Raw genomic sequence first — 57671 nt, 5'->3', positions numbered from 1 at the left:
CGCCCGGGTTCACGTCGTCCGGGAGGCCCTTGAACGTGGTGCCCGAGAGCTCGCGCGTGCCGAGGACGTCCTCGGTGGTGATGGTGAAGACGTCGCCCTCGGCGAGGGCGTACGGGCCGCCCTCGAACTTGCCGAGGCGGATCTTCGGACCCTGCAGGTCGACGAGGATCGCGACCGCGCGCCCGGCGTCGTCCGCGGCCTTCCGCACGATGCGGTAGATGCCTTCGTGGACGTCGTAGCTTCCGTGACTGAGGTTCATGCGGGCCACGTCCACGCCGGCGTCGATGATCGCACGAATGGTCTCGTACGACGACGTTGCCGGGCCGAGGGTGGCGACGATTTTCGCTCGTCTCATTGAGGGGGTGCTCCGTTGTTCTGCGCCCGGAGGCGCGTCGTTAGCGGGGAGGGTGAGCTGATTGCTGGCGGGCCGAGACTATCGCGTCCCGGGGACTAGAGCGTGAAGCCCCGGTCGTTGGGGCCGACCGGCGCCGGCAGCTGGGTCGTGCCCTCGAGGTAGCGGTCGACCTCGGCCGCGACGGAGCGGCCCTCGGCGATCGCCCAGACGATCAGGGACTGGCCGCGCCCGGCGTCGCCGGCCACGAAGACGCCGGGGACGGTCGTCTCGAAGGCGTCGCCGCGCGCGACGTTGCCGCGCTCGGTGAAGGGGACGTCGAGCTGGCGGCCGAGGTGGTCCGCCTCCGGGCCGGTGAAGCCGAGGGCGAGCAGGACCAGGTCGGCCGGGATCTCGCGCTCGGTGCCCGCCTTGGGGACGCGGCGCCCGTCGAGGTACTCGGTCTCGGCCACGCGCACCGCGCGGACCTCGCCGCCCTCGTTCGCGAGGAACTCCACGGTCGACGCGAGGAACATCCGCTCCCCGCCCTCCTCGTGGGCGCTCGAGACCTCGAACACGGTCGGGTCCATCGGCCAGGGCTGGCTGTCCGGGCGCTGCGACGGCGGCTGCTGCCCGATCGCCAGGTTCGTGACCGACGCGGCCTTCTGGCGGTGGGCGGTGCCGATGCAGTCCGCTCCGGTGTCGCCTCCGCCCAGGACGACGACGTGCTTGCCCTCGGCCGAGATCTGCTCGAAGACGCGGTCGCCCGCGATCGCGCGGTTCGACTGCACGAGGTACTCCATGGCGAAGTGCACGCCGTCGAGGTCGCGCCCCGGGATCGGCAGGTCGCGCGGCACGAGAGCGCCGGTGGCGACCACGACCGCGTCGTAGCGCGCCCGCAGGTCGTCCCAGGTGATGTCGGAGCCGATGTCGACGCCCGCGCGGAACCGGGTGCCCTCGGCCTTCATCTGGTTCAGGCGGAGCTCGAGGTGCTTCTTCTCCATCTTGAAGTCCGGGATGCCGTAGCGCAGGAGGCCGCCGATGCGGTCGTCGCGCTCGTAGACCGCGACGGTGTGCCCGGCGCGGGTGAGCTGCTGAGCAGCGGCGAGCCCCGCCGGGCCGGAGCCGACGACCGCAACGGTCTTGCCGGTCAGGCGCTCCGGCGGGTGCGGCTGCACCCAGTCGTTGCCGAAGGCCTGATCGATGATCGAGACCTCGATCTGCTTGATCGTGACGGCGGGCTGATTGATGCCGAGCACGCAGGACGACTCGCACGGCGCCGGGCAGAGCCGGCCCGTGAACTCCGGGAAGTTGTTCGTCGCGTGCAGGCGCTCGATCGCCTGGCGGCCCTCGCCGCGCCACATCAGGTCGTTCCACTCGGGGATCAGGTTCCCCAGCGGGCAGCCCTTGTGGCAGAACGGGATGCCGCAGTCCATGCAGCGGCCCGCCTGCCGGCGCAACACGGCGGAGTCGCCCTGCTCGTAGACCTCTTTCCAGTCCATCAGGCGGACGGCCACGGGACGCCGCTTGGGCAGCTCCCGGTCCTGCACCTTCAGGAACCCCTTGGGATCAGCCACCGGTCACCTCCAGAATCCGTCCCCAGACGACGTCGCCGTCGGGGTCGAGCCCCTCCTCCACAGCGGATGCGCGCGTCGCGAGCACCGCGGCGAAGTCGCGGGGCAGTACCTTGACGAAACGCGAGACCGTTCCGTCGAAATCGTCGAGCATCCCCTGGGCCAGGGTCGACTCGGTCTCCGCGACGTGCCGCTCGAGCAGGTCGCGCAGGATCTCCACGTCGGCGCTGCCGAGCTCGGAGAGGGTCAGCTCGCCGGAGGCGATCGCGTCGCGGTTCACGAGCTCGCGGCGCAGGCCGTGGATGTAGGCCGTGCCGCCCGACATGCCGGCGCCGAGGTTCCGCCCGGTCTCGCCGAGGATCACCGCCAGGCCGCCGGTCATGTACTCGAGCGCGTGGTCGCCCACTCCCTCGACCACCGCGGTGGCGCCGGAGTTGCGGACCAGGAAGCGCTCGCCGACCATCCCGCGGATGAACATCGTGCCCTGGGTCGCCCCGTAGCCGATCACGTTGCCCGCGATCACGTTCGTCGAGGCGTCGAAGGTGCTGCGGCGGTCCGGCCGCACCACGATCTGGCCGCCCGAGAGGCCCTTGCCGACGTAGTCGTTGGAGTCGCCCTCGAGCCGAAGAGTGATGCCGGCGGGGAGGAACGCTCCGAGCGACTGCCCGGCCGAGCCGCGGAGCGACACGACGATGGAGTCGGCAGGCAGGCCGTTCTCGCCGAAGCGGACGGTGACCTCGTGGCCGAGCATGGTGCCGACGGCGCGCTCGGTGTTCTTGATCTCGCGCTCGATCCGCACGGTGCCGCGGTGGTCGAGCACGTTCGCCGCGAGGCGGATCAGCTCGTTGTCGAAGTGGTGCTCGAGCTCGTGCTCCTGCGCGCGGCCGTGGCGGCGCGGCTCCTCCGCCGTGAAGACCGGCCCGACGAGGATCGGCGTCAGGTCGAGCCCGCTCGCCTTCCAGTGCTCGATCGCCTGGTCGACGTCGAGCAGCTCGCGGTGGCCGACGATCTCGTCGACGCTCCGGAAGCCGAGCTGCGCGAGGTACTCGCGCACCTCCTGGGCGATGAACTCGAAGAAGTTGACGACGAACTCGGGCTTGCCGGAGAACCGCTGTCGCAGCTCCGGGTTCTGCGTCGCGACGCCCACCGGGCAGGTGTCGAGGTGGCAGACGCGCATCATGATGCAGCCCTCGACGATCAGCGGAGCCGTCGCGAAGCCGAACTCCTCGGCTCCGAGCAGCGCGCCGATGACGACGTCGCGACCGGTCTTCATCTGGCCGTCGACCTGCACGACCACGCGGTCGCGCATGCCGTTGAGCATCAGCGTCTGCTGGGTCTCGGCCAGGCCGAGCTCCCAGGGCGTGCCCGCGTGCTTGAGCGAGTTCACCGGGCTCGCGCCGGTGCCGCCGTCGTGACCCGAGACGAGGATCACGTCGGCGAGGGCCTTCGCGGTGCCGGCGGCGACCGCTCCGATGCCCGACTGGCTGACCAGCTTCGCGTGGATGCGCGCCGACGGGTTCGCCCGCTTGAGGTCGAAGATCAGCTGCTTCAGGTCCTCGATCGAGTAGATGTCGTGGTGCGGCGGCGGCGAGATCAGGCCGACACCGGCGGTCGCGTGCCGGGTGCGCGCGATCCACGGGTACACCTTCGTCGGCGGCAGCTGACCGCCCTCGCCGGGCTTGGCGCCCTGGGCGAGCTTGATCTGGATGTCGTCGGCGTGGGTGAGGTACATGCTCGTGACGCCGAAGCGGCCCGAGGCGACCTGCTTGATCGCGGAGCGGCGCTCCGGGTCGAGCAGCCGCTCGGTGTCCTCGCCGCCCTCGCCCGTGTTCGACTTGGCGCCGAGGCGGTTCATCGCGATGGCGAGCGTCTCGTGCGCCTCCGGCGAGATGGAGCCGTAGCTCATCGCGCCCGTCGAGAAGCGCTTCACGATCGCCTCGACCGGCTCGACCTCGTCGATCGGGATCGGCGTGCGCCCCGCGGTGTCGAGCTTGAACATGCCGCGGAGGGTCATCAGCGAGCTCGCCTGGTCGTCGACCATCTTCGTGTACTCGCGGAAGACGTCGTAGCGGCGGTTGCGCGTCGAGTGCTGCAGGCGGAACACCGTGTCCGGGTTGAACAGGTGCGGGGCGCCGTCGCGGCGCCACTGGTACTCGCCGCCGACCGCCAGGCGCTCATGCGCGACGATCGCGCCGTCCTCGGGGTACGCGGCGCGGTGACGCGCGGCGTTCTCCTCGGCGACGACGTCGATGCCGATGCCGCCGAGCTTCGAGACGGTGCCGGTGAAGTACTGGTCGACGAACGCCTGGCTGAGGCCGACGGCCTCGAAGGTCTGCGCCCCGGCGTAGCTCGACACGGTGGAGATGCCCATCTTGGACATGATCTTCAGCACGCCCTTGCCGAGCGCCTTGATCACGTTCTTCACGGCCTTCTCCGGCGAGACGTCCGACAGCATGCCGCTGCGGACGAGGTCCTCGCAGGTCTCCATCGCCAGGTACGGGTTGACCGCGGAGGCGCCGTAGCCGATGAGCGTCGCCACATGGTGCACCTCGCGGACGTCGCCCGCCTCGACCACGAGCCCCACTCGCATCCGGTTCTCGGTGCGGATGAGGTGGTGGTGCACGGCGGCGAGCATCAGCAGCGAGGGGATCGGCGCGAGGTCCTTGGTGGAGTCGCGGTCCGAGAGCACCAGGAACTGCGCTCCCGCGGCGATGGCCTCGTCGGCCTCGTCGCACATCTCGTCGATGCGGTCCTGCATCGCGCGGGGTCCCGCGTCGACGCGGTACAGGCCGCGGATCGTCGTGGTGATGTGGCTCAGCGGGCGCGGCGCGATGTGCTGGATCTTCGCGAGCTCGTCGTTGTCGATGACCGGGAAGTCGAGGACGACCTGGCGCGCGTGCTCGGCACCGGCGGTCAGCAGGTTGCGCTCGGGGCCGAGGCCCAGGCGGAGCGAGGTCACGACCTCCTCGCGGATCGAGTCCAGCGGCGGGTTCGTCACCTGCGCGAAGGCCTGCGTGAAGTAGTCGAAGAGCAGGCGGGGGCGCTTGGACAGGACGGCCACGGGGGTGTCCGAGCCCATCGCTCCGAGCGGCTCCGCACCGGCGCGCGCCATCGGCAGCAGGAGGAGGCGGACCTCCTCCTCGGTGTAGCCGAAGGTGCGCTGGCGGCGGTTGACCGAGGCGGGCGTGTGCACGATGTGCTCGCGCTCGGGGAGGTCCTTGAGGTTGATGCGGCCCTTCTCGAGCCACTCCTCGAACGGACCGGAGGCGGCGAGCTGCCCCTTGATCTCCTCGTCCTCGACGATGCGGCCCTGCTCGGTGTCGACCAGGAACATGCGGCCGGGCTGCAGGCGTCCCTTGCGGACCACCTTCGCGGGGTCGATGTCGAGCACGCCGATCTCGCTGGCGAGCACCACGAGCCCGTCGTCGGTCACGACGTAGCGGCCGGGGCGGAGCCCGTTGCGGTCGAGAGTGGCGCCGACGAGCTCGCCGTCGGTGAAGACGATCGCGGCCGGGCCGTCCCACGGCTCCATGAGCATCGAGTGGTACTCGTAGAACGCGCGGCGCTTCGGGTCGAGCGCGCCGTCCTGGTTCTCCCAGGCCTCCGGCACCATCATCATGACCGCGTGCGGGAGCGACCGGCCGGCCAGGTTGAGCAGCTCGACGGTCTCGTCGAACGAGGCGGAGTCGCTGCGGCCGGGCGAGACGATCGGGAACAGCGGGGCCAGGTCGCCCAGCTCGCGGCTCTTCAGCTGCGACTGGCGCGCGCGCATCCAGTTGCGGTTGCCCTGCACCGTGTTGATCTCGCCGTTGTGCGCGATCATCCGGAACGGCTGAGCGAGCGGCCACGACGGGAAGGTGTTGGTGGAGTACCGGGAGTGCACCAGCGCGAGCTTCGACGCGAAGCGCTCGTCGGACAGGTCCGGGTAGAACGGCTCCAGCTGGAGCGTCGTCACCATGCCCTTGTAGACGAGCGTGCGGCTCGAGAGCGACATGAAGTAGACCTCGAGCTCGCGCTCGACGCGCTTGCGCAGGCGGAAGGTCAGACGGTCGAGGCGCACGGAGGAGAGGGGCGTGCCGCTCTCGTCGGTCAGCTCGCTCCGGATGAACAGCTGCTCGATCGCCGGCATGGCGGCCCGGGCGAGCGTGCCGATCTCGTCGGGCTGCACGGGCACGGAGCGCCAGCCGACCACGGCGAGGTTCTCCTCGCGGGCGATGTCGGCGATCGTCGACTTGACCCGCTCGCGCTCGAACACGTCCACCGGGAGGAAGGCGTTGCCCACCGCGTACTGGCCCAGCGGCGGGAGCTCGAAGGGAGCGACCGCGCGGAGGAACTCGTCCGGGATCTGCGTGATGATCCCCGCGCCGTCGCCCGTTCCCGCGTCGGAGCCGACGGCGCCGCGGTGCTCGAGGTTGCGCAGCGCGTTCAGCGCGGCGTCGATGATGTCGTGGCCGGCGGTGCCGCGCATGGTGGCGACCATCGCGAGACCGCACGCGTCCTTCTCGGCGGCCGGATCGTACATCCCCTGCGCCGGCGGCATGCCCAGGAAGGGCACGGCGCGGGCCGGGGTCGAGGGCTGGGCGGAGGCCATGGGAACCGTCCTCACGGGGGTGATGGCTGATCGGGACGTCACTGGCCCGCGGTGGTGGAGGAGGAGCGGCTCCCCGATCGGGAGGGCCGCAGGGTTCTGCCGTGGCGCGAGCGTCGCGCGCCGCCGGCGGTGCCTGCACGACGACCCGCCCGCGGCAGCGCTCGTGGCTGCGCCGCGATGGGGCGGTCGTGGAGGTGTCGGGCACCCAGGAGGCGGTCGCGGAGGCTCCGCGACCTCCGTCAGGTGCGGGAGACCGTCGGCTTCTCGGCGTCGGTGCCGGAAGCAGGGGTGGTGGTGTCGTCGGAGTCGGACTCGACGTCCTCGAATTCTACCGCAGCCGGAGCGGGCGTCCACTCGCGACCCGGCCGGTAGGCCGAGGGCTCGGCGCCCGGGTGCTCGCGCTTCTGGATCACCACGAGGACCAGGCCGATGACCACGGCGATGAGCGCGGCCCAGACGTTGGTGCGGATGCCCCAGAAGAACTCGCTCGGGTCGATCCGGATGGACTCGAACCAGACGCGGCCGATCCCGTACCAGATCAGGTAGGCGGCGAAGACGGTGCCCCACTGCAGCTTGAGACGGCGCTCGAGCAGGAGGATGACCGCGATGCCGACGACGTTCCAGAGGATCTCGTAGAGGAAGGTCGGGTGGAAGAGCGTGCCCGCCGGGAGGCCGACGGGGAAGGCCGGGTTGGTGGTCTCGATCTCGAGGCCCCAGGGCAGGGTCGTGGGCAGGCCGAAGAGCTCGTGGTTGAACCAGTTGCCCAGACGCCCGAGCGCCTGCGCGGCGAGCATGCCGGGGGCGAGGGCGTCGGCGAAGGTCCAGAACCGCACTCCTGTCCAGCGGCAGCCGATGAACGCGCCGACCGCGCCTCCGATCAGCCCGCCGAAGATGGCGTTGCCGCCGTTCCAGATGCGGACGACCTCCCACGGGTCGGCGCCGTCGTAGAAGTAGTCGCCGGGGTGGGTGAGCACGTGGTAGGCGCGGGCGCCGACGATGCCGAGCGGCACGGCCCAGATGATGATGTCGAGCACGACCCATGGCTCCGCGCCGCGGCGCTTGAGGCGCTGGTTCGTCATGATCGTCGCCACGATGATCCCCGCGAGGATGCAGAGCGCATAGGTGTGGATCGCGAGCGTGAAGGTGCCGATCGTGAGGTCGTACTGACTCCACGCGTCGGGGGGGCTCGGAATGCTCAGCGGTACGGACACCGGTACTCGACCTTTCGAAGGAGGGGGTCCCCCGGGCACGGCTCGGCCGCGCCCCGGTGGGCATCCCGATTGTAGCGGGAGGGTGTCAGCGCGCGGAGCGCAGGCGGGTGCCCTCGGCGAGGCCGCGGGAGGTCTCGGCGACCGCGTCGACCCCGCCGGACGCCAGCGCCCGCACCAGGGCGGATCCGACGATGGCGCCGTCCGCGTAGGCGAGGATCTCGGCGACCTGCTCGCCGGTCGAGATGCCCAGGCCGACGCACGCGCTCTCGGAGCCGGCGGCGCGGAGGCGGTCGACCAGGGTGCGGGCCGCGGAGTCGACATCGGTGCGCGCGCCGGTGATGCCCATCGTCGAGACCGCGTAGACGAATCCACGGCTCGAGTCGACGGCCTGGCGCAGGCGCGTGTCCGTCGAGGACGGTGCCGCGAGGAACACGCGGTCGAGTCCGAGCCGCTCGGAGACGGCGAGCCACTCGGCGCCCTCGTCCGGGATCAGGTCGGGCGTGATGAGGCCGGACCCGCCGGCCTCGGCCAGATCGGTGGCGAAGCGCTCGACCCCGTACTGCAGGACGGGGTTGTAGTAGGTCATCACCAGGACCGGCACGTCGACGCGCGCCCGGATCTCGCGGACGGCCTCGAAGCCGTGGCGGAGGCGGAAGCCGCCCGCGATGGCGGCCTGGGTCGCCTCCTGGATGACGGGTCCGTCCATCACCGGATCGGAGTAGGGCAGACCGAGCTCGATCGCGTCGACGCCGTTCTCGGCCATGGCCACGGCGGCGTCGATGCTGGTCGGCAGGTCGGGGAAGCCGACGGGGAGGTAGCCGATCAGGGCGCCCGCCGCCTCCTCGTTCCGGCGCCGGACGGTCTCGGCGACGCTCGGTCCGCGGCCGCTCACGACTGCACCGCGCCCTGGTCCATGAGGCCGAAGTAGTGCGCAGCGGTCGTCATGTCCTTGTCGCCGCGGCCCGAGAGGTTGACCAGGATGGTGGCCTCGGGGCCGAGCTCGCGCCCGAGCTCCAGCGTGCCGGCCAGCGCGTGCGCGGACTCGATCGCCGGGATGATCCCCTCGGTGCGGCTGAGCAGCATGAGCGCGTCCATCGCGGCCGAGTCGGTGACCGCGCGGTAGTCGGCGCGGCCGATGCTCGAGAGCCACGCGTGCTCCGGGCCGATGCCCGGGTAGTCGAGGCCGGCCGAGATCGAGTGCGACTCGACGGTCTGGCCGTCCTCGTCCTGGAGGAGGAAGCTGCGGGCGCCGTGCAGGACGCCGGGGCGGCCCTTGCTGATGGTCGCCGCGTGGCGGGGGGTCTCGATCCCGTCGCCGCCGGCCTCGAAGCCGACGAGGCGGACCTCGGGGTCGTCGAGGAAGGCGTGGAAGATCCCCATCGCGTTGGAGCCGCCGCCGACGCAGGCGGTGACCGCGGTGGGCAGCGAGCCGGTCAGCTCGAGGACCTGCTCGCGCGCCTCCTCGCCGATGATCTTCTGGAAGTCGCGGACGAGGGCCGGGAACGGGTGCGGGCCCGCGACGGTGCCGAAGATGTAGTTCGTGGTGCCGACGTTCGTCACCCAGTCGCGCATCGCGTCGTTGATCGCGTCCTTGAGGGTGCGCGAGCCGGTCGTCACGGGGATCACCTCGGCGCCGAGCAGGCGCATGCGGGCGACGTTGAGAGCCTGGCGCTCGGTGTCGACCTCGCCCATGTAGACCACGCAGTCGAGGCCGAACAGGGCGGCGGCCGTGGCGGTCGCGACGCCGTGCTGGCCCGCTCCCGTCTCGGCGATGACGCGGGTCTTGCCGATCCGCTTGGTGAGCAGCGCCTGGCCCAGCACGTTGTTGATCTTGTGCGAGCCGGTGTGGTTGAGGTCCTCGCGCTTGAGGATGATCCGCGCTCCGCCGGCGTGCTCGGCGAACCGCGGCACCTCGGTGATGATCGACGGACGGCCGGTGTAGCTGCGGTGCAGCTCCATCAGCTCGGCCGCGAACGCGGGATCGACCTTCGTGCGCTCGTACTCGGCGCTCAGCTCGTCGAGGGCCTCGACGAGGGACTCGGGGACGTAGCGTCCGCCGAACTCGCCGAAGTAGGGGCCGAGTTCATCCCGGAGTGCCATGGGGGTACCGCCTATCGGAGTGGTCAGTGCGCCAGGAAGCCGGCGAGGGTGGAGACGGGGTCGCCGCCGGTGACGAGAGCCTCGCCCACGAGGACGACGTCGGCTCCGGAGCCGCGGTAGTGCGCGACGTCGTCGGCGGTGAGGACGGCCGATTCGGCCACCTTCACCGCGTCGTCGGGGAAGCGCTCGGAGAGGCGGCCGAAGAGGTCGCGGTCGAGCTGGAAGGTGGAGAGGTCGCGGGCGTTCACGCCGATGAGCCGCGCGCCGAGGTCGGCGGCCCGCTCGAGCTCGTCGGCCGAGTGCGTCTCGACGAGCGGGGTCATCCCCAGCTCGAGGACGAGGGCGTGCAGCTCGGCGAGCAGGGGCTGCTCGAGCGCGGCGACGATGAGGAGGACCAGGTCGGCTCCGGCCGCGCGGGCCTCGAGGACCTGGTACGGCTCGGCGACGAAGTCCTTGCGCAGGACGGGGATCGACACGCGCTCGCGGACCGCCTCGAGGTCCGCGAGGGACCCCTTGAAGCGGCGCTCCTCGGTGAGGACGCTGATCGCGCTCGCTCCCCCGAGCTCGTACTGTCCGGCCAGCTCGGCGGGGACGGGGATGTCGGCGAGGGCTCCGCGCGACGGGCTGGCGCGCTTCACCTCGGCGATGATCCTGACGCGCTCGGCGGGGGCCAGAGCGGCCAGGGCGTCGAGGGCGGGCGCCTGGGCGAGCGCGCGGCGCTCGACGGCTCCGAGCGGGGCGCTCTCGCGGCGCCGGGCCGCGTCGGCCAGGGCGCCGGCGGTGAGGTCGGCGAGCACCTAGGCGCGCGCCTTCGGGTTCGCCTTCGCGCCGTTGACGCCGTAGCCCGCCTTGGCCATGCCCATGCCCACGAGCAGACCCACCACGACCAGGCCGGCCGAGAGCCAGACCACCAGGGGCACGTCGAACCAGAACGCGATCGTGCCGATCGTGAATCCGACCAGCATGATGACGACGGCCGTCCACGCTGCGGGCGAGTGGCCGTGGTTGTCGTCGTCGTGCTCGGTGCTCATGGGTCTCCTCCTGGGGGTGCATCGGGACCTGAGCAGTCTAGCGTGAGGCGCCTGAGCGCCCGGCCCCGGACTCGCCTGCGCAGCCGCCTGCAGGAGGCGGGGATGCCGGACCGCCGGACACGACCCCGGCCGGTGTCAGCGGCCCGAGGTGGGGTCGTCGCCGCGCGAGAGCTCGTCCCACGAGACGACCGGGTCGATGTCGCCGTCGTCCGTCTGCAGGGTCGACGCGCCGTGGCCGTAGCCGTCGGCGGGCTCGAAGCGGGACGCGCGCTTCCGCGCCGCTCCCGGCCAGCGGCGCGAGGTCGCGAGGACGCCGATCCCGAGCAGCGCGGTGAGCACGCCGCAGACCAGGGCGACGACGGGCCAGGCCGTCGCGGAGGACGAGGCCACGAGCGCGGCGACGGACTGCTCCCCCGCGATGGCGGTCGCCTCCGTGACCAGCGAGGCGCCGGCGCGCACGGGGTCGCCCAGTGCCGTCGCGGCCGCGAGCACCACCGAGGCGCCGAGGACGACCTGGAGCACACCGAGCACGATCCGGAAGACGGGGCCGGCGATGGCGACGGCCGCGGCGAGGGCGAGGCCCGCGAGCGCCAGGGCGGAGAGCGCGGGCGCGGCGACGGTCCCGGCCACGTCGATCCGCTGGCCCTCCCCCTCGATCGCGGCCAGGGTCAGCGTGGACCAGGTCTGGGTGGAGGAGGTCAGCTCGAGCGCGGCGAGCAGCACGACCCCGAGGATAGCCGTGTACTTCAGCCGCCGTCCGCTCATGCTCACTCCGCCGGACCGAGGCCGGTGAACGGCACGAGGGGGTCGACGTCGAAGCAGGCGTGCTCGCCCGTGTGGCAGGCGGCGCCGATCTGCTCGACCTGGACCAGCAGGGTGTCGGCGTCGCAGTCGAGGGCGGCACCCCGCACGTACTGCGCGTGCCCGGACGTGTCGCCCTTGCGCCAGTACTCCTGGCGCGAGCGCGACCAGAAGGTGACGCGGCCCTCGGTGAGGGTGCGCCGGAGAGCCTCGCGGTCCATCCAGCCCATCATGAGCACCTCGCGGGTGTCGTGCTGCTGGATGATCGCGGGCAGGAGCCCGGCCGGATCGAAGGCGGCGCGGTCCAGGACGGCGTCGAGCTCGGCGGCGGTCATCGGATCTCGATCCCGGAGGCGGCGAGCGCGCGCTTGACGTCACCGATCGTCAGCTCGCGGTTGTGGAAGACGGAGGCGGCGAGCACGGCGTCGGCTCCCGCGTCGACGGCCGGAGCGAAGTGCTCGACGGCGCCGGCGCCTCCGGAGGCGATGACCGGCACGGAGCTCAGCTCCCGCATCGCGGCGATCAGCTCGAGGTCGAAGCCCTGCTTGGTGCCGTCGGCGTCGATGGAGTTGACCAGCAGCTCCCCGGCGCCGCGCTCGACGGCCTCGGCCGCCCAGGCCAGGGCGTCGAGCTCGGTCTCGCGGCGTCCGCCGTGAGTGGTGACGACGAAGCCGGACGCCGTGGCGTCGCTCCGCTTGACGTCGAGCGAGAGCACGAGCACCTGCGCGCCGAAGACGTCGGCGATCTCGCCGAGGAGCTCGGGCCGGGCGATCGCGGCGGAGTTGACGCCCACCTTGTCGGCGCCGTGCGCGAGCAGTCGCGAGACGTCCTCGGCGCTGCGCACGCCTCCGCCGACCGTGAGCGGGATGAAGACCTGCTCGGCGGTCGCCCGCACCACGTCGTAGGTGGTCGAGCGGTCGTCGACCGTGGCGGTGACGTCGAGGAAGGTCAGCTCGTCGGCGCCCTGCTCGAAGTAGAGGCGGGCGAGCTCGACGGGGTCGCCCGCATCGCGCAGGTTCTGGAAGTTGACGCCCTTCACGACGCGGCCGGCGGCGACGTCGAGGCAGGGGATGACGCGGACGGCGAGACTCATCGGCTCCCCCTCTACAGGCGCGCGGCGTGGATGGAGGTGACCAGGATCGCGCGGGCGCCCAGGTCGTACAGGCGGTCCATCACCTGGTTCATGTCCGAGCGCGGCACCATCACGCGGACGGCCACCCACTCGGCGTCGTGCAGCGGCGAGACCGTCGGCGACTCGAAGCCCGGGGCGATCGCCGTGGCGCTCTCCAGGAGCGCGACGGGGCAGTCGTAGTCGAGCAGCACGTACTCGCGGGCGACCAGCACGCCCTGCAGGCGGCGCAGCAGCACCGGGATGCCCTCGGGCTCCCCTGCGGCGGAGACCAGGACGGCGGTCGAGTCCAGGATGACCGGGCCGAAGATCTCGAGGCCGGCCTTGCGGAGCGTGGTGCCGGTCTCGACGACATCGGCGATGACGTCGGCGACGCCGAGCTGGATCGCGGACTCGACCGCGCCGTCGAGGCGGATCAGCGTCACCTCGACGCCGTGCTCCCGGAGGAAGCGGCCCACGAGGCCCGGGTAGCTGGTCGCCACGCGGAGGCCGTCGATCTGCGCGAGCTCGTCGTAGCGGCCTGCGGGCCCGGCGAAGCGGAAGGTGGAGTTCGCGAAGCCGAGGCTCGCGATCTCGCGCGCCTCGGAGCCGGAGTCGATCAGGAGGTCGCGGCCGGTGACCCCGACGTCGAGAGCGCCGGAGCCGACGTAGGTGGCGATGTCGCGCGGGCGCAGGTAGAAGAACTCCACCCCGTTGCGCTCATCGACGACGTGCAGCTCCTTCGGGTCGCGGCGGCCGGTGTAACCGGCCTCCGCGAGCATCTGACCGGCGGTCTCCGAGAGGGAGCCCTTGTTGGGGACGGCGACGCGCAGGAGCGCCGGGGCGGGGGTGGTGGTCACGGGACGTCCTTCATGACTCGACGGCTGTTCAGGGGGCGGCACGGCTCCTCGGGGAGCGTGCGGGCGCGACGGCGCGGAGCGGATACGCACCCCGGCGAGCGGGGCGGGGCTCACAGATGCCGGTAGACGTCGGCCGTCGTCAGTCCCTTGGCGAGCATGAGCACCTGCAGGTGGTAGAGCAGCTGCGAGATCTCCTCGGCGGTGCGCTCGTCGCCCTCGTACTCGGCGGCCATCCACACCTCGGCGGCCTCCTCGACGATCTTCTTGCCGATGAAGTGCACGCCGGCGTCGAGCTCGCGGACGGTGCCCGAACCCTCGGGACGGGCGGCGGCCTTCTCGCCCAGCTCAGCGAAGAGGTCGTCGAAAGTTTTCACCGGGGAAGTCTATACGGCGGCCGGGCGCGGGCCGCCTCAGTGCCGGTGCAGGTGAGCGGTCGCCGTCTCGCGCAGCGACGCGATCGCGGCCTCCGGGTCGTCCGCGCCGAAGACCGCGGAGCCCGCGACGAAGGTGTCGGCTCCCGCCTCCGCTGCGATCTCGATCGTGTCGGGAGCGATCCCGCCGTCGACCTGGAGCCAGACGTCGAGCCCGGTGCGGTCCACCACGTTCCGGAGGGTGCGCAGCTTGGGCATCGTCTCCTCCATGAAGGACTGGCCCCCGAAGCCGGGCTCGACCGTCATCACGAGGACCTGGTCGAACTCGGGCAGGAGGTCGAGGTAGTCGTCCACCATCGTGCCCGGCTTGAGCGCGATCCCCGCCCGCGAGCCGATCTCGCGCAGGCGCCGCGCCAGGGCCACGGCGTCGCGCGCGGCCTCGGCGTGGAAGGTCACGGAGTAGGCGCCGGTCTCGGCGTAGTCGGGGGCCCACCGGTCGGGGTCGTCGATCATCAGGTGCAGGTCGAGCGGGCGGGGCGAGACGTCCTGGAGGCGCTGGACCATGGTCAGCCCGAAGGTGAGGTTCGGCACGAAGTGGTTGTCCATCACGTCGACGTGCACGAGGTCGGCTCCGGCGATGCGCTGCAGCTCGGCCTCGAAGTTCACGAAGTCGGCGGAGAGGATGCTGGGGTTGATCCGTGCGGGCATGCCTCCAGCCTAGATCGGAGCGTCCTCCGCGTCCGCCCGGCCGAGGACGCTCCCGCTCCGGAGGGGTCAGGCGTTCCCGGACGCCGCCTCGAGGGGCCGGCGGCGGAGGAGCTGCACGAACATGGCGTCGGTGCCGTGCCGGTGCGGCCAGAGCTGCACGTGGAGGGGGCCGTCCGGCAGCGGGAGCGGGTCCGCCGTCACCGCGCGCAGCACGGCCGGCGTGTCGACGAGCTCGAGCTCGTGCCGCTCCTGCGCGAGGGCGAGCACGCGCCGGGTCTCGCCGAGGTGCGGCGAGCAGGTCACGTAGGCCAGCAGACCGTCGGGAGCGAGAGCCCTCACCGCGGAGTCGAGCAGCTCGCCCTGGAGTGCGGCCAGCGGCTCCACGTCGGCCGCGGACTTGCGCCAGCGCGCCTCCGGCCGCCGCCGCAGCGCACCGAGACCGGTGCACGGCGCGTCGAGGAGGATGCGGTCGAACGATCCCGGCTGCTCGTCGCCCAGGTCGCGCCCGTCGCCGGTGCGCACCTCGACCGACGGGTCGACGGCGGCCAGCGCCTGCCGCACCAGGCCCGCGCGGCCCGGGACCACCTCGTTGGCGAGCAGCGCCGCCCCTCCTGCGCGCGCCTCCGCCGCGAGCAGCGCCGCCTTGCCGCCGGGTCCCGCGCACAGGTCGAGCCAGCGCTCGCCCGGGCGGACCGGCCGTGCCCGGGAGAGCGCCAGAGCGGCGAGCTGGGAGCCCTCGTCCTGCACGCGCACGCGGCCCTCGTGCACCGCGGGGAACGCCTCCGGGTCGCCGCCGGTGCTGGTCATGCCGACCGGCGAGAACCGGTCGGGTTCGGCGTCGGCGATCTCGCCGGGAGACGCCAGGCCCGGCAGAGCCACCAGGTTCACGCGCGGAGCCGCGTTGTCGGCGGCGAGCAGCGCGTCGAGCTCGTCGGCCGCCCCCTCCGCCGCCAGCGCCCGTCGCAGGGCGCGCACGATCCACACGGGGTGGGAGCTCAGCGCGGCGATCCGGTCGTCCCCGGAGACCGCGGCCGCGGAGACCCGCTCGCGCCACTCGCCGGCGCTCGAGCGCGAGACCGCGCGCAGCACGGCGTTGGCGAAGGCCACCGCTCCCCGCGAGGAGCCGGCCGCGACGAGCGCGACGCTCTCGTTCACCGCGGCGTGCGGGGCCACGCGGGTCGCGAGCAGCTGGTGCACGCCCAGGCGCAGCGCGTCGAGCACGGGCGCATCGATGCTCTCGACGGACCGGCCGGCCGCGAGGGCGATCACGCGGTCGTAGTAGCCGGACATCCGCAGGGTGCCGTAGCAGAGCTCGGTGGCCAGTCCCGCGTCGGCGGGCGAGAGGCCGGCGGCGCTGATCCGCGCGGGCAGGATCAGGTTGGCGTAGGCGTCCGACCCGCTCACCGCGAGCAGGACGTCGTAGGCGACCCGGCGGGCGGGAGCGGCCTCGCGACGGGCGCTCACGCGAGCACCGTGCTCTCGCGCAGGCCGCGGGCCCAGTCGGCGCCGGCCATCGGGGTCCTGCCGGCGGGCTGGACGGTGACCAGCTCGACCGCTCCGTCCGCGGTGCCGACGAGGGCGCGCCCCGCGTCGAGGCGGACGACGCCGGGAGCGAGGTCCCCCTCGGCCGCGCGGACCGCGAGCACCTTGAGACGCGCGTCCCCCACCGCGGTCGAGGCTCCGGGCTCGGGAGTCGTTCCGCGCACGAGCGCGAGTACCCGCGCGGTCGGGAGGCTCCAGTCGATCCGGCCGTCGGCGGCGTCGAGCTTGGGAGCGGGGGTCGCCTCTCCGGCCTGCGGAGTCGCGACGGCCGTGCCCTCCTCCAGCGCGTCGACCACGCCGAGGGTGAGGCCGGCGCCGCTCCCGGCCAGCTCCGTCAGCAGCTCGCCCGCGGTGCGCTCCCCCGCGTCGACGGCGAGCTCGGCGTACACGTCACCGGCGTCGAGCTCGGCGACCAGCTGGAAGACGCTCGCGCCGATCCGCGTGTCGCCCGCCATCAGCGCCCGCTGGACGGGAGCCGCCCCGCGCCAGCGCGGCAGCAGGGAGAAGTGCAGGTTGATCCAGCCCAGGCGCGGCACCGCCAGCAGGCGCTGCCGGACGAGGCCGCCGTAGGCCACGATCACGCCGAGGTCGGGGGCGAGCTCCGCGATCCGGTCGGTCACGTCCTCGTCGAGGCGGTTCGCCCGGATCACCGGGATCCCCAGCTCCTCGGCCGCGACGGCGACCGGCGAGGGGGTGAGCACGCGCTTGCGGCCCACCGGGGCGTCCTCCCGGGTGACCACGGCGACGACCTCGTGCGCGGAGGCGGCGAGGTCGCGGAGGGTCGGAACGGCGGCGGCGGGCGTGCCGGCGAAGACGAGGCGCACGGGGGTCTCCTGGGGAGTCAGAGGATGTCGGGGTCGTCGAGACGGACCCGGAGCCGGGGGGCCGGCCGGAAGCGGCCGGGCGTGGTCGGCGGGCGACGACGGCGCGTGGCGTTGCGGATCACGGCGGAGCGGAGGCGCGCGGCCACATCCGCACCGCGAGCGTAGTCGAACCGGACGATCGCCCGGACGGAGCCGTCCTCGAGCCCGACAGGACCGAGGACCTCGTGCCGGTCGTCCTCGTCGAGCGCGTCGAGCGCCTCCTCCACCGCGTGCGCGTCGCCGCTCACCGTGGCCAGGCGCACCGCGGGCGGGAAGCGCAGAGCGCGCCGCTCCTGGAGCTCGGCCCGGAGGTACTCGGCCTGCCGCCAGGTCGCCAGGGCGGTCGCGAGCCGGCCGCCGACCCCGACCAGGAGGACCGGCGCGCCCGGGCGGGCCAGCGCCGCGGCGTTCGACCAGGTGCGGAGCGCGTCGTCGGCGACCCGCAGGCTCTCGCGGGCCAGCATCCGCTCGCCGTCCAGCAGCAGGACGGCGTGGTAGCCGCCGTCGGCCCGCGGCTCCGCCCCGCGCGTGGCCACGACGAGCGCGGGCTCGTCGGGGAGGGTGAGCACGGGGCGCTGCCCGTCGGCGACGATCACCTTGGCACCCGGGAAGGCGCGTCCGAGCTCCTCCGCGGTGCGGCCCGCGCCGAGGGAGACGAGGCGCAGAGCCGTCGCCTCGCAGACGGAGCAGGTCCAGTCGGCCGCGATCAGGCCGCACCAGCCGCAGCTCGGCCGCCCGCCCTCGGAGTGCACGCCGAGCGGACCCTGGCAGCGGTTGCAGCGTGCGACGGTCCGGCAGCGGGCGCAGGCGACCACCGGCGCGTAGCCGGGGCGCGCGACCTGGACGAGCACGGGACCGGAGTCGAGGGCCTTCCGCGCCTCCCGCCAGGCGGAGGAGGGGATGCGCGCTGCCGCGTCGTGCTCGTCGGCCGCCCACTGCTGGGCGGTCGGCACGACGTGCGGGCGGCGGCTCGGCCGCGGCTCCACCTCGGTCGCGAAGCCGATCTCGACGAGCCGCTCGACCTCGACCGTGCGCGTGTTGCCGAGCAGGACGAGGCCGGCGCCGCTCTGCTCCTGCCGCACCAGGGCGACGTCGCGGGCGTGCGCGTAGGGCGCGAGCGGCTCGGCGAAGAGCGGATCGCCGTCGTCCCAGAGCGCGATCAGGCCGAGGGCGGAGGAGGGCGCGTAGAGGACGGAGCGGTTGCCGACGACGACCCGCGGCCCGGGATCGAGGCAGCGGACGAAGGCGGAGTAGCGCTCGGCGCCCTTCTGCCGCGCATCGAGGCGCACCACCGCCTCCGCGGGGACGAGGGCGGCGAGAGCGAGCTCCAGCTGCTCCTGGTCGCGGTAGTCGGGGACCGCCAGGATCGCGTCGCGGCCCGCGGCGAGCGTGTCCCGGGCGAGCTCGGCGAGCGTGACGGCCCAGCCGCCGACCCACGCGCCCGAGTCGAGCCTCACGGGAGCCGGCACGGCGCCGACCGCCAACCGGGCCCCTTCGGCGAGTCCCGCGAAGGAGGCGGCGGGGTAGCCCGTCACGCCGCCCGCCTCGACCGCGGGCGCCGCAGGAGCGGGACCCGCGGCGAGTCGCGCCTTCTCGACGCGGACGTGGCGGCGCGGCACGGCCAGGCGCAGCACGTCGCTCGCGCCTCCGGAGGCGCGGTCGGCCACCCGGCGGGCGAGGGCCCAGACCTCCGGGGTCAGCACGACGAGCGGCGAGACCAGCTCCTCGATGCCGCTGAGCGCTCCGGCGTGCTCGGTCCCCTCCCCCGTCTCGACGACGAACGCGTCGGCGATCCGGCCTCCGGTCCGCAACGGCACCCGCACGCGCACGCCGGGGACCACCTCGCCGCGCAGCGCCTCCGGCACCGCGTAGTCCAGGAGCCGGTCGAGCTGCGGGAGGGGCGAGTCCAGGAGCACGCGCGCGACGGCTCCGCTCGTCGCCATCGCCGCCGCGCCCGCTACGAGAGGCCCGCGGCGGAGCGCAGGTCGTCGACCCGGTCGAGGCGCTCCCAGGTGAAGTCGGGGAGCTCCCGGCCGAAGTGGCCGTAGGCCGCGGTCTGCGCGTAGATCGGGCGGAGCAGGTCGAGTGCGTGGATGATCGCGGCCGGGCGCAGGTCGAAGACCGAGCGGATCGCCTCGGTGATCGTCTCGTCGGAGACGGTGCCGGTGCCGAAGGTCTCGACGTAGAGGCCGACCGGGGCCGCCTTGCCGATGGCGTAGGCGACCTGCACCTCCAGCCGCGAGGCGAGCCCCGCGGCGACCGCGTTCTTGGCGACCCACCGCATGGCGTAGGCGGCCGAGCGGTCCACCTTCGACGGGTCCTTGCCCGAGAACGCGCCGCCGCCGTGGCGGGACGCTCCGCCGTAGGTGTCGACGATGATCTTGCGGCCGGTGAGCCCGGCGTCACCCTGAGGGCCGCCGATCTCGAAGCGGCCCGTCGGGTTGATCAGCAGGCGCACGGCGGAGGAGTCGAGGTCGACCGTCTCGAGGACGGGGCGGATGACGTGCGCCGCGATGTCCGCGTGGATCGTCTCGGTGCTGACGTGCTCGGCGTGCTGGGTGGACAGGACGACGGTGTCGATGGTGGACGGCGTCGTGCCGTCGTAGCCGATGGTGACCTGGGTCTTGCCGTCGGGTCGGAGGTAGTCGAGCTCGCCCGACTTGCGGACGGCGGCCAGGCGCTCGGCGAGGCGGTGCGAGAGCCAGCTCGGCAGCGGCATGTACTCGGGGGTCTCGTCGGTCGCGAAGCCGAACATCAGGCCCTGGTCGCCCGCGCCCTGGCGGTCGAAGGCGTCCTCGCCCGCCTCGGAGGAGCGGACCTCGAGCGCCGTGTCGACGCCCGCCGCGATCTCGGGCGACTGCTGGCCGATCGAGACCGAGACGCCGCAGGAGCGGCCGTCGAAGCCCTTCTCCGAGGAGTCGTAGCCGATCTCGACGATCGTGTCGCGCACGATCTTGGGGATCTCGACGTAGCCGCTCGTGGAGACCTCGCCCGCGACGTGCACGAGCCCCGTCGTGACCAGCGTCTCGACGGCGACCCGGCTGCGCGGGTCCTCGCGGAGCAGGGCGTCGAGGATGCGGTCCGAGATCTGGTCGCAGATCTTGTCCGGGTGGCCCTCGGTGACGGACTCGGAGGTGAACAGGCGGAGGGGACCGGAGGTCATGCTTCTCTTCTCGTCCCGGCTCGTGCGGACCGGGGTCGTTCGTACCGGGAGTGGCCTGGCGGGCGGATGCCGGGCGGCAGGCGATCGGCGCCTGGGCGGGCGGACCGGCGGGGCTAGCGCACGACCGCGTCGAGGACGCGATCGGCCACCTCCGCCTTGCTGCCCGAGGCCTCGCCAACTATATCGCCGGCCCGATCGAGGACCACGACGGCGTTGCTGTCGCTCTGGAAACCCTCGGCCCAGCCCACCCTGTTGAGGACGAGCAGGTCGCAGCCCTTGCGGGCGATCTTGGCGCGGCCGAGGGCGAGCATCGCGTCCCGGTCCGGCTCGGTCTCCGCGGCGAAGCCGACGACGATCTGCCCCTCCCGCCGGGAGGCGGAGATCTCGGCGAGGACGTCCGGGTTCTTGACGAGCTCGAGGACGAGACGGTCGCCCTGCTGCTCCTTCTTGATCTTCGCGTCGGCGACCGAGGCGGGCCGGTAGTCGGCGACGGCCGCGGCCATGATCACGACGTCCGCGCCGGGGGCCGCGGCGAGGGCGGCCTCGCGCAGCTCGAGCGCGGTGCCCACCGGGAGGACCGTGACGCCCTCCGGCGCCGGCACGTCGAGGTTCGCGGCGAGGAGGGTGACCTCCGCGCCCCGGGCCGCGGCGGCCAGCGCGAGCGCGACGCCCTGCCTGCCGCTGGAGCGGTTGCCGACGAAGCGCACCGGGTCGAGGGGCTCGCGGGTGCCGCCGGCGGTCACGAGGACGCGCACGCCCGCGAGGTCGCGGCGGGCGGAGGCGGAGCGGGCGTGGACGGCGAGGGCCTCCGCCACGATCGTCTCGGGCTCCTCCATGCGGCCGGGGCCCGAGTCGGCGCCGGTGAGGCGGCCGACCGCGGGGCCGACGACGTGCACGCCGCGGGAGCGGAGCACCGCCGTGTTCGCGACGGTGGCGGCGTTCGCCCACATCTCGGTGTGCATCGCGGGGGCGACCACGAGCGGGGCGGTGCTCGCGAGCACCGTGTTGCCGAGCAGGTCGTCGGCGAGGCCGGCGGCGAGCTTGGCGAGCGTGTGCGCCGTCGCGGGCGCGATCACGATGAGGTCGGCGGCCTGGCCGATGGCAACGTGCCGGACCTCGGCGACGCCCTCGTAGAGCTCGGTGTGCACCGGGTTCCGCGAGATGGCCTCGAGGGTGGGCTTCCCGACGAAGCGCAGCGCGGCCTCGGTCGCGACGACGTGCACGTCGTGCTCCGCGAGGACCAGCGCGCGGACGACTCCGACGGCCTTGTACGCGGCGATGCCGCCGGTGATGCCGACGACGACCTTGAGCCGTCGGCCGGCCTCGAGAGAGGAGCCCACCCGGAGGGGACTACTCGGCGAGGGGCTTGGCGACGAGCTTGTCCTCGTTGATCTCGTGCAGTGCGACCGAGAGGGGCTTGTCGTCGATGGTGGAGTCGACCAGCGGGCCGACGTTGTCGAACAGGCTGCCCTCGTGGAGGTCGGCGTAGTAGTCGTTGATCTGGCGGGCGCGCTTGGAGGCGAAGATCACCAGCGCGTACTTGGAGTCGACCTTCGAGAGGAGCTCGTCGATGGGCGGGTCGATGATGCCGAGGTTGTTGGCCATGGGTGTCTCCTTGCAGGCGCATCAGCGCCGATCTGCGGCTCCGGAGCAACACGGCGCGCGGGCTCCGAGGGGCGTGTGCCCGGTGGGACCCGGGGCGTCGGCCCGGAGGTGGTCGGTGGCCCGGTGTCAGCGGCCCGGGTCAGCGGGCGCGCCGTCGGCACGAGGCGACATCAATTCTACGACCTCGCGGGCCGCTTCGGGCACGGTGCTGTTGACGACGGCGAAATCGAACTCGTCCTGCGCGGCCAGCTCCACCTTCGCGGTGGCCAGGCGGCGCTCCTGCTCCTCCGCGCTCTCGGTGCCGCGGCCGACCAGCCGGCGGACCAGCTCGTCCCAGCTCGGCGGCAGGAGGAAGACCAGCCGCGCGTCCGGCATCCGCTCGCGCACCTGACGGGCACCCTGGATGTCGATCTCGAGCATCACCTGCCGGCCCTGCTCCAGCGCGGCGTCGATGGGGCCGCGGGGCGTTCCGTAGCGGTGAGCGTTGTGGACGACGGCGTACTCGAGGAACTCCCCCGCCGCGACCATCCGGTCGAACTCGGCGTCGTCGACGAAGTAGTAGCTGACGCCGTCCACCTCGCCCGGACGCGGGGCCCGGGTGGTGGCCGAGACCGAGAGCAGGACGTCCGGGTAGTTCTCGCGGATGTAGGTCGACACCGTGCCCTTGCCGACCGCGGTCGGACCGGCGAGGACGAGCAGGCGGTTGCGGCCGGGGCGGCGCTGCCGCGACTCCCGCTCCTCCAGGAACGACGCCAGGCCCTCGACCTGGCGCCGGCCGAGCCCGCCGAGGCGCTTCGACTCAGCGATCCGCAGCTGGTCCATCACCCTGGGCGTCTTGACCACGCCGAGCGCGGGCACGGCGCGGAGCAGCTCGCTGACGCGCATCCGCCCCTCGACTCCGAGCGGCTCGGCCTGGGCGGCCGCGAGCACGGCGGTCGCGGGGCGGCGTCCGGCGGCGACGGCCTTCTTGACGGCGGCGCGGGCACGGCGCGCCGCGATCGCGGCCTCGGAGGCGGCGCGCCGGTCGACCTCGGGCGGCGAGGGACGGCGCACGGCCTCCGGGCCCGAGGAGGCGCCGGGATCGGGGCTGACGGTTTCAGCGGACAAGGGTCTCCTGGATGTCGGTCGCGCGGCGGGTGATCTCGGCCGCGATCCCCGAGGGGCCGGCGCCGAGCACGCTCCGCGACTCGCTGACGATGGTGGCGGCGCTCAGCGCGCCGAACAGCCGCTGCGCGTCCGCGACGGCCGCGCCCTGGTGGCCGAAGCCGGGCGCGAGCACCGGGAGTGCGGGGTGCAGCGGCTCGTCGATGCCGATGCCGAAGTCGCCCAGGGCGACCGTGGCGCCGAGCACCACGCCGACCGAGCCGATCGACGCGCGAGCGTGAGCGTCGTTCCAGGATGCCACGTCCGCCACGACCGCGCGTGCCACGGTGTATCCCGCCCGGCCGCCGTCCTGCACGAGGGCGCGCTGCACGGGACGTGCCTCGGGGTTGGAGGTGGCTGCGAGGACGAACACGCCCTTGCCCGCCTCCTCGGCGAGGGTCAGCATCCCCTCGAGGGAGCCGAGCCCCTGGTAGGCCGCCGCGGTCAAGGCGTCCGCCTCGAGCGGCGAGCCCGGCCGGAGCCACGCCTCGGCGTAGGCGGTGACGCTCGTGCCGATGTCGCCGCGCTTGACGTCGGCGATCACCAGCAGTCCGGCCTCGCGCGCGTCGGCGAGCACGCGCTCGAGCGCGGCGTAGCCCGCCGAGCCGTGCCGCTCGAAGAACGCGATCTGCGGCTTCACCACGCCCACGCGGCCGGCCGCCGCCTCGACGACCGTGCGGCCGAAGCTCTCGAGTCCGGCTGCGTCGTCGGCGAGGCCCCACGCGTCGAGCAGGTACGCGTGCGGGTCGATCCCGACGCAGAGCCGGCCGTGCGCGGCGAACGCCGCCTCGAGGCGCGAGCCGAAGGAGGCGGTGCCCGCCGCGCCGCCGCTCACGCGGTGCGCTCCGCGCGGCGCAGGGCGTAGTCCTGCAGGCTCGTCACCTCGAAGGGCTCGTTCGCCGCGTCGAGCGAGGCGACCGCGGCCGCGAGCTGGGCGATCGTGGTGAACAGCGGCTTGTCCGCGGCGACCGCGGCGGCGCGGATCTCGTAGCCGTCGGCGCGGGTCGCTCCTCCGCTGGGCGTGTTGATCACCACGTCGACCTCGTCGCGGGCGATCAGCTCGACGATGGAGGGCGCGTCGCCCTCGGCGGTCTCGCTGTACTTGCGGACCACGCGGGCCTGGATCCCGTTGCGGTTCAGCACCTCGGCCGTGCCCTCGGTCGCGAGGATGTCGAAGCCGAGCTGGCGCAGGCGCAGCGCGGGCAGGACGATCGAGCGCTTGTCGCGGTCGGCGACCGAGATGAACACGGTCCCGCTCGCCGGCATGCCGCCGTACGCGGCGTCCTGGCTCTTCGCGAAGGCGCGCGGGAAGTCGCGGTCGATCCCCATGACCTCGCCGGTGGAGCGCATCTCGGGCCCGAGCAGCGAGTCGACGATCTGGCCCTCCTTGGTGCGGAAGCGCTTGAACGGCAGGACCGCCTCCTTCACCGCGATGGGAGAGTCCATCGGGACGTCGGAGCCGTCGCGCTCGGGCAGCAGGCCCTCGGCCTTCAGCGCGGCGATGGTCTCGCCCACCATCAGGCGCGACGCGGCCTTCGCGAGCGGGATCCCCAGCGCCTTCGACACGAACGGCACGGTGCGCGAGGCCCGGGGGTTCGCCTCGAGCACGTAGAGCACGCCCTGGCCGATCGCGAACTGGACGTTCAGCAGTCCCCGGACGCCGACGCCCTGCGCGATCGCGAGGGTCGCCTCCCGCACCTGGTCGATCTGCCGGCGGCCGAGCGTCACCGGCGGGAGCGTGCACGCCGAGTCGCCGGAGTGGATGCCGGCCTCCTCGATGTGCTCCATCACGCCGCCGATGTAGAGCTGCTCCCCGTCGAAGAGCGCGTCGACGTCGATCTCGATCGCGTCGTCGAGGAAGCGGTCCACCAGCAGCGGGTGCGCCTCGTCGATGATCCCCTCGCCGGCCATCCGCTCGAAGTAGTCCTCGAGCTGGGGCGTGCCGTAGACGATCTCCATGCCGCGCCCGCCGAGGACGAACGACGGACGGACGAGGACCGGGTAGCCGATCTCCACCGCGACCTCACGGGCGCCGTCGAGGTCGGTCGCGGTGCCGTTGCGCGGAGCGAGAAGCCCCGCCTCGTCGAGGATCCGCGAGAACGCGCCGCGCTCCTCCGCGAGGTCGATGTTCGCGGGGGTGGTGCCGAGGATGGGCACGCCGGCCGCCTCGAGGCCCGCGGCGAGCCCGAGCGCCGTCTGGCCGCCCAGCTGCACGACGACGCCGACGAGCTCGCCGGACTGCGACTCCGCGTGGATGACCTCGAGCACGTCCTCGAGAGTCAGCGGCTCGAAGTAGAGGCGGTCCGAGGTGTCGTAGTCGGTCGAGACCGTCTCGGGGTTGCAGTTGATCATGATCGTCTCGAAGCCCGCGTCCGAGAGCGCGAACGAGGCGTGCACGCAGGAGTAGTCGAACTCGACCCCCTGGCCGATGCGGTTGGGGCCGGAGCCCAGGATGACGACCTTGCGGCGGTCGGCGGCGACGACCTCCGTCTCCTCGTCGTACGAGGAGTAGTGGTACGGCGTGAGCGCCGGGAACTCGCCCGCGCAGGTGTCGACGGTCTTGTAGACCGGGCGCACGTCCAGCGCGTAGCGGGTGCGGCGGACCTCCGCCTCGTCGAGCCCGCGGAGCTCGGCGATCTGCGCGTCCGAGAAGCCGTGGTCCTTCGCCAGGCGGAGGAGTCCGGCGTCGAGGCCGTCGTGCTCGCGCACCAGGTCGGCGATCTCGTTGATCAGCACGATCTGGTCGAGGAACCAGGGGTCGATCTTCGTGGACTCGAACGCCTGCTCGACCGTGGCTCCCAGGCGCAGCGCCTGCTGCACGGTGACGATGCGGCCGTCGGTCGGGGTCCTCGCGATCTCGAGGAGCTCCTCGACCGAGCGCTCCTGCGCGCCCCAGTGGAACGACGAGCCGCGCTTCTCGAGCGAGCGGAGCGCCTTCTGCAGCGCCTGCGCGTAGTTGCGGCCGATCGCCATCGCCTCGCCCACCGACTTCATGGTCGTGGTCAGCGTCTTGTCGGCGGCCGGGAACTTCTCGAACGCGAACCGCGGGACCTTCACGACCACGTAGTCCAGCGTCGGCTCGAAGCTCGCCGGCGTCACCTTGGTGATGTCGTTCGGGATCTCGTCCAGGCGGTAGCCGATGGCGAGCTTCGCGGCGATCTTGGCGATCGGGAAGCCGGTCGCCTTGGAGGCGAGGGCGGAGGAGCGGGAGACGCGCGGGTTCATCTCGATCACGATGATCCGGCCGTCCGCCGGGTCGATCGCGAACTGGATGTTGCAGCCGCCGGTGTCCACGCCCACGTCGCGGATGATCCGGATGCCGATGTCGCGCAGCTTCTGGTACTCGCGGTCGGTGAGGGTCAGCGCCGGTGCGACGGTGATCGAGTCGCCCGTGTGCACGCCGACGGGGTCGACGTTCTCGATCGAGCAGACGACGACCGTGTTGTCGGCCGTGTCGCGCATGAGCTCGAGCTCGTACTCCTTCCAGCCGAGGATCGACTCCTCCAGGAGAACCTCGGTGGTGGGGCTCTGGTGCAGGCCGTCGCCGACCATCCGCACCAGCTCCTCGCGGGTGTAGGCGAAGCCGGAGCCCAGGCCGCCCATGGTGAACGACGGGCGGATGACGAGGGGATAGCCCAGGTCCTCGGCGTACTCGATCGCCTCGTCGACGGTGTGCGCGATGTAGGACTTCGCGACGTCGGCGCCCGCGTCCAGCACCAGCTGCTTGAAGATCTGGCGGTCCTCGCCGCGGTTGATCGCCTCGAAGCTCGCGCCGATGAGCTCGACGCCGTACTTCTCGAGGATCCCGAGGTCGTGCAGCTGGATGGCCGCGTTCAGGGCCGTCTGCCCGCCGAGGGTCGGCAGGATCGCGTCCGGCTTCTCCTTGGCGATGATCGCCTCGATCGCCTTGGGCGTGATCGGCTCCACGTAGGTGGCGTCGGCGAAGTCGGGATCGGTCATGATCGTCGCCGGGTTGGAGTTGACGAGGATCACGCGCACCCCCTCGGCGCGCAGCACGCGGCAGGCCTGGGTGCCGGAGTAGTCGAACTCGACGGCCTGTCCGATGACGATCGGGCCGGAGCCGATGACCAGGACGCTCTGGATGTCTTCCCTGCGCGGCATTACTTCTGCTCTCCGATGCTGCTGGTCGTGGGGATGTCGGTGGGCTCCGAGGCCCCGCGCCCGGCCGTGCGCTGCACGACCATCTCGCGGAAGCGGTCGAAGAGGTGGTTGGAGTCGTGCGGGCCGGCCGCCGCCTCCGGGTGGTACTGCACCGAGAAGGCGGGGATGTCGAGGCAGCGCAGGCCCTCCACGACCGAGTCGTTGAGGGAGTAGTGGCTGACCTCGACGCGGCCGAAGCCCTCGGGCGAGTCCAGCTCGCCCTCGATCGGCGCGTCCACGGCGAACCCGTGGTTCTGCGAGGTGATCTCCACGCGGCCGGTGAGCTTGTCGAGCACGGGCTGGTTGATCCCGCGGTGGCCGAACGGGAGCTTGTAGGTGCCGAAGCCGAGAGCGCGCCCCAGCAGCTGGTTGCCGAAGCAGATGCCGAAGAACGGCAGGTCGGCGCGCAGCGTGGTGCGCAGCAGCTCGACGTGGCGGTCCGAGGCCTCGGGGTCGCCGGGGCCGTTGGAGAAGAAGAGCGCGGACGGGTCGAGCGCGAGCACCTGCTCGGCGGTCACCGACTCGGGCAGCACGTGGACGTCGAAGCCGCGCTCCGCGAGGTAGTTGACCGTCGAGGTCTTCACCCCCAGGTCGATGACCGCGACCGAGCCGACGCGCTCGCCGCGGGCGGGCACCGTGTACTGCTCGTCGGTCGAGACCGAGGAGGAGAGGTTGAGCCCCTGCATCTGCCGGCCGCCGAGGACCAGCGCGAGCTGCTCCTCCTCGGGGAGGGCGAGGTCCTCGCCGGAGAACACGCCGGCGCGCATCGAGCCGGCCGAGCGGATGTGGCGGGTGATCGCCCGGGTGTCGACGCCGGAGATCCCGACGATGCCGTCGGTCTCCAGGTCGTCGCCGAGGGAGCGCTGCGCGCGGAAGTTGGAGACGACGCGGGAGGGGTCGCGGACGACGTAGCCGGCGACCCAGATGCGGCGCGACTCCATGTCCTCGTCGTTGGTCCCGGTGTTGCCGATGTGGGGCGCGGTCTGCACGACGATCTGGCCGGCGTAGCTCGGGTCGGTCAGCGTCTCCTGGTACCCGGTCATGCCGGTGGCGAAGACGATCTCGCCCAGGGTGCGGCCTCGGGCGCCGTAGGCCTGTCCCCGGAATCGTCGTCCGTCCTCGAGGACGAGGACGGCGGTGGGTTCGGTGCTGAGGCGTGTCGTTGGCACGGACTAGGAGCCCTTCTGGGTCGTGTCGGGACCGCCGTCGGCGGCTCCGGGGTGGGAGGGGGAGGAACGGGGGCCGGCGAGGCGCTGCAGCTCGGCGACCAGGTGCGCCCGGAGGGCGGGCTCGGCCACGCGGAGGTAGCTGTCGACGGTCTCGTCGCCGCGGGGCGACCAGGAGATCACGAGCAGGCCGCCCTCCTCGACGACGCGGTCGATCACGTAGCTGCCCTGGCCCGCTCCGCGCAGGAGGGAGGCCGGGATCACCGTCTCGCGCTCGCCGACGGGGGCGATCACGACGCCGCGCTCGTGGAGGCGCAGCACAGCGTTGCCGCGGAAGCCGAGCCCCGGCAGCACGACGCGCTCGAGCGGCTGCTCGAAGCGGGTCGTGGCCACGTACGGGAGGTCGACGCGCTCGACCTCGGCGCCCAGCGAGGACGCGGGCACGGGCTCCGGCGCGAGGGCGGCCGAGCGGCGGCGCCGCGCGCGCCAGGAGAGCAGCATGCCGACGAAGACGAGGACGACGACCGCGGCGATGACGATCGTGATCGCGGCCCTATCCACGGGAGGCCTTCGCGGAGGCGGCGACGACCGCCGCGTCGACGAGCTCGCCGTCCAGCACGGTCGGGAAGCCCCGGTGGAGGGTGGCGACGACGCGGCCCGGCAGCTCGCGACCGAGGTACGGGGAGTTGCCGCTGCGGCCGCGCAGGTCCTCGACGGAGAAGCGGCGTCGCGCCTCCGGGTCGTAGAGCACGACGTTCGCGGCGGCCCCGACGGCGAGGCCGCGGTCGTAGCCGTCGAGCCGGCCGACGCGGGCGGGGGCGGAGGAGAGCACGCGCGCGACGTCGGACCAGCTCATCCGCCCGTCCTCGACGACGGCGGCGTGCACCACGCTCAGCGCGCTCTCGAGGCCGACCATGCCGAACGCCGCGGCGTCCCACTCGCAGTCCTTCGCCTCGACCGGGTGCGGCGCGTGGTCGGTGGCGACGATGTCGATGGTGCCGTCGGCGAGGGCCTCGCGGAGGGCGAGCACGTCCTCGTCGCGGCGCAGCGGCGGGTTCACCTTGAAGCGGGCGTCGTAGCTCGGCCCGTCCTGGCCGGCGACGGCCTGCTCGGTGAGGAGCAGGTGGTGGGGGGTGACCTCGGCGGTCACGTCGATCCCCCGGGCCTTCGCCCAGCGGATGACGTCGACCGAGCCCGCGGTCGAGACGTGGCAGACGTGGAGGCGGGAGCCCACGTGCTCGGCGAGGAGCACGTCGCGGGCGATGATCGCCTCCTCGGCCACGGCGGGCCAGCCCTGCAGGCCGAGGGCGCTGGAGACGGCGCCCTCGTTCATCTGTGCGCTCACGGTGAGCCGCGGCTCCTGCGCGTGCTGGGCGACGACTCCGTCGAACGCCTTGACGTACTCGAGAGCGCGGCGCATCAGCAGCGCGTCCGAGACGCACTTCCCGTCGTCCGAGAAGACCCGCACGGCCGCGCGGCTGCGGGCCATCGCGCCGAGCTCGGCGAGCGACTCCCCCGCCAGACCCACGGTCACCGCGCCGATCGGGCGGACCGTCGCGTAGCCGGCGTCCTCGCCCAGGCTCTGCACCTGCTCGACCACGCCCGCGGTGTCCTGCACCGGCGAGGTGTTCGCCATCGCGAAGACGGCGGTGAAGCCTCCGGCGGCCGCAGCTCGCGTCCCGGTGAGGATCGTCTCGCTCTGCTCGAACCCCGGCTCGCGCAGGTGGGTGTGCAGGTCGACCAGGCCGGGCAGCGCCAGCAGGCCGTCGGCGTCGATCACGCGGGCCCCGCGAGAGTCGAGGTCGGCGCCGATCTCGACGATCACGCCCCCGTCGATCAGCAGGTCGGCGGTCGACTCGTCGGCGAGCGTCGCCCCCGAGATCAGGATCCGCTCCGGCGCCGTGCTCTGAAGCGGCTGGGCAGTGCTCATCAGTGGACCTCCCGTTCGCCGGACAGCAGCAGGTAGAGCGCGGCCATCCGGACGGACACTCCGTTCGTGACCTGTTCAAGCACCGTGGAGCGGCTCGAATCGGCGGCCGCCGAGGAGATCTCGACGCCCCTGTTCATGGGTCCGGGGTGCATGACGATGGTATCGGGACCCAGCCGGGCGAGCCGCTCGTCGTCGAGGCCCCAGATCCGCGCGTACTCCCGGCCGTTGGGGAAGAACCCGCTCGACATCCGCTCGAGCTGGATGCGCAGGAGCATCACGACGTCGGGGAGCCCGGTGTCGATCGCCTCGTCCAGATCGAAGCGGATGGTCGCGGGCCAGTCGCGCGTGTCGACCGGCACGAGGGTCGGCGGTGCGACCAGGGTCACCTCGGCGCCCAGCGCCGTCAGCAGCCAGACGTTCGAGCGCGCCACCCGCGAGTGCAGGACGTCGCCCACGATCGTGACCGCGACGCCGTCGAGGCTCTTGCCGCGGGACGCGGAGGCGCCGTGCAGGCGCCGGCGGATGGTGAACGCGTCCAGGAGCGCCTGGGTCGGGTGCTCGTGGGTCCCGTCACCGGCGTTGAGGATCGACGCGTCGATCCAGCCGCTCGCCGCCAGAACCGCGGGGGCTCCGGAGGCGCTGTGGCGGATGACCACGCCGTCGGCGCCCATCGCGGCGAGCGTCTGCGCGGTGTCCTTCAGGCTCTCGCCCTTGGAGACGCTGGAGCCCTTCGCGCTGAAGTTGATGACGTCGGCCGAGAGCCGCTTCGCCGCCGCCTCGAACGAGATCCGCGTGCGGGTGGAGTCCTCGAAGAAGAGATTGACCACGGTCTTCCCGCGCAGGGTCGGCAGCTTCTTGACCTCGCGGTTCTGCACGTCCGCCATGTCCTCGGCGATGTCGAGGAGTGCGATCGCGCTCGCGCGGTCGAGGTCCCGGGTCGAGAGCAGGTGCTTCACGGAGCCGTCTCCTCGCCGGCGGCCTGCGACTCGATCGCGACCACGTCCTCACCGTCCGTCTCGACGAGCCGGACGTTGATCCGCTCACTCAGGCTGCTCGGCAGGTTCTTGCCGACGAAGTCCGCCCGGATCGGGAGCTCGCGGTGCCCGCGGTCGACCAGCGCGGCCAGCCGCACGGCCCGCGGACGGCCGATGTCGCTGAGGGCGTCCAGGGCGGCGCGGATGGTGCGGCCCGAGAAGAGGACGTCGTCGACGAGGACCACGGTCCGGCCGTCGATGCTCGCGGGGACGGCGGTGCGCGCGGGGGTGCGGACCGGGTGCCGGGAGAGGTCGTCGCGGTACATGGTCACGTCGAGGGAGCCGGCGAAGACGGGGGGACCGTCCGGCTCGATCCGCGCGATCGTCTCGGCGATGCGCCTCGCGAGGGCGACGCCGCGCGTCGGGATGCCGAGGACGACCAGCGACTCGGGGCCGCGGTTCGACTCGAGGATCTCGTGGGCGATGCGCGTGAGCGCTCGCGTGATGTCAGCGCCGTTGAGCACGATTCGTGCCGTCACACCGACCTCCTTCCCCGCCTCACAGGACGGCTGTTAAAGGAAAAGCCGTGTCGAGTATAGGGGCCGTCGCGCGGCCCGCCGGACGGGCAGCCCGGGAACGACCTCGGCCCGCCCGATCACGGGGATCCGGCGGGCCGAGCAGGTCTCCGAGGCGGGTCAGGCCGTCGTGCGGGACTCCGCGACGGAGGCGAGGAGCCCGTTGATGAAGCCCGCCGAGTCGTCGGTCGACAGCGACGTGGCGGCCTCGACGGCCTCCGAGATGGCGACGCCGTCGGGCACCGCGTCGTTGTGCAGGATCTCCCACACCCCGATCCGGAGGATCGCGCGGTCGACCAGCGGCATGCGCGAGAGGGTCCAGCCCTGGGCGAGCCGGGCGATCAGCTCGTCGATCTCGTCGGCGTGGTCGATGACCCCGTCGACGATCTCGCGGGCGTAGAGCCACGAGGCCTCACGGGCCGGCTCGTTCGCCGCTCGCTCGGCCTCGGCGCGCAGCGACTGGGCGAAGCTGATCTGCCGGACGTCGGCGTTGTAGAGGATGTCGAGGGCGCGCTTGCGCGCCTTCGTGCGAGCACTCACGGGAGGCCCGGCTCAGCTGACGCGGCCGAGGTAGTCGCCCGTGCGGGTGTCGACCTTGACCTTCGTGCCCTGCTCGAGGAAGAGCGGGACCTGGATCTGGTAGCCGGTCTCGACCGTCGCGGGCTTGGTGCCGCCGGTCGAGCGGTCGCCCTGGAGGCCCGGCTCCGTGTAGGTGATCTCGAGGACGACCGAGGCGGGGAGGTCGATGTAGAGCGGGTCGCCGTCGTGCAGGGCGAGGGTCACGTTCTGGTTCTCGAGCATGAAGTTCGCCGCGTCGCCGACGACCGCCTCGGGGACGGTGATCTGGTCGTAGTCGCTGGTGTCCATGAACACGAAGTCCGCGCCGTCGCGGTAGAGGTACTGGAAGTCGCGGCGGTCGACGTTGGCCGTGTCGATCTTGGCGCCCGCGTTGAAGGTCTTGTCGACGACCTTGCCCGTGAGGACGTTCTTCATCTTGGTGCGGACGAAGGCGCCGCCCTTGCCCGGCTTGACGTGCTGGAAGTCGATGACGTTCCAGAGCTGGCCGTCGATGCTGAGGACGGTGCCGTTCTTGATGTCGGTGGTAGAGGCCATGCGAAGGGGGATCCGTTTCGGTGGAAGTCTGCGCCGGCGAGCCCGGTACGCGGGCGCGGCGATATCGGCCGGTCCGGCTGACCCGTCGAGTGTAGTCGACGCGGCCCCGTCGGCAGAGGAGTCTGGACGCCGCGTGCGAATCGCCCCACCGGTCCGCGGGAGCGCGAGACGGTGGAGGACCGACCCCGAGGAGGAGCACAGAGACGCCGTTCCCGCCGACACCGTCGTGCCGCCCTGGTACTCGATCGCGTTCATCGCCGTGCCGATCGTCATCGCCGTCGTGATCGTGCTCGTCGTGGTGCTGATCGTCGTGGACGTGCGCCGGGCGCGCTCGCTCGGAGTGGATCCGCTGACCCTGCGGACCGACGTCACGGCCCGCTTCGCGCGCGCGGGTCCCGGCTCCGCCCGCCCGCTGGCGGACCGGCTCGCCGAGCTGGAGGCGCTGCGAGCGGCGGGCACGATCACCGAGGCCGAGTACGCCCAGGCGCGGAGGGCCGCCCTGGGCGGAGGCTGACGGCGCCGCCCGGGCTCAGCCGAGCCGGACCTACGATCCGATCTCCTGGTACGCCGCGAACAGCAGCGACGTCTCCGGCCCCTGCAGGATGCTCGGGCGGGCGATGTCGTCGAGGACCACGAAGCGGAGCATGCCCGCGCGGGTCTTCTTGTCGCGCTGCATCGCGGCGAGGAGCGTCTCCCATCGTCCGAGCGGGTAGCTCGTCGGCAGGGTCAGCGACTCGAGGACCCGGCGCTGGCGGTCCACGACCGCGTCGCTGAGCGATCCGGTCAGGCGCGAGAGCTCGGCCGCGAACATCATCCCGACGGAGACGGCCGCGCCGTGGCGCCACTGGTAGCGCTCGGCGTGCTCGACCGCGTGCCCGAGGGTGTGCCCGTAGTTCAGGATCTCGCGCAGGCCCTTCTCGGTGAAGTCCTCGCCGACGACCCGCGCCTTGATCCCGATCGACAGCTCGACCAGGCTGCGGAACTCCTCCGACGTCGGGTCCGTGGCCAGGTCGATGTCGGACTCGATGATGTCGAGGATGCGCGGCTCGGCGATCATCCCGTACTTCACGATCTCGCCGAAGCCGGCCAGGATCTCGTTGCGCGGGAGGCTGGACAGCACGTCGAGGTCGGCGACGACAGCCCGCGGCGCGTGGAAGGCGCCGACGAGGTTCTTGCCCTCGGCCGTGTTGATGCCGGTCTTCCCGCCGACGGCCGCGTCGACCATCCCGAGCACGGTGGTCGGCACCTGCACCAGGTCGACCCCGCGGAGCCAGGTGGCGGCGACGAAGCCGGCCAGGTCGGTGATCGCGCCGCCGCCGAAGCCGACGACCGCATCCGTGCGGGTGAAGTCCGACTGCCCCATCACCTGCCAGCAGAAGGCCGCCACCTCCACGCGCTTCGCGGCCTCGGCGTCCGGCACCTCGGCGAGCAGCACCTCGTAGCGCTCGAGCAGGCTCTCGCGGATCTCGGCGGCGAGGACCGCGAGGGTCGGCGGGTGCACGATGAGCACCTTCGCGGCCCGGGGGCCGATCGCGTCGGCGAGGCCGTCGAGGAGTCCGCGCCCGACGTGGATGTCGTAGCCGTTCTCTCCGGCGACGGGGATGGCGGTGGTGCCGTCGTTCATGACTGTCTTCCGCTCGGGCGGCTCGTGGCCGCCGGGTCCGATGGTGCAGGGGTGGCGGAGGGGCGCTGCGCGCGCACCCACTCCGCGATCTCGGCGGCGATCAGGGTGATCGGCCGCCGGGAGGTGTCGACCACGGTGTCCGCGAGGGACTCGTAGACCGGGCGCCGCTCGTCGAAGATGCGGACCCAGTCGCCGACCCCGCCGCGCACCAGCGGGCGGGAGCCGGAGCCGAGCCGGTCGCGGACGGCCTCGGCCGTGGTGGTGAGGAGCACGACGGGCACGTCCGCGAGGTCGGCGCGCGTCGCGGGATCGAGCACCGCTCCCCCGCCGAGGCTCAGCACCACGTCGCGGCGGACGGCGCGCTCGACGACACGGCGCTCCTCCCGGCGGAAGGCCGGCTCGCCGTGGGCGTCGAAGTAGGGGGCGATCGGGCCGTGGGTGCGCACGAACTCCGCGTCGGAGTCGACGAACCCGGCGCTCAGCGCCTTCGCGACCCGCTTGCCGATCGTCGTCTTGCCGGCGCCCATCGGGCCGATCAGGACGAGGCGGGCGCGGGCCGCGCCGGTATCGTGACCCGCCATCAGCGGGCCGCCGAGGACGCGGCCATCAGGCGAGCCCGAGACCCGGGTCGCTCGCGGCGGCCGTGCGGAGCTCGTCGGGGATGGCGGCGAGGTAGCCCTGCAGGTTGCGGCGGGTCTCGGTGACGCTGTCGCCGCCGAACTTCTCGAGCACGGCGTTCGCGAGCACCAGGGCGACCATCGCCTCCGCGACGACACCGGACGCCGGCACCGCGCAGACGTCGGAGCGCTGGTGGTGAGCGCCGGCTGCCTCGCCGGTGGCGACGTCGACGGTGCGCAGCGCGTGCGGCACGGTCGCGATCGGCTTCATGCCGGCGCGGACCCGCAGCACGGTCCCCGTGCTCATCCCGCCCTCGGTGCCGCCGGCCCGGTCGCTGGACCGGGAGATGCCGGCGGCGGACTGGAAGAGCTCGTCGTGCGCCTCCGAGCCGCGGCGGGTGGTGGTGAGGAAGCCGTCGCCGACCTCGACGCCCTTGATCGCCTGGATCCCCATCAGGGCCGCCGCGAGCTGGGAGTCGAGACGACGGTCCCAGTGCACGTAGGAGCCGAGTCCGGGCGGGAGATCGTACGCGAGGACCTCGACCACGCCGCCGAGGGTGTCGCCGTCGTCGTGGGCGCGGTCCACCTCGGCGACCATGAGGGCGCTGGTCGCGGCGTCGTGGCAGCGCAGCGGATCCGCGTCCAGGGCGGCGACGTCGGCCGGGCCGGGCAGCGGCGAGCCCTCGGGCACGCGGACCGGCCCGATGGCGAGGGTGTGGCTGACGAGCGAGACGCCGAGCTCGCCGAGGAAGCGGCGGGCGACGGCGCCGAGGGCGACGCGGGCCGCGGTCTCGCGGGCGGAGGCGCGCTCGAGCACGTTGCGGGACTCGGGGAAGCCGTACTTCTGCATCCCGACGAGGTCGGCGTGGCCCGGGCGGGGCCGGGTGAGCGCGGCGCCGCGGCCCTTGGGCAGGCTCTCGGGGTCGCGGGGCTCCGCCGACATGACGTCGACCCAGCGCGGCCACTCCGTGTTGCCGATGCGCAGGGCGATGGGGCTGCCCATCGTCGCTCCGTGCCGGACGCCGGAGGAGATCGTCAGCTCGTCCTGCTCGAAGTTCATCCGGGCTCCGCGGCCGTAGCCGAGCTTCCGGCGCGCCAGATCGGCGCGGATGTCGTCGAGGGAGACGGGGACGCCCGCCGGCAGTCCTTCGAGGACGGCGACGAGTTCGGGACCGTGGGATTCCCCGGCCGTGAGCCAACGGAGCATCCTCCGATTCTGGCACACGAGGTCAGTGCGCCGGACCCGCCGAGACGGCTCGGCGCATCGCCGCGAGCACCTCGTCCTCACGATCGAGAGGCAGGGCCGGGTCGCCGCCGACGAAGATCCGCACCTGCACGAGTGCCTGGTGGAGCAGCATCCCGAGCCCGGAGACGACCGGGGAGCCGCCCTGCTCCCAGCGCCGGGCGAGAGCGCTCGGCCACGGGGAGTACGCCACGTCGAACAGGGTCGAGCCCGCGACCGCCGCGTCGGGCACGTCGAGGCCGTCAGCCGCCCCGCCGGGGAGCGTCGAGATCACCAGCGGCGCTCCGGTGGACCAGTCGGCGAAGGAGCGGACCGAGATCAGGACGCCGAGCGACTCCGCGAGCGGAGCGAGCTCGACGGCCCTCGACGCCGTCCGCAGGACGAGGTCGACCCGCGCCGCGCCCAGCTCGGCGGCGGCGGCCAGGGCGGAGGCGGCGGTCGCTCCCCCGCCGAGCACCTGGACGCGCTCCGCCGAGACGACGCCCGCCTCGGCGAGGGCGCGCACGATGCCCGCGACGTCGGTGTTGAACCCGCGGAGGCGGGGTGCCGGGCCGGAGCGGTCGACCAGCACGGTGTTGACCGCGCCGGTGACCCGGGCGACCGCGTCCTCCTCCGCCAGCAGCGGGCGCACCGCGTTCTTGAGCGGCATGGTCAGCGACAGTCCGTGCCAGGGCTCACCGGACACGACCTCGGAGAGGGTCGCCTCCGTCGTCTCGACGGCGCGGTAGCTCCAGTCGAGTCCGAGCACCCGGTACGCGGCCGCGTGCAGCGCGGGCGACTTCGAGTGCGCGATCGGCGCGCCGAGGACCGCGAGGCGGTACCCGGCGGCCGTCACTGGTACTCCGGGTGGTCCCGCATCCAGGCCCGCCACTGGTCGACGGCCGCGTTGTGCTCGGCGTCGGTGGTGGAGTAGACCGTCTCGCCCGTCTCGAGGTTCACCGTGACGAAGTACATCCAGGTGCCGTCCGCGGGGTGCATGACCGCGTCGATCGCCACGTCGCCCGGGTTCGAGATCGGCGCGGGCGGCAGACCGTCGCGCTGGTAGGTGTTGTAGACGTTGCCGGCGTCGTTCCGCTCGGCGTCCGTGGTCGAGACGCGGTCGGTCGCGCCGGTGCCGTACGCCACGGTCGCGTCCGACTGCAGGCGCCACCCCTGGTCGAGGCGGTTCTGGAACACGCGCGCGACCTTCGGGAAGTCCTCGGCGACGCGGGCCTCGCGCTGCACGAGGGACGCGAACACCACGACGCGGTAGCGGTCGTCCACCGGCACACCGGCCTGGTCGAGCGACTGGTACATCCGGTCGACCAGCGTCTTCAGGATGTCGTGCGCCGGCGTCGACGGGTCGATGTCGTAGGTCGCGGGGAACAGGAACCCCTCGAGGCTCGTCGCCCCGGCCGGGAGCCCGAACGAGCCCCAATCGGCGGCGGCCGCCTCGAGGTCCGTCAGCGCGACCCCGGTGCCGTCCGCGATGAGCGGCAGCGCCTCCTTGAGCGCCGTCCCCTCGGGGATGACGAAGGTGTTCGCGAGGCGCGTCGACTCGGAGTCGAGCAGCGCCGACAGTGCGGCCTTGGCGCTCATCTCGGCCTTGAGCGAGTACGCGCCGGGCTGGAAGACGGGCTCCGGGCTTTGGGCGAGGAGCAGGTCGTAGAAGGGGTCGTACGACTTGATGACCCCGTCCGAGACGAGGTTGTTGGCGATGTCGCTGCCGCCGTCGCCCTGGTGGATCGTGAACAGCACCTCGCTCGAGCCGGTGCCGGTGAAGTCGGTCGGCTCGGGCTCGGCGAACAGGCCGCGCACGGGCTCGAGGAAGATCGTCACGGCGATGGCGACGAGCGCGGCGAAGACGCCGAAGGCCAGAAGCCCGCCGATGAGCCCGCGGCGGCTGCGGCGCTTCTTCGCGCCACCCGTCGCGCGAGCCGCGCGGCGACGCTTCGGGCGCGCGTCCGGGTCGAACGCGGCCGCGTCGTCGCGGCCGCGGGGCTCGGGCACGTCGGGCCCGGTGAAGAGGCGGCCCAGAGGATCGTGCGCCTCAGTCGGCGCGGGCTGCTGCTCCGGAGTCGGGTCGGGCGGAGTCGGCTGCGCCTGCTCGGCGGCGCGGGCGTCGCGGCGGCTCGGGGGGACGTCGGTCACGAGGAGGTCCTTCGTTCGGTTCGAGCAGGACCCCGGCCGGGGTGCCGGCCGAGCGCTCGGAATCGATGGCGTGCTGCAGGATCACCACGGCGGCGACCTGGTCGATCACGGCTCGGGAGCCGCGGGTGGTGCGTCCGGAGCGGTGCAGGGCGCTCTGAGCGGTGACCGTCGACAGCCGCTCGTCGACGAGCCGCACCGGAGCGGTGGGCACCGCCTCGGCGAGCAGTCGAGCGAATCCGCGCGCGTCCTCCGTCGAGGCCGTCTCGGCCCCCGACAGCGACAACGGCAGTCCGACGATGATCGCCTGGGCATCGTACTCGGCGGCGAGGTGCGCGATCCGGGAGACGTCCGAGGATCCGCCGTCAGTGCCCGCCCTCGCGACCGTCTCGACGGGCACCGCGAGCAGGCCGTCGGCGTCGCAGCGGGCGACCCCGATGCGGGCACGGCCCACATCGATGCCGAGCCGGACGCCGAACCGGCTCATTCAGCTGGTCGCTTCCTGCACCACGGCCTCGAGCGCCGCGCCGATGGCGGAGACGTCGGAGCCGCCGCCCTGGGCGAGGTCGTCCTTGCCGCCTCCGCCGCCACCGAGGATCCCGGCGGCGCGCTTGGCGAGCGCACCCGCGCGGCGGCCCTGGTCGCGGGCGGCCTGGTTGGTGGCGACGATCACCGCGGGCTTGCCCGAGACGTCGGCGGCGAGCGCGACGACGGCCGGCTCCTGGCCGAGCCGCTCGCGGACGGAGGTCACGAGGGAGCGCAGCTCGTCGGTCGATCCCGCGGTGCCGATGCTCTCGGCGACGACGGTCGTGCCGCCCACCGTGCGACGGGTCGCGGCGAGGGCGGGCACCCGGTCGGCGAGGGCCTTGGCCTCGAACGCGGCGATCCGCTTCTCGGCGGCCTTGAGGCTCGCGACGAGCTCGCCGATCCGCTCGGGGAGCTGCTCGCGCGGGGTCTTCAGCGAGGACGAGATCGTGCTGACGAGGGCGCGCTCGGCGGCGAGCTCCTGGAAGGCCTCGCGGCCCACGAGCGACTCGACGCGGCGGTTGGTCGATCCGACCGAGGACTCGCTGACCAGGCTGATCACGCCGACCTCGGACGAGCGCCCGACGTGGGTGCCCGCGCAGAGCTCGCGCGACCAGGGCCCGCCGATGTCGACCACGCGGACGACGTCGCCGTACTTCTCGCCGAAGAGGGCCATCGCGCCGAGCGCCTTCGCCTCGTCGATCGGGAGCTCGCGCGTGACGACCTCGAGGTTGTCACGGATCGCCGTGTTGGCGATCTCCTCGATCTCGCTGCGGGTCTCGAGCGAGAGGGCCTGGTTCCACGAGAAGTCCAGGCGCAGGTAGCCCGCCTTGTTGTAGGAGCCGGACTGGTGCGCCTGCGGACCGAGCACCTGGCGCAGCGCGGCGTGGATGAGGTGCGTGCCCGAGTGCGCCTGCGTGGCGCCCCGGCGCCAGTCGCGGTCGACGACGGAGGTGGCGGCGTCGCCCACTCCGACCTCGCCGCTGGCGACCTGGACCTTGTGGCTGATGAGCCCCTTGACGGGCTTCTGCACGTCGAGGACCTCGAGATCGAAGCCGGAGCCGACGATGCGGCCGGCGTCGGCCTCCTGGCCGCCCGACTCCGCGTAGAGGCTGGTCGCCTCGAGGATCACCTCGGCGATGTCGCCCGCGACCGCCTTCGTGACGGAGTGCCCGCCGACGATGAGGCCGAGGATGCGCGTCTCGGTGTCGAGCACGTCGTAGCCGGTGAACAGCGTCTCGCCGTGGGCGCGGAAGTCGGCGTAGACCGAGAGATCGGCCAGCGCCGACTTCTTCGACTTCGCGTCGGCCTTCGCACGCGTGCGCTGCGCGGTCATGAGGGAATCGAACGCCTCGCGGTCGACCGTCAGACCCGACTCCTCGGCGATCTCGAGGGTGAGGTCGATCGGGAACCCGAAGGTGTCGTGCAGGAGGAACGCGGTGTCGCCCGGCAGCGTCGGCGACTCGGCCTTCTTCGTCTTCAGGACCGCGAGGTCGAGGATCTCGGTGCCGGCTGCGAGGGTGCGCAGGAACGCCTCCTCCTCGCCGTAGGCGCTGGTCGAGAGGCGCTCGAACTCCGTGGACACCTCGGGGTAGGCCGACGCCATCGCGTCGCGCGAGGCGGCGAAGAGCTCGGGGAACGTCGCGGTGTCCACTCCGAGCAGGCGCATGGCGCGCACCGTGCGGCGCATCAGGCGGCGGAGGATGTAGCCGCGCCCCTCGTTCGACGGCGTCACGCCGTCCGACAGCAGCATCAGCGAGGAGCGCACGTGGTCGGCGATGACGCGCATGCGGACGTCGTCCTCGTGGACGGCTCCGTAGCGGCGGCCCGAGAGCTCGGCGGCGCGATCGAGGACCGGACGGACCTGGTCGATCTCGTACATGTTCTCGACGCCCTGCTTGAGGAAGGCGACGCGCTCGAGGCCCATGCCGGTGTCGATGTTCTTGCGCGGCAGCTCGCCGAGGATGTCGAAGTCGACCTTGCTCGTGCCCTCGCCGCGGAGGTACTGCATGAAGACGAGGTTCCAGATCTCCACGTAGCGGTCGTCGTCCGTCGCCGGGCCGCCGTCGATCCCGTAGGCGGGGCCGCGGTCGAAGAAGATCTCGGAGCAGGGGCCGGCGGGGCCGGGTTGGCCGGTCGACCAGTAGTTGGTGTCCTTGTCCAGGCGCTGGATGCGCTCGTCCGGCAGTCCCGCGATCGTCTTCCAGAGCGCGATCGCCTCGTCGTCGTCCTTGTAGACGGTGACCCAGAGGTCCTTCTCGTCGAAGCCCAGTCCCCCGTCGCTCTCGGCGCCGGTGAGCAGCTCCCAGGCGTAGCCGATCGCCCCCTCCTTGAAGTAGTCGCCGAAGGAGAAGTTGCCGTTCATCTGGAAGAAGGTGCCGTGACGAGGCGTCTTGCCGACCTCCTCGATGTCGTTGGTGCGGATGCACTTCTGCACGCTGGTGGCACGCGGGTACGGCGCGGGGACCACTCCGGTGAGGTAGGGCACGAACGGCACCATGCCGGCGACGGTGAAGAGGAGGCTCGGGTCCTCGCTCACGAGGGAGGCGGAGGGGACCACGGTGTGGCCGCGGCTCCCGAAGAAGTCGAGCCAGCGGTTGCGGATGTCTGCGGTCTGCATGGGTTCCGTTACGGTTCGGTCGGTGACGACGCGGATGTCGGGCGGCGGGGCGTCAGCCCTCGCCGATGGCGGCCTTCAGTTCGGCCTCGCGCTGGTGGTAGCCCTCGGAGACGGCCTCGCCGAGCTCCTTCGCGGTGCGGTTGATGTCGGCGAAGAGCCGGGAGCCCGCCTCGGTGCGCGAGACCTGGTGGGCGACCGCGAATCCGAGGCCGATCCCGATGACGATCAGGAGGATGTTCTTCACGGGGTGTCCTTCCACAGCGGCGGAGCGGGCGCGACGGCGCGACGACCCGTTCGATTCTAGGGCGCGGGCGCGGCGCTACTTCGAGCGCGGCCGCTTCGTGCGCTTCGCGGCGGAGCGGCCGACCGCGGCTCCGGCCTTGTCGGCCGTGCGTCCGGCGACGAGCACGGCGCGGACTCCGGCGGTGAAGCCGGCGAGCTTGATGAGCGGACCGCCGACGGTCGCGGCTGTGAGAGCGACGAGCGCGTTGACGTTGCCGGTGACCTCGGCGACGTCCTTGGTGATCGTGTCCACCCGCGCGAGCTGGTGGTTGGCCTCGCGGAGGGTGGAAGCCGACTCGTCGAGGATCGGCGTCAGGCCGTCGCTGGCCTGCTTGATGGCCTCGCTCGTGCTGTCGAAGACGCGCCCGAGCTTCCAGAGCGGGACGGCGGTGATCGCCACCAGGATCGCGAACACCCCCGCGGCGATGAGCCCTGCGATGTCTCCACCGGTCACGGTGACCTCCGTTCGATGCCGCCCAGCGCGGCACTCCAGCCTACCGACGGGCCGCGAGAGGGTCGGACGCGGGGACGGGCGCTCGGCTCGGGCGCGACGGCCGGATCGGGCGCAGCGCGGGACTCTCGGAGCGCGGCGGGCACTCCGGATCGCGACCCCGGGAACGGTAAAGGCCCCGGTGCGGACACCGGGGCCTTTCTCTGCGGGGCTGGACTCAGCGGGCCGCGTAGTACTCGACGACGAGCTGCACTTCGCAGGTCACGGGGACCTCGGCGCGCTTCGGGCGGCGCAGGAGCGTCGCCTGCAGCTTGTCGATCTCGACCTCGAGGTAGCCCGGGGTCTTGGGGAGGACGTCGACGTGTCCACCGGCGGCGGCGACCTGGAAGGGCTCGGTGCCCTCGGAGCGGGTCTTGACGTGGATGACCTGGCCCGGCTTCACGCGGAAGGAGGGGCGGTCGACCGTCTTGCCGTCCACCATGATGTGGCGGTGGGTGACGAACTGGCGGGCCTGCGCGGTGGTGCGGGCGAAGCCCGAGCGCAGGACGAGGGCGTCGAGGCGCATCTCGAGGAGCTCGACCAGGTTCTCACCGGTCAGGCCCTGGGTGCGGCGCGCCTCCTGGAAGGCGATGCGGAGCTGCTTCTCGCGGATGCCGTACTGGGCGCGCAGACGCTGCTTCTCACGCAGGCGGACCGCGTAGTCGGAGTCGGCCTTGCGCTTCGAGCGGCCGTGCTCACCGGGAGCGTAGGGACGCTTCTCGAGGTAGCGGGCGGCCTTCGGGGTCAGGGGGATGCCGAGGGCGCGCGAGAGGCGCGTCTTCGAGCGGGTACGGGACGTGGTCGACACAGTGGTCCTTCCAAGGTCTGAGAGGTTCGGTCGCAGCTCTCGACCGCCGGCTCCGGGAGGAGGGCGGACGCCGCGGTCGTGTCCTCCGCGGGTGCGGGGGAAGGGTGACCGCAGTGGCGGGCTGCGCGATTCAGAGGGATGCGCTGCTCCGCTCGGCTACAGAGCGGTGGGCAACCTCGCAAGACTATCAGGCCACGGCCTCCCGTGCGGGTCGCGCGAGTTCGTGGTCGGCGCGGTCAGCCCCGGTCGCCGCGGATGATGCGCAGGAGCTTCGCCAGTCGTGCGGAGACGTCGCGCTCGTTGCCGTGCTCGGTGGGCCGGTAGTACCGCGCGCCCTGGAGCGGGTCCGGGAGGTACTGCTGCTCGAGGACGCCGAGGTCGGCGTCGTGCGGGTACCGGTAGCCCTTCCCGTGGCCGAGCTTCTTGGCGCCGGGGTAGTGCGCGTCGCGCAGGTGCGCCGGCACCCGACCCGCGCGGCCCGCGCGCACGTCCGCGATGGCCGCGTCGATGGCGGAGTAGGACGCGTTCGACTTCGGGGCGGTCGCCAGGTGCACGACCGCCTGGGCGAGCGGGATGCGCCCCTCCGGCATGCCGATGAACTGCACGGCGTCGGCCGCGGCGATCGCGACGACGAGCGCCTGCGGGTCGGCCATGCCGATGTCCTCGGACGCGGAGACGATGATGCGGCGGGCGATGAACCGCGGATCCTCCCCCGCCTCGATCATCCGGGCCAGGTAGTGCAGCGCCGCGTCGACGTCCGAGCCCCGGATGGACTTGATGAAGGCGCTGATGACGTCGTAGTGCTCGTCGCCGTTGCGGTCGTAGCGCAAAAGGGCGCGGTCGACGGCGCGCGCGACGACCTCGGTCGTGATCACGGGGAGCGCGGGCTCCTCGGCGGCGGCCTCGACGGGAGCGCCCTCGTCGTCCTCGTCCTCCTCGTCCGGGTCCTCCGCGGCGGCGGCGCGGGCGACCCGGTCGGCCTCGCGGGCCTCCGAGCGGGCGGAGGTGGCGGCGGCCTCGAGCGCGGTCAGCGCCCGCCGGGCGTCTCCGGAGGCGAGCCGCACGATGCTCGCCCGGGCCTCCTCCTCCAGCGTCACCGAGTCGCGCAGACCCCGCTCGTCGTGCAGGGCGCGGTCGACCAGGACGCCCAGGTCGTCGTCGCTGAGCGGCTCGAGGGTCAGCAGGAGCGAGCGCGAGAGCAGCGGCGCGATCACCGAGAACGAGGGGTTCTCGGTCGTGGCCGCGATGAGGATGACCCACCCGTTCTCGACCCCGGGCAGCAGTGCGTCCTGCTGCGCCTTGGTGAAGCGGTGGATCTCGTCGAGGAAGAGCACGGTGGACGTGCCGTAGAGGTCGCGGGTGGAGAGCGCCTCCTCCATCACCTGCCGCACGTCCTTCACGCCCGCCGTGACGGCGGAGAGCTCGACGAAGCGGCGGCCGCTGGAGTGGGCCACCGCCTGCGCGAGCGTGGTCTTGCCCGTGCCGGGAGGGCCCCAGAGGATCACGGACACCGCTCCCCGCTCCCCCGTCGTGTCGGCGGCGAGGGCGACCAGGGGCGAGCCGGGCGTCAGGAGGTGGCGCTGGCCGGCGACCTCCTCGAGGCTGCGCGGCCGCATCCGCACGGCGAGCGGAGTCGCCCCGGAGCGGAGTCCGGCCTGCTGCATGGTCATGCCCCCAGCGTAACGACGGCCTCCGACAGAGCCCCGGCCCGACTGCCCGGCGCGACGGAGCGGCGTTTGTCGCGCCTCCGGCGGTTCTCGTAGGCTCGACGCGGCCTGCGTGCGCGGGCCGCCGCGCCGAAGCCGCGCGGACGAGGACGTCGGAGGATCACGTGGCCCAGGGCAAGTCGAACGATCGCGAGGCGCGCACCCGGCTCCGGGCCTACCAGGCCCGTCAGAGCCTCCACCGCTCGAGGCAGAAGCGGCGCGTGCGCGACAACGTGATCGCGGCGATCGCCGCCGTCGTCGTGATCGGGCTCGCGGTCGTCGCCCAGATCCTCTACTTCTCCGGCGGCCCCGGCACCCCGGTCGCCGAGCCGACCTCCTCCTCCTCCGCGACCCCGACGCCCGAGGCGACGGGGTCGAACACCGGCGACGTCCCCTCCTCCGACATCGCCGAGGGCCGCGACTGGACGGGCACGCTCACGATCGGCGAGGACCCGCTGGGCATCACGCTCGCCGGCGCCGCCGCCCCGCAGGCGGTGTCCTCCTTCATCTCGCTGACGCAGTCCGGCTTCTACGACGGCGTCTCCTGCCACCGCCTCACCACGGAGGGCCTCTACGTCCTCCAGTGCGGCGACCCGGACGGCGACGGCACCGGCGGACCGGGCTACAGCTACGGTCCCGTCGAGAACGCGCCCGAGGACGGCGTCTACCCGGCCGGGACCATCGCGATGGCCCGCCAGGGCGGCAACGGCTACAGCCAGGGAAGCCAGTTCTTCGTCGTCTACCAGGACACGACCCTGCCCGCCGACGCGGCCGGCGGGTACACCGTGCTCGGGCAGGTCACCTCGGGACTCGACGCCCTCGTCAGCGACGTCGTGTCGAAGGGCACGGCCGACGGATCGGGTGACGGCGCCCCCGCCGAGCCCGTGACCATCACCTCCGTCTCCGTCCAGTAGCCGCACCCGCGGCGTCGTCACGGTCCGCCCGCGCGGGGAGTGCAATAGGCTTGTCGTCACTGCCCGTTCGCGGCCGAGCGCGGTCTTCGGCCCTCCGGCCGTCGAGCCCCACCGGCCGACGACGCGACGGGCACCGAGAAGCACGACATCGAACAGCAAGGTGAGGCTCCGAGCGATGAGTGACCAGCAGCCGTGGGGACGGGTCGGCGACGACGGGACGGTCTACGTCCGCGTCGGCGACGGGGAGCGAGAGGTCGGCCAGTACCCCGATGCGACTCCCGAGGAGGCGCTCGCCTACTACGAGCGCAAGTACACGGAGCTCGCCGGGCAGGTCTCCCTGCTCGAGCAGCGCGCCAAGCGGGGCGCACCCGCCGGAGACGTCGCCCGCACGGTGCAGTCGCTGTCCGCGGCCATCGCGCAGGCGAACGCGGTCGGCGACCTCGAGTCGCTGCAGACCCGGGTCGACGCGCTGAGCGGCTCCGTCGAGGATCTGACCGAGCAGCAGGCGGCCGAGTCGAAGGCCGCGCTGTCCGAGGCCCTCGCCTACCGCGAGGCCATCGTCGCCGAGGCCGAGGCCCTGGCGGCGGTCGACCCGGCGAAGACGCAGTGGAAGCAGGCCAGCGCCGCGATCGACGACCTCTTCGCCCGCTGGCAGAACCACCAGCAGCAGGGCCCGCGCCTTCCCAAGAACGACGCGAACGAGCTGTGGCGCCGGTTCCGCGGAGCGCGCACCACGATCGAGCAGAACCGCAAGGCGTTCTTCGCCGACCTCGACTCCGCGCACCGCGAGGCCAAGCAGGCCAAGCAGGCGCTCATCGACCAGGCCGAGGCGCTGGTGCCCCAGGGCGCCGACGCCATCCCGGACTACCGCGCGCTCCTCGAGCGCTGGCGGGTCGCCGGCCGTGCCGGCAAGCGGTTCGACGACGCGCTCTGGGCGCGCTTCAAAGCCGCCGGCGACGCGATCTACGGCGCCAAGGCCGAGATCGTCGCGCAGGAGAGCGTCGAGTACACCGAGAACCTCGACCTCAAGCTCGCCCTCCTCGAGGAGGCGGAGCCGCTCCTGCAGGAGCAGGACCGCGAGAAGGCCAAGCGGGTGCTGCTCTCGATCCAGGAGCGCTGGGACGCCGTCGGCCGCGTGCCGCGGGAGCAGGTGCGCACCATCGAGGACCGTCTCCGCAAGGTCGAGGCGCACGTCCGCAAGCTCGACGAGGAGCACTGGAACCGCAGCAACCCGGAGCGCAAGGCCCGCTCCGAGGGTCTGGCCTCGCAGCTGACCGCCGCGATCCAGAAGCTCCAGGACGAGCTCGACGAGGCGAAGGCGCGCGGCGACCGCGACGCGATCGCCCAGGCTCAGGAGGCGCTCGACGCCCGCAAGGTCTGGCTCGACGCGATCGGCTAGACCCGCGCCGGCGGATCCCTCCACAGATCCGCTCGCGACGCTCCGGAGGGGAGGCGCATCGGCCAGCATGGCCGGATGCGCCTCCCCTCCGTGCTCCTCCCCGGGCACCTCCCTCTCGCGGAGCTGTGCGCCGCCCGCCTCGACGGCGAGCTGGTCGCGCTCGACGAGGGCTTCCTCGTCGCGGACCTGCCCCTGGGGTCGTCCGAGCGGGCCGCCTCCCTGCGCTCGCTGCTCCCCCGCGGCGCCGTCGCCGATCGTCTCTCCGCCGCGTGGGTGCACGGAGCGACGAACCGTCCGCCGCCGGTGCACAGCGCCTCGATCGACCGGCGGAAGCGCCGGCAGGCGCCGTCGAACCCCCGCCTGCGCTGCCACGAGGTCCTGCTCGACGAGGACGACGTCGTCCTTCTCGGCGGCGCGCCGGTCACGTCGCCTGCCCGCACCCTGATCGACCTCGCCCGGACGGAGGACGCGGGCGCGATCCTCCGGGCGCTCTCTCGGAGCACCCGGACCGGCCTCGACGCCGTCCTCGCGAGGCTGGAGGAGGGCAGCGCCGTCGCCGGACGGAGGATCGTCGGACGACGGCTGCGGGCGGCGCTCGGCGAGGCGCCGCCCGGGGATCAGCCCGCGTTCACCCGGTAGACGTCGTAGACGGCGTCGATCCGGCGCACGGCGTTCAGCACGCGGTCCAGGTGGGTGGTGTCGCCCATCTCGAAGACGAACCGGCTGATCGCCAGCCGGTCGCTCGAGGTCGAGACCGTCGCCGAGAGGATGTTGACGTGGTGCTCCGAGAGGACGCGCGTCACGTCGCTCAACAGGCCCGAGCGGTCCAGCGCCTCGACCTGGATCTGCACGAGGAAGATGCTCTTGGAGGACGGCGCCCACTCGACGTCGACGATCCGCTCCGGCTCCTTCAGCAGCTCCTGCACGTTGTGGCAGTTCGCCTGGTGCACGGAGACGCCGGCTCCCCGCGTCACGAATCCGACGATCTGGTCGCCCGGAACCGGGGTGCAGCACTTCGCGAGCTTCACGAGGATGTCCGGCGCACCCTTCACGAGGACGCCCGACTCGCTGCTCCGGCTCCGAGGCCGAGGCGAGCGCGGGAGGGTGACCTCGTTCTCGTCCGACTCCGGATCGCCCTGGATGGAGGAGACGACCTTCTCGAGCACCGACTGGGTCGAGACGTGGCCCTCGCCGACGGCCGCGTAGAGCGCCTCGACGTCGTTGTAGCGCAGCTGGCTGGCCACCTCGGTGAAGGTGTCCTGGCTCATCAGCTTCTGCAGCGGCAGGTTCTGCTTCCGCATCGCCCGGGCGATGGAGTCCTTGCCCTGCTCGATCGCCTCATCGCGCCGCTCCTTGGTGAACCACTGCCGGATCTTGTTGCGTGCCCGGGGGCTCTGCACGAAGTGGAGCCAGTCCTGGCTCGGTCCCGAGTCGGGGTTCTTCGAGGTGAAGACCTCGACCACGTCGCCCGTCGTCAGAGCCGACTCGAGCGGCACGAGGCGCCCGTTGACCTTGGCGCCCATCGTCCGATGCCCGACCTCGGTGTGAACCGCGTAGGCGAAGTCGACCGGGGTCGCACCGGTCGGCAGGCCGATCACGCGTCCCTTCGGGGTGAAGACGTAGACCTCCTTGGCGCCGATCTCGAAGCGGAGGGAGTCGAGGAACTCGTTCGGGTCGGTGGTCTCCGACTGCCAGTCCGAGAGGTGCGCGAGCCAGGCGAGGTCGGTGTCGTTCGATCCGGAGGTGGGCACCTTGCCGGTGGCCATCTGCTCCTTGTACTTCCAGTGCGCCGCGATGCCGAACTCCGCGTGCTGGTGCATCTCGTTGGTGCGGATCTGGATCTCGACCGCACGCCCCTTCGGCCCGACGACCGTCGTGTGCAGCGACTGGTAGAGGTTGAACTTCGGAGTGGCGATGTAGTCCTTGAACCGGCCCGGCATCGGCGTCCAGCGGGCGTGGATCGAGCCGAGCACGGCGTAGCAGTCGCGCACCGAGTTCACGAGGACGCGGATGCCGACCAGGTCGTAGATCTCGTCGAACTCGCGACCGCGGACGACCATCTTCTGGTAGATCGAGTAGTACTGCTTCGGCCGGCCGACGACGCGACCGCGGATCCGCCCGGCCCGCAGGTCCTCGCTGATCAGGTCGATGACGTTCTGCACGAACTCCTCGCGCTGCGGCGTCCGCCGCTTCACCAGGCTCTCGATCTCGTTGTAGATCTTGGGGTAGAGCACCGCGAAGGACAGGTCCTCGAGCTCCCACTTGATCGCCTGGATGCCGAGGCGGTGCGCCAGCGGCGCGTAGATCTCGAGAGTCTCGGTGGCCTTGCGGGCGGCGGATTCGGCGGGGACGAAGCCCCAGGTCCGCGCGTTGTGGAGGCGGTCGGCGAGCTTGATGATCAGGACGCGGATGTCCTTCGACATCGCCACGATCATCTTGCGGACGGTCTCGGCCTGCGCGCTGTCGCCGTACTTGACCTTGTCGAGCTTGGTGACGCCGTCGACGAGCATCGCGACCTCGTCGCCGAAGTCCGCGCGGAGCTCGTCGAGCTGGTAGTCGGTGTCCTCGACGGTGTCGTGCAGCAGCGCGGCGGCGATCGTCTTCGAGCCGATGCCGAGGTCGGCGAGGATCTGCGCGACGGCCAGCGGATGAGTGATGTAGGGCTCGCCGCTGCGGCGCTTCTGGTTCGCGTGCGCCCGCTCCGCGACCGAGTAAGCGCGCTCGATCAGCGCGATGTCGCTCTTGGGATGGTGCATCCGGACGGTGCGGACGAGGGTGTCGACAGCACCGGAGGGCTGCGCACGCGAGAAGATCCGCGGGACCAGTCTGCGCAGGGCAGCGGTCGAGGACGTCGTCGTCGTTTCCGTCACGCGAGGATCTCCATCGCCCCATTATCGCCCGTGCGGACGGTGCCGACGACCGTTCCGCCCGGGGCGGACGGCGCCTGCGTCAGCCGATGCGTCCGGGGCGCCCCTCGCCGTCGACCACGTCGCCGCCCGCCGCGGCCCAGGCGGTCATGCCGGCGTCGACGTTGGCGACCTCGTATCCGGCGCCCTCGAGGGCCTGCGTCACCATCGCGGAGCGGACTCCGGAGTGGCAGACCACCAGGATCGCCGTGTCGGCGGGGAGCTCGTCCTGCCGGGCGCCGATCTCCCCCATCGGGATGTGGTGGGCGGCCGGAGCGTGCCCCGCCGCCCACTCGTGCGGCTCCCGGACGTCGAGCAGCCAGACCTCGTCGCGCGCGACGAGTCCGACGGCGTCGCCCGCGGTGACCTGTGCGTAGTCGGCCACGGCTCAGCCCTGCACGGCCGGCGCGGCCGGAGCGGTCGCCTTCGCCCGGGCCGACTCCACGCGCTTGTCGTGCTTGGAGATCTCGGGCTCCCGGCTGCGCAGCTGGGCGTACAGCGGCGCCGCGACGAAGATCGTCGAGTACGTGCCGACGATGATGCCGATCAGCAGGGCGAGCGAGATGTCGCGGAGCGTGCCCGCGCCGAGGACGAACGCACCGATCACGAGGATCGCGGCCACCGGGAGGGCGGCGACGATCGAGGTGTTGATGGAGCGCACGAGAGTCTGGTTCTCGGCCAGGTTCACCGTCTCGGAGAAGGTGCGGGTCGTGCTGCCGAGCGCCTCCACGGTGTTCTCGCGGATCTTGTCGAAGACCACGACCGTGTCGTAGAGCGAGTAGCCGAGGATCGTCAGCAGTCCGATCACCGCCGCCGGCGACACCTCGGTGCCGGTGATGCCGTAGACGCCCGCCACGATCACGAGGTCGTGCAGGAGCGCGACGATCGCCGCGAGCGACATCTTCCAGGTGCGGAAGTACGCCCACATGGCCAGGGCCGCGAGGACCACGAAGATCACCAGGCCGCGCAGGGCCTGCTGGGTCACGTCGTTGCCCCACGCCGCTCCGATGAAGGAGGAGGCGACCTGGTCGGTGGGCACGTCGTAGGCCTCCGACAGGGCGTTCCGCACCGCGGTCGACTCGTCGGTCGAGAGCTGGCCGGTCTGCACGCGGATGGAGTCGTCGCCGACGATGGACACTCGCGGCACGGTCTCGGGAGCGACCGAGGTCACCGCATCCGTCGCCGTCGCCTGCTCGAGGCTCGACGGCGAGGACACCGTGAACTGCGAGCCGCCGGTGAACTCGATGCCGAAGTTGAAGCCGCCGCGGGCGACGGTCCCGAGCAGCGTGATCAGGATCAGGGCGAGCGAGACGAGGTACCACGTGCGGCGCCGGCCGACGAAGTCGATCGATCGCGCACCGGTGTAGAGGTCGTTTCCGAACTGCGAGAAGCTGGCCATCACGCGTCCTTCCCGTTCGAGTCGTTGGAGTCGCGCAGGCCGGCCGCCTCGGCGGCCTTCCGCTCGGCGATGGTCTGGCGCTTGGCCGCCTCACGGGACGCGGAGGCGCGCTTGCCGGCGACCACCTGGTCCTGCGGACGGAAGGCGGCTCGGCCGCGGTACACGGCCCCGAGCGCCCGGGGATCCAGGCCCGAGGTCTTGTGCCCCTCGGCGAAGAACGGTCTCGTGGCCATCAGCTGCAGGATCGGGTGGGTGAACAGCGCCACCACGATCAGGTCGATGATCGTCGTGATCCCGAGGGTGAGCGCGAAGCCGCGGACACTGCCGACGGCGAGGAGGAAGAGGACCACCGCGGCGAGCAGGTTCACCATGTCGGACGCGAAGATCGTGCGCAGCGCGCGCCGCCAGCCGGACTCGACGGCGGACTCGAGGCCGCGTCCGTCGCGCAGTTCGTCGCGGATGCGCTCGAAGTACACGATGAACGAGTCGGCCGTGATGCCGATCGCGACGATGAGACCCGCGACTCCTGCGAGCGAGAGGCGCAGTCCCTCCCGCCAGGACAGCAGCGTGACGACGAGGTAGGTGACGATCGCCGCGACGAGCAGCGAGGCGATCGTGACGGCTCCGAGCACGCGGTACTGCGCGATGGAGTAGACGATGACGAGGATCAGGCCGATGAGGCCGGCGAGCAGGCCGCTGGCGAGCTGGGCGGAGCCGAGCGTCGCCGAGATGCTGTCCGAGCTCTGGACCTGGAAGCCGATCGGCAGCGCGCCGTACTTGAGCTGGTCGGCGAGCGTCTTCGACGACTCCTGGGTGAAGGAGCCCGAGATCTGCGCGTTGCCGTCGGTGATGGCGGCGTTCGTCGACGGGGCCGAGATGACCCGGCCGTCGAGGACGATCGCGAACTGGTTCTGCGCACCCTGCAGCGCCACGAGGCGCGAGGTCACGTCGCCGAAGGCCTGCGTGCCCTGGTCGTCGAACGAGAGGTTGACGGCCCAGGTGCCGGTGCTGGCGCCGGAGGAGGTCGTCATCAGGCCGTTCGAGGCGTCCGAGATGTCCTCGCCGGTGATCTCCACCGGGCCGAGGACGTACTTCACCGTCCCGCTGTCGTCGCAGGTGATGAGCGGCTGGTCGGCCGGGGCGAGGTTCGGGTCCTGGCCGTTGAGGAACGCGCAGTCGAACGAGGTGTACTGGGCCTCGAGCGCCGGCGTGAGGTAGGCGAGGTCGCTCGCGTTCGTCGGCGAGGCGGTCGGCTCCGTCGCGAGCGACGGGTCGACGGGCGTCGGCGTGGGCGAGGACGTCGCGTCGCCGCCGACCGAGCTGTTGGTGGCCTGGCTCGCGACGAGGACCGGGCGGAAGTCGAGCTTCGCCGAGGCCTCGATGCGCTGGAGTGTCTCGTCGTCGGGCGTGCCCGGGATCGAGACGACGATGTTGCTCGAGCCCTGGGTCGTGATCTCGGCCTCGGAGACGCCGGACGCGTCGATGCGCTGGCGGATGATCGAGACGGCCTGCGTCAGCTGCTCCGACGAGACGGTGTCGCCGTCGTTCAGCTGCGGCTGCAGGACGATCTGCGTGCCGCCCTCGAGGTCGAGGGCGAGCTTCGGCGTCCAGGAGCCGCCGCCCCAGAGGACGGCCGCCGTGTTGAGTCCGACGAGAGCGAGGATCAGGACACCGAGCCAGCTCAGGGAGCGGCGGGCCTTCCGGACGGGGGTTGATGCGGCCACCCAGGGCTCAGCTTTCTCTTCGGTCGACGGTGATCGGCCCGGGGTCGCCCGGGCGTGGAGAAGGGCGGGCGGGCGCCGATGCGCCCGGCCCGCCCAGGAGACTACTGCGCGTCGGGGCGGCGGTCGCGCTCGACCGGGTCCACCAGCGGGTCGCGGTGCGCGGAGTCGCGCTCGCCGAACTCGGGCGAGCCGGTCGCGGTCAGCGGGTCGGCCTCGTCCTCGGTGTCGGCGGCGACGGCGTTCTCGCTCGGGTCGATGAGGCGGGCGATCGCCTGACGGTGGATGGTCAGCAGCGTGCCGGGGGTCGACTCGATGACGATCTTGTTCGCCTCGTCGTCGATCGACACGACGGTGCCGAAGAGGCCGGAGCCGGTCATGAGCTCCACCCCCGGCTGGAGGTTGTTCTTCATGCTCTCCGCGTCGCGCTGGCGCTTCTTGTTGTTGCGGAACATGAAGATGATCATCACGGCGAGCAGCAGGACGAGCAGGATGATCGTCGGATCCATGGGTGGGCCTTCCGGAGTGGATGGGCGATCCGCCGCGCGGCCTCAGGTCGAGGCGGAGCGGATCGAGCGGCCCGTCGGGCCTAGAGAATCATAGATCATCGGGGAACAGGGGCGGCTGAGCCGCCGTCCCCCGGGGGTCGATGCCGAAGTGGCGGTAGGCGGCGGGGGTCGCCACGCGGCCGCGCGGCGTCCGGGTCAGCAATCCGATCCGCACGAGGAACGGCTCGACGACGGCCTCGACCGTCTCCGCCTCCTCCCCCACCGACACGGCGAGGGTGTTCAGGCCGACCGGCCCGCCGTCGAAGCGGGTCAGCACGATCTCCATCACCGCGCGGTCGAGCCGGTCGAGTCCGAGCGCGTCGACGTCGTAGAGCTCCAGCGCCGCGCGGACGGCGGTCACGTCGGCCCGTCCGCCGTGGACCAGGGCGAAGTCCCGCACCCGCCGGAGCAGGCGGTTGGCGATGCGCGGGGTGCCTCGGCAGCGGCCGGCGATCTCGGCGATCGCGTCCGCGTCGATGTCGAGCTCGAGCAGCCGTGCCGCCCGGGCGAGCACCTGCCGCAGCTCGTCCTCCGCGTAGAACTCGAGGTGCGCGGTGAAGCCGAAGCGGTCGCGGAGCGGATTGGGCAGCAGGCCGGAGCGGGTCGTGGCGCCGACGAGCGTGAACGGGGCGAGATCCAGCGGGACGGACGTCGCTCCCGCCCCCTTGCCGACCATGATGTCGATCCGGAAGTCCTCCATCGCGAGGTAGAGCATCTCCTCCGCGGAGCGCGCCATGCGGTGGATCTCGTCGATGAAGAGGATCTCGCCGGGCAGCAGCGAGGAGAGGACGGCGGCGAGGTCGCCCGCGTGCTGGATCGCGGGGCCGCTGGAGAGCCGCAGGGGCGAGGAGCTCTCCTCCGCCACGATCATCGCGAGGGTCGTCTTGCCGAGACCGGGCGGGCCCGCCAGCAGGATGTGGTCCGGGGTCCGGCCCTGCATGGCCGCGGCCTTGAGCAGCAGCTCGAGCTGGCCGCGCACCTTGCGCTGGCCGACGAACTCGCTGAGGTTCCTGGGCCGCAGGGCGCCCTCGAAGGCGACCTCGGCCTCCGACGCGACCTCGGCGCCCAGCACCTCGTCGCTCACGAGCGGGCCGCCGGACCGAGGCGGGCGAGGGCGAGCCGGAGCAGCGCCTGCACGTTCGTGGCGTCGGAGGCCTGCGCGTCGAGCAGGATCTCGTCGACCACATCGGCCGCGGTGCGCTCGGGCCAGCCCAGGCCGACGAGCGCCGCGAGCACGTTCTGCGCGGCGGTGGCGGCGGGACCGGAGCCGCGGGCGGCGCGCGGACGGACGGTCACCTTGCCGGCGAGGGACAGGATGATCAGCTTGGCCGTCTTCGGGCCGATGCCGCTGACCTTCCGGAACACCCCGTCGTCCTCGTCGGCGACCGCCTGCGCGATCCGGTCCGGCTCGACCGCGCCGAGCACGCCGAGGGCGGACTTCGGGCCGACACCGGTCACGCCGATCAGCAGCTCGAAGATCTCGAGCTGCTCCTCGTCGGGGAAGCCGTAGAGGGTGAGCGAGTCCTCGCGGACGACGAGCACGGTGCTGACCGTGGTCTCGTCGCCGACGCGCATCTCGAGCGCGTGCTGCGGGGTCACGTTCACCGCGTAGCCGACGCCGTGGACGTCGAGGACGGCGAGACTCCCGCGGGCGGAGAGGACGGTGCCGCGGAGGGAGGAGATCACCGCGTCAGTCTAGATGCTCGAACAGGCGTTCGACTCGCGGCCTCGGCGGCGCGCCACGCCCGCTGCGCTGCTGTGCCGCCCGCCGCTCCGTCGGCACCGGCTCCCGCCGACCCAAAGGAGGGCGCGAGAGGGGCCCGCCAGGCGTGGCAGACGGCCAGGGCGAGGGCGTCGGCCGCGTCGGCCGGCCGCGGCGGGGCGTCGAGCCGGAGGACGCGCTGGATCATCGCGGTGACCTGGCGCTTGTCCGCGGCTCCGTAGCCGGTGACGGCGGCCTTCACCTCGCTCGGAGTGTGCATCCCGACCGGGAGCCCGCGCCGGGCCGCCGCGACGAGGGCGACGCCGCTGATCTGCGCGATGCCCATCACGGTGCTGACGTTGTTCTGCGCGAAGACCCGCTCGATCGCGACGGCGTCGGGGCGGTGCTCGTCGAGCAGCGCCTCGAGCCCGTCGCCCAGGGCCAGCAGGCGGCGCTCCAGCGCGTCGTCGGGCGGTGTCCGGAGGACCGTCACGTGCACGAGGGTCGCGTGGCGGTCGCGCGAGACGTCGACGATGCCGACGCCGCAGCGGGTGAGCCCGGGGTCGATCCCGAGGACGCGCATCAGGCCGCCCTCCGGGATCGGGCCGGGCTCACCGCGTCACTCCTCGTTCTCGAGCTCGGCGCGCACCTCTGCCGTGATGTCGAGGTTGGTGTAGACGTTCTGCACGTCGTCCGAGTCCTCGAGCGCGTCGATCAGGCGGAAGACCTTGCGGGCCGTCTCGGCGTCGGCCTCGACCTGGAGGGAGGCGACGAACTCGATGTCGGCGGAGTCGTAGTCGATGCCCGCCTCCTGCAGGGCCGAGCGGGCCGGGACGAGCTCGCTCGGCTCGACGCGGACCTCGAAGCTCTCGCCGTGGTCGAGCACGTCGTCGACGCCGAAGTCGAGGACCGCGCCGAGCACGTCGTCCTCGGTGACGCTCTCTCCGTGGGGCACGGAGATGACGCCCTTGCGCGCGAAGTTGTAGGCGACGCTGCCCGGGTCGGCCATGGTGCCGCCGTTGCGGGTCATCGCGGTGCGGACGTCCGCCGCGGCGCGGTTCTTGTTGTCGGTGAGGCACTCGACGAGCAGGGCGATGCCGTTGGGGCCGTAGGCCTCGTACATGATCGTCGTGTAGTCGATGACCTCGCCGGTGAGGCCGGCACCGCGCTTGATCGCGCGGTCGATGTTGTCGTTCGGCACCGAGGTCTTCTTCGCCTTCTGCACGGCGTCGACGAGCGTCGGGTTGCCGGAGAGGTCGGCGCCGCCGATCTTGGCGGCCACCTCGATGTTCTTGATCAGCTTGGCGAAGGACTTCGCGCGGCGCGAGTCCTTGATCGCCTTCTGGTGCTTGGTCGTGGCCCACTTGGAATGCCCGGACACGGTGCTCCCTCGGAAATCTCGTTGCGTGCGGCCCCCGAGGGCGCCGCTGATGGCAGGGGCCAGTCTATTCGAGAGCCGGTCCGCGCCCGTCTCGGCCCGAGCACCGAGCCTTCCGCGCCCGTCTCGCCGTCGACGAGCTGGACCGCCTCTACGCGGCCCTCCGCTACACACTCGAGGAGGCGCTCGCCCGCGCCGAGGGCCTGCACGCGGCCGACCTCAAGCGCGAGAAGAAGCTCGGCATGCGCGTCCACGGCCGCACAGGAGAGGCGTGCCCCGTCTGCGGCGACACGATCCGCCAGGTGGTCTTCCACGACTCCACGCTCCAGTACTGCCCCACCTGCCAGACCGACGGCAGGATCCTCGCCGACCGGCTGCTGTCGCGGCTGATCAGATAGCGAGCCGGTCCCTGCCCGGCTCGCCGCGGTCGGCTTCCGGAGATGGCGGGGCGGGTGGAGCGGGTCGCGTCCGCCTACAGCGATCCGCTGGCACGCGGATCACTGGTTCGGCTGTGCTTGTGGCGAGCCGGTCCCTGCCCGGCTCGCCGCGGTCGGCTCTCGGGGGTGGCTGGGTGGGTGGAGCGGGTCGCGTCCGCCTAGCGCGATCCGCTGGCACGCGGATCGTGCGTTCGGCGGTGCCTGTGGGAGCCGGTCCCTGCCCGGCTCGCCGTGGCGAGGATCGCGCCGAGGATCTCCTCGGTGAACTCCGGGTCCAGCGGATCGGGACCCAGCCGGGCGACGC

General features: G+C 72.5%; 54 protein-coding genes and 1 pseudogene (1 of these 55 running past the window's edge). 5 read left to right on the top strand and 50 right to left on the bottom strand.

Annotated elements, in window-relative coordinates; translation table 11 throughout:
- The 30 genes from pyk to efp form a co-directional block, all read right to left on the bottom strand.
- Positions 1–355, bottom strand: the beginning of a protein-coding gene (gene pyk / locus C5C82_RS05210) for a pyruvate kinase (RefSeq protein WP_104221869.1). The gene continues 1091 nt to the left of window position 1, outside the view; the window shows 355 of its 1446 coding nt (coding positions 1–355); its start codon is at positions 353–355; its stop codon lies off the left edge, out of view.
- 95 nt (positions 356–450) lie between these two features.
- Positions 451–1908: a glutamate synthase subunit beta gene (locus tag C5C82_RS05205; protein WP_104354714.1), complete on the bottom strand. Its 1458-nt coding sequence runs from the start codon at positions 1906–1908 to the stop codon at positions 451–453.
- On the bottom strand, positions 1901–6496 hold the full coding sequence (gltB, locus tag C5C82_RS05200; RefSeq protein ID WP_104232656.1) for a glutamate synthase large subunit: 4596 nt from the start codon (positions 6494–6496) through the stop codon (positions 1901–1903). The genes C5C82_RS05205 and gltB overlap by 8 nt, the downstream gene beginning before the upstream one ends.
- 239 nt (positions 6497–6735) lie before the next feature.
- Entirely contained in the window at positions 6736–7707 is a 972-nt protein-coding gene (gene lgt / locus C5C82_RS05195; protein ID WP_258059820.1) for a prolipoprotein diacylglyceryl transferase, read from the bottom strand.
- An 85-nt stretch (positions 7708–7792) separates the two neighbouring features.
- Positions 7793–8599 carry a tryptophan synthase subunit alpha gene (trpA, locus tag C5C82_RS05190; protein ID WP_104232657.1) on the bottom strand — a complete coding sequence of 269 codons (807 nt, stop codon included), beginning with the start codon at positions 8597–8599 and terminating at the stop codon, positions 7793–7795.
- Entirely contained in the window at positions 8596–9807 is a 1212-nt protein-coding gene (gene trpB, locus C5C82_RS05185; RefSeq protein ID WP_104225310.1) for a tryptophan synthase subunit beta, read from the bottom strand. Before trpB ends, trpA begins: the two co-directional genes overlap by 4 nt.
- 23 nt (positions 9808–9830) lie before the next feature.
- The gene (gene trpC / locus C5C82_RS05180; RefSeq protein WP_104354713.1) at positions 9831–10604 is read right to left on the bottom strand and encodes an indole-3-glycerol phosphate synthase TrpC; all 774 of its coding nucleotides are present in this window, start codon (positions 10602–10604) and stop codon (positions 9831–9833) included.
- Positions 10605–10838 (bottom strand): DUF6704 family protein, encoded by a 234-nt coding sequence (locus tag C5C82_RS05175; protein ID WP_104221860.1) that lies wholly within the window; start codon positions 10836–10838, stop codon positions 10605–10607.
- A 135-nt stretch (positions 10839–10973) separates the two neighbouring features.
- Positions 10974–11603 (bottom strand): Trp biosynthesis-associated membrane protein, encoded by a 630-nt coding sequence (locus C5C82_RS05170; RefSeq protein WP_104354712.1) that lies wholly within the window; start codon positions 11601–11603, stop codon positions 10974–10976.
- 2 nt (positions 11604–11605) lie between these two features.
- Positions 11606–11974, bottom strand: a complete 369-nt coding sequence (gene hisI / locus C5C82_RS05165) for a phosphoribosyl-AMP cyclohydrolase (protein ID WP_104354711.1) — start codon at positions 11972–11974, stop codon at positions 11606–11608.
- On the bottom strand, positions 11971–12732 hold the full coding sequence (hisF, locus tag C5C82_RS05160; protein ID WP_104221853.1) for an imidazole glycerol phosphate synthase subunit HisF: 762 nt from the start codon (positions 12730–12732) through the stop codon (positions 11971–11973). The genes hisI and hisF overlap by 4 nt, the downstream gene beginning before the upstream one ends.
- Before the next feature lie 11 nt (positions 12733–12743).
- Positions 12744–13607 (bottom strand): ATP phosphoribosyltransferase, encoded by an 864-nt coding sequence (hisG, locus tag C5C82_RS05155; RefSeq protein ID WP_104221851.1) that lies wholly within the window; start codon positions 13605–13607, stop codon positions 12744–12746.
- Positions 13608–13717: 110 nt separating this feature from the next.
- Positions 13718–13981 carry a phosphoribosyl-ATP diphosphatase gene (locus C5C82_RS05150; protein WP_055791842.1) on the bottom strand — a complete coding sequence of 88 codons (264 nt, stop codon included), beginning with the start codon at positions 13979–13981 and terminating at the stop codon, positions 13718–13720.
- A 36-nt stretch (positions 13982–14017) separates the two neighbouring features.
- Positions 14018–14686 carry a ribulose-phosphate 3-epimerase gene (gene rpe, locus C5C82_RS05145; RefSeq protein ID WP_104317180.1) on the bottom strand — a complete coding sequence of 223 codons (669 nt, stop codon included), beginning with the start codon at positions 14684–14686 and terminating at the stop codon, positions 14018–14020.
- Positions 14687–14752: 66 nt separating this feature from the next.
- Positions 14753–16150 (bottom strand): RsmB/NOP family class I SAM-dependent RNA methyltransferase, encoded by a 1398-nt coding sequence (locus C5C82_RS05140; protein ID WP_258065189.1) that lies wholly within the window; start codon positions 16148–16150, stop codon positions 14753–14755.
- A complete protein-coding gene (locus C5C82_RS17440) occupies positions 16147–17052 on the bottom strand; it encodes a methionyl-tRNA formyltransferase (protein WP_181129970.1) in 906 nt (301 codons plus the stop codon). The genes C5C82_RS05140 and C5C82_RS17440 overlap by 4 nt, the downstream gene beginning before the upstream one ends.
- Before the next feature lie 17 nt (positions 17053–17069).
- On the bottom strand, positions 17070–19034 hold the full coding sequence (locus tag C5C82_RS05130) for a hypothetical protein (RefSeq protein ID WP_104257839.1): 1965 nt from the start codon (positions 19032–19034) through the stop codon (positions 17070–17072).
- A gap of 14 nt (positions 19035–19048) precedes the next feature.
- The gene (metK, locus tag C5C82_RS05125) at positions 19049–20254 is read right to left on the bottom strand and encodes a methionine adenosyltransferase (RefSeq protein WP_104257840.1); all 1206 of its coding nucleotides are present in this window, start codon (positions 20252–20254) and stop codon (positions 19049–19051) included.
- Positions 20255–20367: 113 nt separating this feature from the next.
- A complete protein-coding gene (coaBC, locus tag C5C82_RS05120) occupies positions 20368–21594 on the bottom strand; it encodes a bifunctional phosphopantothenoylcysteine decarboxylase/phosphopantothenate--cysteine ligase CoaBC (protein WP_104257841.1) in 1227 nt (408 codons plus the stop codon).
- A 10-nt stretch (positions 21595–21604) separates the two neighbouring features.
- Positions 21605–21859 (bottom strand): DNA-directed RNA polymerase subunit omega, encoded by a 255-nt coding sequence (rpoZ, locus tag C5C82_RS05115; protein WP_104221835.1) that lies wholly within the window; start codon positions 21857–21859, stop codon positions 21605–21607.
- 126 nt (positions 21860–21985) lie between these two features.
- Complete coding sequence (gmk, locus tag C5C82_RS05110; RefSeq protein ID WP_104354723.1) at positions 21986–22912, bottom strand: guanylate kinase; 927 nt, start codon at positions 22910–22912, stop codon at positions 21986–21988.
- A 43-nt stretch (positions 22913–22955) separates the two neighbouring features.
- Positions 22956–23837, bottom strand: coding sequence for an orotidine-5'-phosphate decarboxylase (gene pyrF / locus C5C82_RS05105; RefSeq protein WP_104354710.1), 882 nt, complete (start codon positions 23835–23837; stop codon positions 22956–22958).
- Complete coding sequence (carB, locus tag C5C82_RS05100; protein ID WP_104221829.1) at positions 23834–27124, bottom strand: carbamoyl-phosphate synthase large subunit; 3291 nt, start codon at positions 27122–27124, stop codon at positions 23834–23836. The genes pyrF and carB overlap by 4 nt, the downstream gene beginning before the upstream one ends.
- Positions 27124–28332 (bottom strand): glutamine-hydrolyzing carbamoyl-phosphate synthase small subunit, encoded by a 1209-nt coding sequence (gene carA, locus C5C82_RS05095; protein ID WP_104225321.1) that lies wholly within the window; start codon positions 28330–28332, stop codon positions 27124–27126. Before carA ends, carB begins: the two co-directional genes overlap by 1 nt.
- 3 nt (positions 28333–28335) lie before the next feature.
- A complete protein-coding gene (locus C5C82_RS05090) occupies positions 28336–28890 on the bottom strand; it encodes a hypothetical protein (protein WP_104255383.1) in 555 nt (184 codons plus the stop codon).
- Positions 28883–30259, bottom strand: coding sequence for a dihydroorotase (locus C5C82_RS05085; RefSeq protein WP_104354709.1), 1377 nt, complete (start codon positions 30257–30259; stop codon positions 28883–28885). The genes C5C82_RS05090 and C5C82_RS05085 overlap by 8 nt, the downstream gene beginning before the upstream one ends.
- Positions 30259–31215: an aspartate carbamoyltransferase catalytic subunit gene (locus tag C5C82_RS05080; RefSeq protein WP_104224749.1), complete on the bottom strand. Its 957-nt coding sequence runs from the start codon at positions 31213–31215 to the stop codon at positions 30259–30261. Before C5C82_RS05080 ends, C5C82_RS05085 begins: the two co-directional genes overlap by 1 nt.
- Entirely contained in the window at positions 31212–31772 is a 561-nt protein-coding gene (pyrR, locus tag C5C82_RS05075; protein WP_104354708.1) for a bifunctional pyr operon transcriptional regulator/uracil phosphoribosyltransferase PyrR, read from the bottom strand. The genes C5C82_RS05080 and pyrR overlap by 4 nt, the downstream gene beginning before the upstream one ends.
- Positions 31773–31928: 156 nt before the next feature.
- Positions 31929–32348 carry a transcription antitermination factor NusB gene (nusB, locus tag C5C82_RS05070; RefSeq protein WP_104224751.1) on the bottom strand — a complete coding sequence of 140 codons (420 nt, stop codon included), beginning with the start codon at positions 32346–32348 and terminating at the stop codon, positions 31929–31931.
- 12 nt (positions 32349–32360) lie between these two features.
- Positions 32361–32921: an elongation factor P gene (efp, locus tag C5C82_RS05065; RefSeq protein WP_068210208.1), complete on the bottom strand. Its 561-nt coding sequence runs from the start codon at positions 32919–32921 to the stop codon at positions 32361–32363.
- A 226-nt stretch (positions 32922–33147) separates the two neighbouring features.
- Here efp and C5C82_RS05060 point away from each other — a divergent pair, with 226 nt between their 5' ends.
- Positions 33148–33435, top strand: a complete 288-nt coding sequence (locus C5C82_RS05060) for an SHOCT domain-containing protein (RefSeq protein ID WP_104354707.1) — start codon at positions 33148–33150, stop codon at positions 33433–33435.
- 30 nt (positions 33436–33465) lie between these two features.
- Here the strand turns inward: C5C82_RS05060 and aroB are convergent, their stop codons facing one another.
- The 11 genes and pseudogenes from aroB to C5C82_RS05005 all read right to left on the bottom strand — a co-directional run bounded on the left by aroB (position 33466) and on the right by C5C82_RS05005 (position 44927).
- On the bottom strand, positions 33466–34545 hold the full coding sequence (gene aroB / locus C5C82_RS05055; protein ID WP_104354706.1) for a 3-dehydroquinate synthase: 1080 nt from the start codon (positions 34543–34545) through the stop codon (positions 33466–33468).
- Positions 34542–35126, bottom strand: coding sequence for a shikimate kinase (locus tag C5C82_RS05050; RefSeq protein ID WP_104225325.1), 585 nt, complete (start codon positions 35124–35126; stop codon positions 34542–34544). The genes aroB and C5C82_RS05050 overlap by 4 nt, the downstream gene beginning before the upstream one ends.
- 25 nt (positions 35127–35151) lie before the next feature.
- Positions 35152–36369, bottom strand: coding sequence for a chorismate synthase (aroC, locus tag C5C82_RS05045; RefSeq protein WP_104251091.1), 1218 nt, complete (start codon positions 36367–36369; stop codon positions 35152–35154).
- A gap of 22 nt (positions 36370–36391) precedes the next feature.
- The gene (locus C5C82_RS05040; RefSeq protein ID WP_258065952.1) at positions 36392–37240 is read right to left on the bottom strand and encodes a shikimate dehydrogenase; all 849 of its coding nucleotides are present in this window, start codon (positions 37238–37240) and stop codon (positions 36392–36394) included.
- Positions 37237–38535 carry an endolytic transglycosylase MltG gene (gene mltG / locus C5C82_RS05035; RefSeq protein ID WP_181134400.1) on the bottom strand — a complete coding sequence of 433 codons (1299 nt, stop codon included), beginning with the start codon at positions 38533–38535 and terminating at the stop codon, positions 37237–37239. Before mltG ends, C5C82_RS05040 begins: the two co-directional genes overlap by 4 nt.
- Before the next feature lie 10 nt (positions 38536–38545).
- Positions 38546–39019 (bottom strand): annotated as a pseudogene (gene ruvX / locus C5C82_RS05030) (Holliday junction resolvase RuvX); the annotation flags it as partial.
- Positions 39020–41677 carry an alanine--tRNA ligase gene (gene alaS, locus C5C82_RS05025; RefSeq protein ID WP_104296193.1) on the bottom strand — a complete coding sequence of 886 codons (2658 nt, stop codon included), beginning with the start codon at positions 41675–41677 and terminating at the stop codon, positions 39020–39022.
- A 52-nt stretch (positions 41678–41729) separates the two neighbouring features.
- Positions 41730–41921 carry a hypothetical protein gene (locus C5C82_RS05020; RefSeq protein WP_104239057.1) on the bottom strand — a complete coding sequence of 64 codons (192 nt, stop codon included), beginning with the start codon at positions 41919–41921 and terminating at the stop codon, positions 41730–41732.
- 75 nt (positions 41922–41996) lie between these two features.
- Positions 41997–42413, bottom strand: coding sequence for a DUF948 domain-containing protein (locus C5C82_RS05015; protein ID WP_104224759.1), 417 nt, complete (start codon positions 42411–42413; stop codon positions 41997–41999).
- A gap of 214 nt (positions 42414–42627) precedes the next feature.
- Complete coding sequence (rpsD, locus tag C5C82_RS05010) at positions 42628–43257, bottom strand: 30S ribosomal protein S4 (protein WP_068210518.1); 630 nt, start codon at positions 43255–43257, stop codon at positions 42628–42630.
- 236 nt (positions 43258–43493) lie between these two features.
- Positions 43494–44927: a replication-associated recombination protein A gene (locus C5C82_RS05005; RefSeq protein WP_104225330.1), complete on the bottom strand. Its 1434-nt coding sequence runs from the start codon at positions 44925–44927 to the stop codon at positions 43494–43496.
- A 161-nt stretch (positions 44928–45088) separates the two neighbouring features.
- On the opposite strand from C5C82_RS05005, the gene C5C82_RS05000 reads away from it, so the two are divergent.
- From C5C82_RS05000 to C5C82_RS04990, 3 genes are all read left to right on the top strand, one after another.
- On the top strand, positions 45089–45877 hold the full coding sequence (locus tag C5C82_RS05000; RefSeq protein WP_104239055.1) for a peptidylprolyl isomerase: 789 nt from the start codon (positions 45089–45091) through the stop codon (positions 45875–45877).
- 175 nt (positions 45878–46052) lie between these two features.
- Positions 46053–47276, top strand: a complete 1224-nt coding sequence (locus C5C82_RS04995; protein WP_104225332.1) for a DUF349 domain-containing protein — start codon at positions 46053–46055, stop codon at positions 47274–47276.
- Between the two features lie 75 nt (positions 47277–47351).
- Positions 47352–47915 (top strand): type IV toxin-antitoxin system AbiEi family antitoxin, encoded by a 564-nt coding sequence (locus C5C82_RS04990; RefSeq protein ID WP_104296192.1) that lies wholly within the window; start codon positions 47352–47354, stop codon positions 47913–47915.
- Here C5C82_RS04990 and C5C82_RS04985 read toward each other — a convergent pair.
- From C5C82_RS04985 to C5C82_RS04945, 9 genes are all read right to left on the bottom strand, one after another.
- Positions 47894–50146 (bottom strand): bifunctional (p)ppGpp synthetase/guanosine-3',5'-bis(diphosphate) 3'-pyrophosphohydrolase, encoded by a 2253-nt coding sequence (locus C5C82_RS04985; RefSeq protein WP_104225334.1) that lies wholly within the window; start codon positions 50144–50146, stop codon positions 47894–47896. The genes C5C82_RS04990 and C5C82_RS04985 overlap by 22 nt on opposite strands.
- 79 nt (positions 50147–50225) lie before the next feature.
- Positions 50226–50567, bottom strand: a complete 342-nt coding sequence (locus C5C82_RS04980) for a rhodanese-like domain-containing protein (RefSeq protein WP_104257329.1) — start codon at positions 50565–50567, stop codon at positions 50226–50228.
- A 3-nt stretch (positions 50568–50570) separates the two neighbouring features.
- A complete protein-coding gene (gene secF / locus C5C82_RS04975; protein WP_104233316.1) occupies positions 50571–51581 on the bottom strand; it encodes a protein translocase subunit SecF in 1011 nt (336 codons plus the stop codon).
- Complete coding sequence (gene secD / locus C5C82_RS04970) at positions 51581–53305, bottom strand: protein translocase subunit SecD (protein ID WP_104296191.1); 1725 nt, start codon at positions 53303–53305, stop codon at positions 51581–51583. Before secD ends, secF begins: the two co-directional genes overlap by 1 nt.
- A gap of 101 nt (positions 53306–53406) precedes the next feature.
- A complete protein-coding gene (gene yajC / locus C5C82_RS04965) occupies positions 53407–53811 on the bottom strand; it encodes a preprotein translocase subunit YajC (protein WP_104257327.1) in 405 nt (134 codons plus the stop codon).
- An 88-nt stretch (positions 53812–53899) separates the two neighbouring features.
- Positions 53900–54934 (bottom strand): Holliday junction branch migration DNA helicase RuvB, encoded by a 1035-nt coding sequence (ruvB, locus tag C5C82_RS04960; RefSeq protein WP_104224769.1) that lies wholly within the window; start codon positions 54932–54934, stop codon positions 53900–53902.
- Positions 54931–55536 (bottom strand): Holliday junction branch migration protein RuvA, encoded by a 606-nt coding sequence (ruvA, locus tag C5C82_RS04955; RefSeq protein WP_104257326.1) that lies wholly within the window; start codon positions 55534–55536, stop codon positions 54931–54933. Before ruvA ends, ruvB begins: the two co-directional genes overlap by 4 nt.
- Entirely contained in the window at positions 55533–56135 is a 603-nt protein-coding gene (ruvC, locus tag C5C82_RS04950; RefSeq protein WP_104296190.1) for a crossover junction endodeoxyribonuclease RuvC, read from the bottom strand. The genes ruvA and ruvC overlap by 4 nt, the downstream gene beginning before the upstream one ends.
- 36 nt (positions 56136–56171) lie before the next feature.
- Positions 56172–56933 carry a YebC/PmpR family DNA-binding transcriptional regulator gene (locus C5C82_RS04945; RefSeq protein WP_104224772.1) on the bottom strand — a complete coding sequence of 254 codons (762 nt, stop codon included), beginning with the start codon at positions 56931–56933 and terminating at the stop codon, positions 56172–56174.
- A 239-nt stretch (positions 56934–57172) separates the two neighbouring features.
- On the opposite strand from C5C82_RS04945, the gene C5C82_RS18230 reads away from it, so the two are divergent.
- Positions 57173–57328: a zinc finger domain-containing protein gene (locus tag C5C82_RS18230; RefSeq protein WP_374953863.1), complete on the top strand. Its 156-nt coding sequence runs from the start codon at positions 57173–57175 to the stop codon at positions 57326–57328.
- Positions 57329–57671: the final 343 nt, after the last annotated feature.

Source organism: Rathayibacter sp. AY1D5 (genome assembly GCF_002932515.1).
Classification (GTDB): Bacteria; Actinomycetota; Actinomycetes; order Actinomycetales; family Microbacteriaceae; genus Rathayibacter.
This window is presented reverse-complemented; position numbering and strand designations above follow the sequence as displayed.

Excerpts from the sequence above, each read along its gene's own strand:
- rpe (WP_104317180.1), bottom strand. The coding sequence starts at position 14,686 with ATGCCCGCACGGATCAACCCCAGCATCCTCTCCGCCGACTTCGTGAAC.
- gltB (WP_104232656.1), bottom strand. The coding sequence starts at position 6,496 with ATGGCCTCCGCCCAGCCCTCGACCCCGGCCCGCGCCGTGCCCTTCCTG.
- C5C82_RS05170 (WP_104354712.1), bottom strand. The coding sequence starts at position 11,603 with ATGAGCGGACGGCGGCTGAAGTACACGGCTATCCTCGGGGTCGTGCTG.
- C5C82_RS05050 (WP_104225325.1), bottom strand. The coding sequence starts at position 35,126 with ATGGCGGGTCACGATACCGGCGCGGCCCGCGCCCGCCTCGTCCTGATC.
- C5C82_RS04990 (WP_104296192.1), top strand. The coding sequence starts at position 47,352 with ATGCGCCTCCCCTCCGTGCTCCTCCCCGGGCACCTCCCTCTCGCGGAG.
- efp (WP_068210208.1), bottom strand. The coding sequence starts at position 32,921 with ATGGCCTCTACCACCGACATCAAGAACGGCACCGTCCTCAGCATCGAC.
- aroB (WP_104354706.1), bottom strand. The coding sequence starts at position 34,545 with ATGAACGACGGCACCACCGCCATCCCCGTCGCCGGAGAGAACGGCTAC.
- carB (WP_104221829.1), bottom strand. The coding sequence starts at position 27,124 with ATGCCGCGCAGGGAAGACATCCAGAGCGTCCTGGTCATCGGCTCCGGC.
- C5C82_RS05085 (WP_104354709.1), bottom strand. The coding sequence starts at position 30,259 with ATGAGCACTGCCCAGCCGCTTCAGAGCACGGCGCCGGAGCGGATCCTG.
- trpB (WP_104225310.1), bottom strand. The coding sequence starts at position 9,807 with ATGGCACTCCGGGATGAACTCGGCCCCTACTTCGGCGAGTTCGGCGGA.
- secF (WP_104233316.1), bottom strand. The coding sequence starts at position 51,581 with ATGGCCAGCTTCTCGCAGTTCGGAAACGACCTCTACACCGGTGCGCGA.
- hisI (WP_104354711.1), bottom strand. The coding sequence starts at position 11,974 with ATGACCGCCGCCGAGCTCGACGCCGTCCTGGACCGCGCCGCCTTCGAT.
- hisF (WP_104221853.1), bottom strand. The coding sequence starts at position 12,732 with ATGAGTCTCGCCGTCCGCGTCATCCCCTGCCTCGACGTCGCCGCCGGC.
- alaS (WP_104296193.1), bottom strand. The coding sequence starts at position 41,677 with ATGCAGACCGCAGACATCCGCAACCGCTGGCTCGACTTCTTCGGGAGC.
- ruvC (WP_104296190.1), bottom strand. The coding sequence starts at position 56,135 with ATGCGCGTCCTCGGGATCGACCCCGGGCTCACCCGCTGCGGCGTCGGC.
- C5C82_RS05175 (WP_104221860.1), bottom strand. The coding sequence starts at position 10,838 with ATGAGCACCGAGCACGACGACGACAACCACGGCCACTCGCCCGCAGCG.
- yajC (WP_104257327.1), bottom strand. The coding sequence starts at position 53,811 with ATGGATCCGACGATCATCCTGCTCGTCCTGCTGCTCGCCGTGATGATC.
- C5C82_RS05005 (WP_104225330.1), bottom strand. The coding sequence starts at position 44,927 with ATGACCATGCAGCAGGCCGGACTCCGCTCCGGGGCGACTCCGCTCGCC.
- C5C82_RS05130 (WP_104257839.1), bottom strand. The coding sequence starts at position 19,034 with ATGGCGACGAGCGGAGCCGTCGCGCGCGTGCTCCTGGACTCGCCCCTC.
- C5C82_RS04995 (WP_104225332.1), top strand. The coding sequence starts at position 46,053 with ATGAGTGACCAGCAGCCGTGGGGACGGGTCGGCGACGACGGGACGGTC.
- rpoZ (WP_104221835.1), bottom strand. The coding sequence starts at position 21,859 with ATGGCCAACAACCTCGGCATCATCGACCCGCCCATCGACGAGCTCCTC.
- metK (WP_104257840.1), bottom strand. The coding sequence starts at position 20,254 with ATGACCTCCGGTCCCCTCCGCCTGTTCACCTCCGAGTCCGTCACCGAG.
- C5C82_RS18230 (WP_374953863.1), top strand. The coding sequence starts at position 57,173 with ATGCGCGTCCACGGCCGCACAGGAGAGGCGTGCCCCGTCTGCGGCGAC.
- aroC (WP_104251091.1), bottom strand. The coding sequence starts at position 36,369 with ATGCTCCGTTGGCTCACGGCCGGGGAATCCCACGGTCCCGAACTCGTC.